Below are 54,230 nucleotides of genomic sequence, written 5' to 3' on the forward strand. Positions count from 1 at the left end.
GCCGGCGCGGTCCCTGACGGGGACGACGGAGCGGTCGAAGCGGCCGTCCTTCCAGGCCGCGGCGGCGCGCTCCTGGGAGAGGGCGGCGTACTCGTCGACGTCGCGGCGGGTGAAGCCCTCGATGGTGGCGATGAGGTCGGCGCCGATGCCCTGGGGGACGAAGTTGGTGGCGATGTTGGTCATCGGGTCGGCGAACCAGGCGCCGCCGTCGGAGGCCATGGGGACGCGGGACATGGACTCGACGCCGCCGGCCAGGACGAGGTCCTCCCAGCCGGAGCGGACCTTCATCGCGGCCATGTTGACGGCTTCCAGGCCGGAGGCGCAGAAGCGGTTCTCCTGGACTCCGGCGACGGTGTCGGGCAGGCCCGCGGCGATGGCGGCGATCCGGGCGATGTCGGAGCCCTGGTCGCCGACGGGGCCGACGACGCCGAGGACGATGTCGTCGACGGCGGCCGGGTCGAGGCCGGGGAAGCGGGAGCGGATCTCGTGGATGAGGCCGACGACGAGGTCGATCGGCTTGGTGCCGTGCAGGGCGCCGTTGGCCTTGCCGCGGCCTCGCGGGGTGCGGATCGCGTCGTAGACGTACGCTTCGGTGGTCACGGTGGTGCCTTTCGGGCGAGTCGCGAGGGTCGGTCGGGGTGAGGGCGGCAGCTCGGTGTCAGGCGAGCAGGGAGCGGCCGATGATCTCCTTCATGATCTCGGTCGTCCCGCCGTAGATGGTCTGGATCCGGCCGTCGGTGAAGGCCCTGGCGACCGGGAATTCGCTCATGTAGCCGTATCCGCCGTGGAGTTGCAGACAGCGGTCGGCCACCCTCTTCTGCAGTTCGGTCGACCACCACTTGGCCATGGAGGCGTGCACGGCGTCGAGCCCGCCGTCCGCGTGCTCCTCGACGCAGCGGTCGATGAAGGTGCGGGTCACGGCGCACTCGGTGGCCATCTCGGCGATCTCGAAACGGATGTGCTGGAGCCGGGCGAGCGGACGCCCAAAGGCCTCGCGCTCCTTGACGTACGCGGTGGTGAGCTCCAGGAGGTGTTCGGCGCCGGCGATGGCGGCGACCGCGATGGCGAGCCGCTCCTGCGCCAGGTTGGTCATCAGGTGGAGGAAGGCGCCGTTGAGCTCGCCGAGCAGGTTCTCCTTGGGGACGCGGACGTCGTGGAAGAACAGCTCGGCGGTGTCCTGCGACTTCTGGCCGATCTTGTCGAGGTTGCGGCCGCGTTCGAAGCCTTCCATGCCGCGTTCGACGGCGAGGAGGGAGAGGCCGTGGGCGCCGCCCTCGGGCGTGGTCCTGGCGACGACGATGACGAGGTCGGCGAGGATGCCGTTGGAGATGAAGGTCTTGGAACCGTTGAGGATCCAGTGGTCGCCGTGGTCCTCGGCGCTGGTGCGGATGGCCTGGAGGTCGGAGCCGGCGCCGGGCTCGGTCATGGCGATGGCGGTGACGGTCTCCCCGCTGCAGAAGCCGGGCAGCCAGCGGCGCTTCTGCTCCTCGGTGGCGAGCGAGGTGAGGTAGGGGCCGATGATGTCGTTGTGCAGCCCGATGGCGAGGCCGGGCGTGCCGGCCCGGGTGAACTCCTCGGCGAGGACGGCGCTGTAGCGGAAGTCGGGGTTTCCGCCGCCGCCGTACTCCTCGTCGACGGCGAGGCCGAGCAGACCCTGCCGCCCGGCGGCCCGCCAGACCTCGCGCGAGACGATGCCGTCCTTCTCCCACCGCTCGTAGTGGGGCAGCACCTCCTTGGCCAGGAAGGTGCGGACGGTCTCGCGGAAGGCCTCGTGGTCGGCGGTGTAGAGCTGGCGCTTCATGCGGAGGACTCCTTGGCGGCGCTTGCGTGGGATACGAGGGCGGGTACGGCCCAGTCGTGGGCGACCTCGTCGGTGTCGGCGCCGGGCAGGGCGGGCCCGCCTCGGACGGTGCCGGGTGTCGCGGAGAAGCGGGGGGCCGGCGCGGGCTGGACGAGTCCGCCGTGCTCGACGAAGGTGCCGCGCGCGGCGAGGTGCGGATGGCCGGGGGCCTCGCGCAGCGACAGGACGGGCGCCACGCAGGCGTCGGTGCCCTCGAAGACCGCGGTCCATTCCTCGCGGGTACGGCTCCGGAAGCGCTCGGCGACGGCGGCGCGCAGCTCGCCCCAGCGGGCGAGGTCGCGGCGGGCCGGCGCGGCCTCCTCAATGCCGAGGAGGCGGACGAACTCGTCGTAGAACTGCTGCTCCAGGGCGCCGACGGCCATGTACCCGCCGTCGGACGTGGCGTAGGTGCCGTAGAAGGGGCAGCCGCCGTCGAGCAGGTTGACCCCGCGCCGGTCCTGCCAGCCGCCGGCGGCGAGCATGCCGTGGATCATGGTGGCGAGGTGGGCGGTGCCGTCGACGATGGCGGCGTCGACGACCTGGCCCTCGCCGTGCGTGCGCGCGTGCTGGAGGGCGGCGAGGACGCCGATGACGAGGTAGAGGGAGCCGCCCGCGTAGTCACCGACCAGGTTGGCGGGGACGGTGGGCGGGCCCTCGGGATCGGGGCCGATCATGCCGAGGGTGCCGGTGATCGCGATGTATCCGATGTCGTGCCCGGCGGTGTGGGCGAGCGGTCCGCTCTGGCCCCAGCCGGTCATCCGCCCGTAGACCAGCCGCGGGTTCCGGGCGAGGCAGGCGTCGGGACCGACGCCGAGGCGTTCGGCGACGCCGGGGCGGTAGCCCTCGATCAGGACGTCGGCGCGTTCGACCAGGTCGAGCACGGTGTCCGGGCCGCCGTCGGCCTTGAGGTCGACGAGGACCGAGCGCTTGTTGCGGTTGGTGAGGTCACGGGCGGGGTCGATGCCGAGGCCGGGGCCGCCGGGCCGGTCGACCCGGACGACGTCGGCGCCGAGGTCGGCGAGCAGCATGGCGGCGAAGGGGCCGGGGCCGATGCCGGCGAGTTCGACCACGCGGACGCCGGACAGCGGTCCGCCGGAGGACTGGCGCGGTGTCGTCATCGGGCCCCCAGGGGTGCGCGTGGAGTGGGTGTGACAGTGATGATGTAACACCGGAGATGCTAGGAACGCGTTCCACTCCGCACAAGCCCCCGGGCCGAGCAAGCGCTTGGAAATTGCGAGCGGGCCCGGACTGGTCGCTCCGGGCGGGACTTCCGCTAGAGTCCGCCGACGACATGCGCGCCCGGGGACGTGCGGGCGAAATCGGAGGGGCTGGGCTGGATGGACAATGGGGCGGCCGTGCGGCCGTACGACGTGGTTCTCTTCGGGGCGACCGGGTTCGTGGGCGAGCTCACCGCGGAGTATCTGGCCGAGCACGCCCCGGCGGACTGCCGCTGGGCCCTCGCCGGACGCAGCCGGGACAAGCTCACCGCCCTGCGCGACCGGCTCGCCGAGCACCGGCCCGGCCTGGCCGGGCTGCCGCTGATCGTCGCCGACTCCACCGACCCGGCCTCGCTGCGCGAACTGGCGGAGTCGGCGCGGGTGGTGGCGAGCACCGTCGGCCCGTACGTCTGGTACGGGGAGGAGCTGGTGGCCGCCTGCGCGGAGGCCGGCACCGACTATCTGGACCTGACCGGCGAGGCCGAGTTCGTGGACCGGATGTACGTACGGCACGACGCCCGCGCCCGGGAGACGGGCGCCCGGCTCGTGCACGCCTGCGGCTTCGACTCCGTGCCGCACGACCTGGGCGTCTACTTCACCGTGCGGCAACTGCCGGAGGGGGTGCCGCTGCGGATCGACGGATTCGTGCGGGCCGGGGCGATCTTCTCGGGCGGCACCTTCGCCTCGGCGCTCACCGCGTTCGGCCGCGGCCGGCAGATCCTGCGGGCCGCCCACGAACGACGGCTGCACGAGCCGCGGTTGATGACCCGGCGGGCCCGCGCGCCGCTCGGCGGCCCCCGGTTCAGCCGCGAGACGGGCACCTGGGCCCTTCCGCTGCCCACGCTCGACCCGCGGGTGGTGGCACGCTCGGCGGCGGCCCTGGAGCGCTACGGACCGGACTTCCGCTACCGCCACTACGCCTCGGTGAAGACCCTGCCGATGGCCCTGGGCGGCACGGCGGCCGTCGGCACGGGCGTCATGGCCGCCCAACTGCCCTTCGTCCGGCGCTGGCTGATGAGCCGATACGAGCCGGGGCAGGGACCGAGCGCCGAGCGGCGGGCGCGCAGCTGGTTCTCCGTGCGGTTCGTCGGGGAGGGCGGCGGGCGGCGGGTCTTCACCGAGGTGTCGGGCGGCGACCCCGGCTACGACGAGACCGCGAAGATGCTCGCCGAGTCTGCGCTCTGCCTCGCGCTCGACGAGCTGCCGAAGACCTCGGGGCAGGTCACGACGGCGGTCGCGATGGGGGACGCGCTCCTCGAACGGCTGCGGGCGGCGGGACTGCGCTTCCGGGTGGCGTACTCGGGCTGAATCGCCGCGGCGCTCAGTGCCTGACGAGACAGAAGCTCAGTGCCTGACGAGGCAGAAGGGGTGGCCGGCCGGGTCGGCGTAGATCCGCCAGGCCCGGTTCTCGTCGTCCCCGGCGGCGTCGAGGCGCCAGGCGCCGAGCGCGAGGACCGCGTCGTGCGCGGCGTCCAGGTCGGCCACCCGCACGTCGATGTGGAACTGCTGCTCGGGCGAACCCCAGACCGGCGGCCGGTGGTCCGCCACGCCCTGGAAGGCGAGCACCGGCGCCCCGGAGCCGCCGTGGAGCGTGGCCCAGGAGTCGCCGACCGCCCACTGGGGGTCCGGCCGGTTGATCTCGCCGCCGAGCAACCGCTGGTAGAACGTGGCCAGTTCCAGGACGTCGGGGCAGTCCAGGACGACGCACTGCAGGGTGCCGATCGGGGCGGCGGCGCGGTGACCGGGGGTGTCGGGGCCGAGGGTGTCAGGGACGGGGGAAGTCATGCCGGACACTCTGCCGCCCGATCGTCACGGCTCGGTATCCGTACAGGTACTCAGCCGTACCGACGTACCCACGTACTCGTGCACGGCCCTCCATGTCTGCCGTGGTGACGACCGTTCAGGGGGTTTCCTTGCCCAGGGCCTGCCTGAGGGCGCGGCGGCACAGCGCGTCCGCGTGGCGGGTGGTCTCGGGCAGGCGGTAGCGCGGGGTGAGGTGCAGGGTGTGCGCGCAGGCCCGCTCCAGCGAGACCCGGTGACCGACCGACACGAAGACCGGCTTCACGCCGTCGCGGGTGCGCAACGCCCGGCCGACGGTCTCGCCCTCGGCGACGAGGGCGCTGAACTCCCCCCGGGCCTCGCCCGGTTGCTCGTAGGTGAAGGTGAACGGGTTCTTGGCGACGCCGATCGAGGGCCGCCCCGTGAGCACGCCGAGGTGGGCGGCCAGACCGAAGCGGCGGGGGTGGGCGAGCCCGTAACCGTCGCAGACCAGCAGCCCGGGATCGGCGGTCAGCCGGCCGAGGGCGGCGAGCACGGTCGGGACCTCCCGGAAGGCGAGGAGGCCCGGTACGTACGGGAAGGAGACCCGTCCGACGGCGGTCGCCTCCTCCACGACGTCGAGCGTCCGCCCGTCGAGCACGACGGCCGCCGCGGCGACGAGGTCCCGCTCGTCGTCGTACGCCACGTCGACTCCGGTGACGTTCCCCTCCCCGACCCCGGGCCCCTCCTCCCCCAGCACGAGTCGCCCCCGCAACTCCTCCTGCACAGCCAGGGCGGCCCCTTCGTCGGCGGGCCACCCGTCGGGAATCTCGATGATCGTCATGCCGGCGACCCTACGCGCCGGCGGTGCGGGCGGTGCCGGCACGCGGGGTGCGGGGTGCGAGGGGGGCGAGGTCAGTGCCCCGCACGCATCAGCAGGTGCCCACGGCGGAACCGTTCGCCCTCGGTCGGCTCCCGCAGCATCCGGCCGACTTCGGTGAAACCGGCGTCGCCGGCCAGCCGCGCGAGGTCGTCGATCGGCCACCGGTAGGCGGTCGCCACCTTGTGGTCGAACGCCGTGACCGGATCGCCCTCCGACTCGAAGAAGGCGAGCAGCAGGGTTCCGCCCGGCGCGAGGACCCGACGGAACTCGGCGAAGTACGGCGCCAGCTCCCGCGGCGGGGCGTGGATGACCGAGTACCACGCCACCACGCCTCCCAACGCGCCGTCGGCCACGTCCAGGGCGTCCATGGACCCGACCTCGAACCGCAGGTCCGGGTAGGTCGCGCGGGCGAGGTCGATCATCACGGGCGACAGGTCGACACCCAAGACGTCGAGCCCCAGGTCCCGCAGGCGCGCGGTGACCGGCCCCGGGCCGCACCCGACCTCGACGACGGTCCCGCCGCCGTCGGCCCGCACGGTCTCGGCGAAGGCGGCGAGCACCGCGCGGTCGAGGGCGAGGGAGTCGAGGTCGGGCCGGGGCAGTTCGGAGTAGAGGACGGCGACGGCGTCGTAGGCGTCGGCCGTCGCGCGCTGGTGGAAGGAAGGTTCGGTCACAGCGAGGAGGCTAGAGGAGGACGGCCGGTCGGGCTCCGGCACCCGGGCAGGGGGTGCCCGGTAGGGCGCCGGGTAGCCTGGCGGCCATGTTCGTACTGGAGCTGACCTACACCGCGCCCGTCGAGCGCGTCGACGCGCTGATCCCCGCCCACGTCGAGTGGCTCGACGCGCAGTACGCCGCCGGGGTGTTCCTGGCGTCCGGACGGAAGAATCCGCGGGACGGCGGGGTGATCCTGGCGGGCGGGGTCGGTCGCGAGGAGATCGAGAAGATCGTGGCGACCGACCCGTTCACCGTCGAAGGGGTCTGCGCGTACCGGATCGTCGAGTTCTACGCCACCAAGTCGGTGGACGGACTCGCACCGTTCCGGGACGAGTTGCCCGCCTAGCGCTCGATCTCCGCCCGCGCGACGCGGCCCTTCTCGCCCGAGGCCCAGCAGGCGCCGTCGCGGGTGCAGTCGACCGTGTCGTACGAGCCGGGGTCGACGGTGCGCCAGGTGCGGCCGCCGTCGGTGGTCAGGTCCGTGCCGGTGGGGCCGACGGCGAGGGCGGCGGAGCGGGAGTGCGGCAGCCAGGCGACGCCCGAGCGGTAGGCGGGCGGCGGGGTGGCGGACGCGGTCCAGCCGCGCCCTGCGTCGTCGGTGACGGCGGCGGCGCGCGGCGAGGGCTGGTCCTTGCGGTAGTCGCCGCCGACGGCGATGCCGTGCCGACGGTCGCGGAAGGCCAGCCCGAAGACGCCCTTGGCCCCCTCCCCCGCCGGGATCGTGGTCTCGGTGGCGCGCCAGGTCAGCCCCCGGTCGCCGGAGTGCAGCACCCGGCCGGTCGCCCCGCCCCCGGTCGCGAGCCACACGTCCTTCGGGCCGGACGACACCAGGCACTGCCCGCTCGCCGCGAAGCCGGCCTCGCCGGGCAGGGCGGCCGGCATGCCGTCGCTGGGCAGGACCTGCCAGGAGCGGCCGCCGTCGCGGGTGGACAGGATGCGGTACCTGCCGTCCACCGGGTCGCTCATCGCGAGCCCGTGCCGGTGGTCGAAGAAGGTCATGCAGTCGTAGAAGGCCCGCGGGTCGGTGTTGCGGAAGGACTCCGTCCAGGTCGCTCCGCCGTCCTCGGTGCGCAGGACCCGCGATGCCTCGCCCTCACCGATGGCGAGGACCACGGCCCGGCGGGCGTCGAAGGCCTCCACGTCGCGGAACTCCAGCTCCCCGGCCCCCGGCGGAGAGACGTTCCGCCAGGCGGCTCCGCCGTCGGTGGTGAGCAGCACCGTCCCCTTGGAACCGGCGGCCCAGGCGACGGACCGGCTCACCGCGGCGAGGCCCCGGAAGCGGGCGTCCGTCCCGGTCGGGGTGAGCTGCCAGCCGATGCCGGCGGGCTCCTTCTCGGGCGCGGTCCGCGCCAGGGCCGGGGTCGGGGCCGTCAGGGCCATGGCGAGCGCCGCCCCGGCCAGTCCCGCCGCCAGTGCCACGACCGTCGTTCGTCTCGTCTTCCCCATGGACGTCATGGCGCCGGAAGCTAGCCCACCGCGAAGATCCCGTCCAGAGTGCGTACGGCCGGGTGGGGCCGCGCGGCGACCGGCCCGGAGGGGCGGTGACGCAGCTCACGTAACCCTCCAGTGCACGTCATGGCTCCTTCGTTCGTCTCTCCTGGTGTCAGGGGGATGTCAGGAGAACGAAGCCGCGCGACAGGAGGCTGGCCCATGTCCACCGTCATCGAGCAGGCCGTGCAGGCCCGTCTGGTCGCGTCCGCGCCACGGGCGGAGTCCGTGGCCGCCACGCTGCGCTACGACCGCGAGGACCCGTACGCCGTGAGCATGGCCTTCCCGCCGCCCGCCACCCTGGAGGGCGTCGAGGTGTCGTGGGCGTTCGCGCGCGAGCTGCTCGTCGAGGGCGTGGACGGTCCGGCGGGGGTCGGGGACGTGCGACTGCGCCCGTACGGCTACGACCGCACGGTGGTGGAGTTCCATGCGCCGGAGGGCGTGGCCGTGGTGCACGTCCGCACGGAGGAGCTGCGCACGTTCCTGGAGCGCTCGCAGCACCTGGTGCCGCGGGGGCGCGAGCACCAGTATCTGGACTGGGACCAGGATCTGGCGCACCTCCTGGAGGAGCACCCTTAACCCGTCGCACCGTTCCTTCGTTCAATTCGTTTGCGGCCGTCCGCCTCCCGGCCGTAGCGTTTGTCCTGGCCCTGTTGTCGCCCGATCGGAGAAGGCCGTTGCTCGTCTGAGGTTCGAGACACCGTGCCGCGCGTGCCACCCCGCCGCGTGTGCCGTACTCGCCCTCGGCGTACGAGCGCTGCTTTCCGTTCCGGCCCTTGTTCCGGCCCTTCCGGTTGCAGGTTTCCCGCCCGCGCCCCGGTGTCTCACGCGATGCCCATGCTCACGTCGCGCAACCGGGAGGCCCTCATGTCTACGCGCCCCACCTTCATCACCTGCACGTCCCTCTCCTTCGCCTGGCCCGACGGGACCGGAGTCCTCGACGACTTCCGGCTGGCCGTCGGCCCCGGCAGGACCGGTCTCGTCGGTCTCAACGGAGCGGGGAAGTCCACCCTGCTCAAGCTGATCGCCGGCGAGCTGACCCCGACGGACGGCACGGTCCGGGTCGCCGGCGAGGTCGGCTACCTGCCGCAGAACCTGGTGCTGCGCACCGATCTGCGCGTCGACCAGGTGCTCGGCGTCGACCGGACCCGGGCCGCGCTGCACGCCATCGAGGCGGGCGACACGGCGGAGGAACACTTCACGGCCGTCGGTGACGACTGGGACGTGGAGGAGCGGGCCCGGGCCGTGCTCGACCAGCTCGGACTCGGGCACATCGGCCTCGACCGCACGATCGGCGAGGTCTCGGGCGGCGAGTCCGTGCTGCTGCGGCTCGCGGCGCTGCTGCTGGCCCGGCCGGACGTGCTGCTGCTCGACGAGCCGACGAACAATCTCGACCTGTACGCACGGCGCCGGCTGTACGAGGCGGTGGACGCCTGGTCCGGGGTGCTGGTCGTGGTCAGTCACGACCGCGAACTCCTGGAACGGGTCGACCAGATCGCCGATCTGCGGGACGGCGAGGTCGCCTGGTACGGCGGCAACTGGTCGGACTACCAGGAGGCGCTCGCGGTCGAGCAGGAGGCGGCCGAGCGGATGGTCCGGGTCGCGGAGGCCGACGTCCAGCGGCAGCGGCGCGAACTGGCCGACGCCGAGACGAAGCTGGCCCGCCGCAAGCGCTACGGGCAGAAGAGCTACGAGAACAAGGTCGTGCCGAAGATCGTCGCCAACAACCGCAAGGCCGCCGCCCAGGTGTCCTCGGCCAAGCACCGCGCGCTGCACACCGAGCGGCTCGCGGAGGCGCGTTCGCGCCTGGACGCGGCGGTGGAGGCGGTGCGGGACGACGACGGGATCCGCGTCGAGCTGCCGCGCACCATCGTCCACCCGGGCCGGGGCGTGCTGCTGCTGCGTGATCTGGAGCTGCCGTACGGGGCCCGGGTCGCCGGGGAGTTCGAGCTGCGGGGGCCGGAGCGGGTCGCGCTGCTCGGCCGGAACGGCGCGGGCAAGACGACCTTGCTGCGGACGATCGCGGGTGAGCTCGCCCCGGTGGCGGGCGAGGTCGCGGTGCGGGTCCCGCTGCGTTTCCTGCCGCAGCGGCTCGACGTCCTGGACGACGGTCTGACCGTGGTGCAGAACGTGGCCCGGTTCGCTCCGGCGGCGACGCCCAACGAGATCCGGGCGCGGCTCGCCCGGTTCCTGTTCCGGGGAGCCCGGGCGGACCGTCCGGCGGGGACGCTGTCGGGCGGCGAGCGGTTCCGCGCGACGCTGGCGGCGCTCCTCCTCGCCGAGCCGGCGCCGCGGTTGCTGATGCTCGACGAGCCGACCAACAACCTGGACGCGGCGTCGGTACGGAGCCTGACGGCCGCGCTCGCGGCGTACGAGGGCTCGCTCGTCGTGGCGAGCCACGACGTCCCGTTCCTGGAGTCGTTGGGGATCACCCGCTGGCTGCTGCTCGACGGTGAGCTGCGGCCGACGACGGCCGAGGCCGTGCGGGAGGGACGCCCGGCGCCGTCCCCGGAGGAGGTGCGCTGACACGACCTACGGCCTAGCGGTGGAGTAACGCCCAGGACTTGGTGCCTCCGCCGGGAGTGAGGACGGGGGCGAGGCCCCAGTCCCCGCCGTGCGCCTCGACCGCCGCGGCCAGCAGCCACATGCTGCGGGCGCGGCGGTCGCGGCATTCCTCGGCGGCGGTGGGCGCGGCGTGGGCCGGGTGCTGGTCGTAGAGCACGATCCGCAGGGCGTCGTACTGCCAGCGCACGCGCAGGACCATCTCGCGGTCCGGAGTGAAGCGGTAGGCGCCGGCGACGAGTTCGGAGGCGGCGAGGGCGGCGGTCTCGCAGAGCTCGGCGAGGCCGTGGCGGGTCAGCAGGGTGCGGACGGCCTGGCGGGCGAGTCCGGCACAGTAGGCGCCCCCGGGCAGAAGCATCGAGTAGCTGAGGTTCTCGGTCGCGGGGGGTATGGGCCCGGCCGTGGTGGCGGCGGCCGGGAGGCAACGCAGTGCGCCCTTCATCGGTTTTGCTCACATTTCCTGTGGTGTGGGGGTGCTCACACGCCGAACGCGATAGCCCCGTGTGAGACTTGCGCTACCGACCGTAGCGTACGACCGGAGCACAGTGCTACTACTTGCCAGTACTCGGTGCACTTGTGTCATACCGGCCATTTCTCCGGACACCACAGCCGCCCGGAGCCGAAGGGGGAGAACGAGCGTGCCGCCCAGGAGCAGCCCGACCGCGCGCCAGCAGCGACTCGGACACGAATTGCGCAAGCTGCGCGAGCAGTCCGGCATGTCGACGCAACAGGCCGCCGCCCTCCTGGGCGTCGACCGCACCCGTATCCCCAACATCGAGTCGGGCCGCTTCGGCATCAGCGCCGAACGGGTCCGCACCCTCGCCTTCAACTACGGCTGCCCGGACGCCGGACTGGTCGAGCTGCTCGCGGCCATGGCGCAGGAGCGCGACCGCGGCTGGTGGGAACAGCACCGCGGGCTGCTCCCGCCGGCCCTCCTCGATATCGCCGAACTCGAGTTTCACGCCGTCGAGTTGCACACGGCGGTGACCACCCACATCCCCGGCCTGCTCCAGACCGAGGAGCACGCCCGGGCCGTCTTCGACACCGCCGACCCACCGCTGCCCGGCCCGGACCTGGCGGCCCGGGTGGCGCTTCGGCTGCGCCGGCAGGAGGTGCTCGACCGGGACCGCCCCACGCCGTACGAGGCGGTGATCCACGAGGCCGCGCTCCGCATGCAGTTCGGCGGCCCGAAGGTGGCGCGGGCCCAGCTCGAGTACATCCTGGAGCGCTCGGAGCGCGAGACGATCACCGTGCGGGTCATCCCGTTCACGGCGGGGGGTTTCCCGGGAGCCGGACAGTCGTTCACCTACGCGTCCGCGTCCGTGCCGCAGCTCGACACCGTGCAGCTCGACTCCTCCCACGGCTCGCTCCTCCTGGACACCGACATGCAACTGCGGCGCTACCGTGGTCTGTTGGCGCGGCTGCGTGGACTCGCGCTGCCCCGGACCGCCTCCCGCGACTTCATCCGCACCATCGCCCAGGATCTGTGAAGGACCGCCTGCCATGAACCGCACCGCCGACACCCCTGCCGCCGAGACCTCCGCCGCCGACACCTCCGCCGCCCCCGCCGACTCCCTCACGCCCCCGCGGATCAGCTGGAACGAGGCCTTCTGCAGCGAGGGGGCCAACTGCTTCCGCTTCGGCCTCGACGACACCGGCCGCGCCTACATCGGCTCGACACTGTCCCCCGACGCGTACGTCAGCGACTCCGTCGAGGCGCTGCGGGCGCTGATCTCCGCCGTGAAGGCGGGCGCGGCCGACCATCTGCTCTGAGTAGCCGAACATGGCCCGGAGGAGGGGCGGACGGGCGCCGGGACCCGCGTGACCTGGGTCTCCCCCACAGCACGGGAGCTGCGCACATAACCGAACGTAACCGGACATCGCCGAGACGGGCTTGGCGACCCCCTTACGGGCCCTTTAACCTACGGTCTCGTAACCTACGAATCCGTAGGTATTCCCGTATGCCCTTCTCCGTCCCCCAGGAGTTCCCGTGACGCTTGCTTCTCCCCACCTCGGCAGCCCGACAGGATGGACCGACGCACGCCTCCTGTACGCGCTGGAGGAGGTCGTCGAGAAGGAGCTCAACCGGCACCTGAAGGTCACCAAGGACTGGATGCCGCACGAGTACGTGCCGTGGTCGGACGGCCGGAACTTCCCCGGCTTCTTCGAGGACGGCGAGGCCTGGGACCGCTCGCAGTCCAAGGTCACCGACGTCGGCCGGATCGCGCTCGTCGTGAACCTGCTCACCGAGGACAACCTGCCGAGCTACCACCACGAGATCGCCACGCTCTTCGGCCGCGACGGCGCCTGGGGCACCTGGGTGCACCGCTGGACGGCGGAGGAGGGCCGGCACGGCATCGTGATGCGCGACTACCTGCTGGCGTCGCGGGCGGTCGACCCGGACGAGCTCGAGCGCTTCCGCATGGCCCACATGAGCGAGGGCTTCGAGTCCGACAACCGGCACTCGATGCTGCACTCGGTCGCGTACGTGGCCTTCCAGGAGCTCGCCACCCGCATCTCGCACCGCAACACCGGCCACCAGTCCGGCGACCCCGTCTGCGACCGCATGCTCGCCCGCATCGCGCTCGACGAGAACCTGCACATGATCTTCTACCGCAACCTGCTGGGCGCGGCCTTCGAGCTCGCCCCCGACCTCACGATGCAGGCCGTGCGGGACGTCGTCGTGAACTTCCGCATGCCCGGCCACGGCATGCCCGGCTTCGAGCGCGCGGCGGCCCAGATGGCGATCGGCGAGATCTACAACCTGCGCATCCACCACGACGACGTGATCCAGCCGGTGCTGCGCTTCCTCAAGGTCCTGCAGATCGAGGGTCTCGGCCCGGAGGGCCTGAAGGCCCAGGAGGAGCTGGGGCTCTACCTGGACGGGCTGGACAGCGAGGCCCTCAAGTTCGACGAGCGGCTCGCCGCGCGCAAGGCACGGATGGCGGCCCGGGCGGCCGGCTGAGGCCGGTTGAGGCCGGTTGAGGCCGGTCGAGGCCGGTTGAGGCCGGTCGACGGGCGGGAGGGTCCGGCTGACGGGCCGGGCGACCGGCTGGTGGGGCCGGGAGGGCTTCGAGCCGGGCGGCGGGCCTCGGAAGGCCCGTGCGCGCTCAGCCCTGGCGCCGCTTGAGCTTGATCCGCTCCTTCTCCGACAGGCCGCCCCACACACCGAACCGCTCGTCGTGCCGCAGCGCGTACTCCAGGCACGCGACGCGCCCCTCACAGGCCCCGCACAGCTGCTTGGCCTCGCGGGTCGAGGAGCCGGGCGCCGGGAAGAAGAACTCGGGTCCCGCCTGGGCGCACAGCGCGTCCTGCTGCCAGGAGAGGTCGGGGGCCATGAGGGTCTGCGGGGCGGAGGACATCGTGTCGGTCTGCATGGAACCAGGCTGTCCGAGTGGCCTAAACGCGCCATCAACGTCTGCTCAACGCGGCGCGCCGGGCACCGGCGGATCTGTTTCGGCCGCGTGAGACGCGAGCGGAAGCGAGCCGAGGCGGGTGGCTGCGGTCGGCTGCGGTGGGCCGCGAGCGCGCCACCGCGCGGCGCGGCACGCCCCCACGACGACTGTCCGCACGATCGTGCGGACAGTACGATGGCGGCATGAGCGGCAGGACCAGAACGGACGGGCGCGTCGAGCGCGGCAACCAGACCCGGCGACTCGTCCTGGGGCGCACGATGCACATCGCCTCCGTGGAGGGCCTCGAAGGGCTGTCCCTGGGGCGGATCGCCACCGAGCTCAAGCTGAGCAAGAGCGGGGTCTTCGCCCTGTTCGGCTCCAAGGAGGAGCTCCAGCTCGCCACCGTACGGGCGGCCACCGCGGTCTTCGTCGGCCGGGTCGTCACCCCGCTGGCCGACCTGCCGCCCGGCCCTGGCCGGGTGTGGGCGCTGTGCCGGAACTGGCTCGCGTACTCCTCGGAACGGATCTTCGAGGGCGGCTGCTTCTTCTACGCGGTGTCGGCGGAGTTCGACGCCCGCACGGGCCCCGTCCACGACGCCGTCGCGCGGGCCCGTCGCGACTGGGTCGCCTATGTGGAGCGGACGATCGAGGAGGGGCGGCTGGCCGGTGGCTTCGTCGAGGACGTCGACGTCCCGCAGCTCGCCTTCGAGATCATCGCGCTGATGGAGTCGGCCAACGCCCAGTCGGTCCTGCTCGGCGAGGCCTCCGCCTACGCGCGGGCGGAGCGGGGCATCGCCCGACTGCTGCGGGCGGAGGCGACCGACCGGGCGCGCGACGAGATCGACGCGCGCCCGTGACCTGGGTCAGCGAGGTGGATCAGCGGGCGGCGCCCGTCGCCTCGGCCCGCTCGCCGGGCTCCGCACTCACGGTGTCCCCGGCGCCCACGGCGCGCTCCGTGGTCATGAACTCCACCGCCCGCGCGACGACCTGAGGGTCCTTCAGGATCCGCCGGTGGCCGAGCCCCCGGGTGACGACCAGCCGGGCACGCTCGCCGTGCGCACGGGCGAGGAAGTGGGCGTGGGCGAGGGGCACCATCTCGTCCGCCTCGTCATGGATCAGCAGAACGGGCGCGCCGAGGTCGCCGGGGCGCCAGTCCGCGTCCAGCCGGCGCCAGATCTCCGGTTCGTCCGGGACGAGCCGGCGCTCGACGTGGCGGCGCATCGCGCGCATGGCGTGCCCGGTGAGGCCGAAGGCCCCCTGGAACCAGTCGGTGAGCAGGGTGAAGGAGCCGACGCCGGAGATTCCGACGAAGCGGCCGGCGCGGACCCCGTCGCGCAGCGCGAAGAGGGCGGCGAGGACCCCGAACGAGTGCGCCAGGACAGCGTCGAAGTCACCGTGCCGGGCGTGCAACTCCCGGATGATCGCGCGGTATTCGATGATGTTGGTGGCGCGGCCGGGCGCGTCGCCGTGGCCCGGCGCGTCGAAGGCGACCGGACTGTAGCCACGGCCGAGCAGCGCCTCGACGAAGGCGGCGAGGTGGGAGGCCCGCGAGGACCAGCCGTGGACGAGCAGGACCGGCCGCCTTCCGTCGCCCCAGGCGTAGACGACGGCCTCCTTGCCGCGCACCCGGATCCGGTCGACCCGGGCGGCGGCCATCAGACGTTCCTCCGCCGGCTTCACCCGGGCCCGTCCGGCGGGGCGGACGAAGAGGTGGAAGACGGCGCGCCCGGCGGGGGCGGGAGCGACGCGGGCGGCGGCGTTGAGCGCGGTGCGGACCAGCAGAGCCTTCGGAAACATGCCGGATCTCCTCGATCGTCCTCGATACGAGAAAATGCTAGCACGACCGTTCGTGTTGTTTTTGAGACGCCGGGCTGAGCGCTCGACGTGGCCCGGGGCCCTACTCCTCCGCCTCCCCCTTCCCCGCCTCCCTCTCCGTCTTCTTCTTCGCCCGGCTCGGCTGGACCCGTTTCGGCTCCCCCGGCATCTTCGGGTACTCCGGCGGGTAGGGCAGATCGCCGAGACCGTGCTCCGCCTCGTCCCGGCGGGCAAGTTCGAGGAGCGACTCCAGACTGAACCGCTCGTCGTCCATGTCCGCGTGCACGTCGCCGAGTTCCGCGTACCGCGCCGGCATGGTGCGGATGTCGAAGTCCCGCGGCACGGCGTCGTCGATCTCCTCCCAGCGCAGCGGCGCGGAGACGGGGGCGTGCGGGCGCGGGCGCACGGAGTAGGCGGAGGCGATGGTGCGGTCGCGGGCGGTCTGGTTGTAGTCCAGGAAGATCCGCTCCCCGCGCTCCTCCTTCCACCACTTGATGGTGACGCGCTCCGGCATCCGGCGCTCCAGCTCCCGGCCGCAGGCGATGGCGGCACGTCTGACCTGGGTGAACGTCCAGTTGGGCAGGATCGGGACGAAAACGTGCAGTCCACGACCGCCCGAGGTCTTGGGCCAGCCGCGCAGCCCGTGCTCGTCCAGGACGGCGCGCAGTTCGTGGGCGGCGCGGACGGCGTCGGCGTAGTCGGTGCCGGGCTGCGGGTCGAGGTCGAGGCGCAGCTCGTCGGGATGGTCGGTGTCCTCCCGGCGTACCGGCCAGGGATGGAAGGTGACGGCGCCCAGGTTGGCGGCCCACAGCACGGCGGCCGGCTCGGTGGGGCACATCTCGTCGGCCGACCGGCCGCTGGGGAAGGTGATGTGGGCCGTCGGGATCCAGTCGGGCAGGTACTTGGGCGCCCGCTTCTGGAAGAAGGACTCGCCCGTGACGCCGTCGGGATAGCGCTCCAGGGTGGTCGGCCGGTTCCGCAGGGCGCGGGTGACGCCCTCACCGACGGCCAGGTAGTAGCTCACCATGTCCAGCTTGGTGTAGCCCGTCTCCGGGAAGTACACCTTCTCCGGGTTCGACACCCGTACGGTCCGGTCGCCGACCTCGAGCTCCACCGCTGCCGCCTTGCCTGCCATGCGGGTCAGCCTAGAGCTCGCCGACAACTCCCGCATACCGGACAATCTCCCCATGGACCTGCCGGTGATGCCACCCGTGAAACCGATGCTGGCGAAGACCGTCAAGACGATCCCGCCGGGGATGCAGTACGAGGCGAAGTGGGACGGCTTCCGCGCCCTCGTCCACCGGGACGGCCCGGAGCTCTTCATCGGCAGCCGCACGGGCAAACCGCTGAGCCGCTACTTCCCCGAGCTCGCCGAGGCGTTCCCCGACCGGCTGCCCGAGCGCTGTGTGGTCGACGGGGAGATCGTCATCGCGCACGGCGGCCGGCTGGACTTCGACCGGCTCACCGAACGGATCCACCCGGCCGCCTCACGGGTCCGGATGCTGGCCGAGACGACTCCGGCCCGGTTCATCGCCTTCGATCTGCTCGCCCTCGGGGACGAGTCCTTCCTCGACACCCCGCTCGCCGAGCGGCGATCCGTCCTGGAGACCGCGCTCAGCGGGGTCGAGCCCCCGGTCCACCTCGCCCCGGCCACCACCGACGCGGCGCTCGCCGCGCACTGGTTCGAGCAGTACGAGGGCGCCGGCCTCGACGGCGTGATCGCCAAGCCGCTCGACCTGCCCTACCGGCCGGACGCCCGGCTCATGTACAAGATCAAGCACGAGCGCACGGCCGACGTGGTCGTGGCCGGATACCGCTTCCACAAGAGCGGGCCGGTGGTCGGCTCGCTGCTGCTCGGCCTGTACGACGACCGGGGCGCCCTCCAGCACGTCGGCGTGTGCGCCGCCTTCACCGCCCGGCGGCGTGCCGAACTGGTCGAGGAGCTGGAGCCCCTGCGCATGGACCCCCCGGACGGCCACCCGTGGGCGGCCTGGGCGGAGGAGTCGGCGCACGAGTCCTCCCGCCTCCCGGGCGCGCCGAGCCGCTGGTCGGGCAAGAAGGACCTCTCGTGGGTGGCGCTGCGGCCCGAGCGGGTCTGCGAGGTGGCTTACGACCACATGGAGGGTGACCGCTTCCGGCACACGGCCCAGTTCAAGCGCTGGCGCCCGGACCGCACGCCGGACTCCTGCGGCTACGCGCAGCTGGAGGAGCCGGTCTCGTACGACCTCGGCGAGATCCTCTCGTAGCTCCGCCCGGGCCGTACGGTCGTGACGGAGATCGTTCCGGGCCGGCGCCGACGTGAGATGCCCCACATCGGGTTTGCGCGGCAGTCCACCTTTCTCGGCGTGGCGTTCGGGGAACTGACGAGCGATCGGACACGCGCACCACGCCGCACCTGCGGGAACGCCCGGCGCCCTCCCGCTCCGGTCCGTACGCCTCGCCGAAGGCCGCGCGCGGCTGTTGCCCGGCGGTGACGGAGCCGTCGTCGAACCGCCACCGCCATCCGGTACGTATGGATACGCATGGAGGAGAGAAACCACTCTCACCGCCCGACAGACCCACAAGGACCGATCGTGATCGCCTCGCCCTCGCCCCTCGTCCCCGTGCCGATCCCCGACCGTGTCGCCGCGCTCATCGGCTCCTGCCTGCCGCTGCACGTGCTCCAGGCCGAGGTCGACGCCGACTGCGCGGCGCGCGAGGTGTACCGCTTCCGCGGGCCGCTGTGCGCGGAGGACCGGGCCGACCGCGAGCACGCCCTCGCCGCGCTCGCCCGGGCCAACAAGATCCTCGCCAAGCACCACCCGAAGCTGCCGGTGCGCCCGGGCTTCTGACCCCGGCTCCCTCTGCCTGGGATTCTGCCCGGGCCCGAGGCCACGGCTCGCCGCGGTGTTCGGCCGTTCGGGGCGCGGGCCCGGCCCCGCACCGATTCGGACGTCCTCCGCATGCGGGACACCGCCACCGGTGTGAGGCTGCCAGCGTGACCACCACCAGCGAAGCAGCGCCCGCGCCCCCCGCCGCCGAGCCCCCGGTGCTCGACAGCCGCCGTCGCAACATCGTCTTCGGCACGATCATGCTCGGTGTGCTGCTGGCCGCGCTCGACCAGACGATCGTGGGCACCGCGCTGCCGACGATCGTCTCGGACCTCGGCGGCGCCGCCCACATGTCCTGGGTGGTCACCTCGTATCTGCTCGCCGAGACGGTGGCGACCGTCCTCGTCGGCAAGTTCGGCGATCTGTTCGGCCGCAAGGTGATCTTCCAGATCTCGGCGGTCGTCTTCATCACCGGCTCGTTCCTGTGCGGTCTCGCCACCAACATGACGTTGCTCATCGTCTGGCGCGGCCTGCAGGGCATCGGGGCCGGCGGGCTCATGGTCACCTCGATGGCGCTGATCGCCGATGTGATCCCGCTGCGCGAACGCGGCAAGTACCAAGGCGCGATCGGGGCGGTGTTCGGTGTCTCGACCGTCATCGGGCCGCTGCTCGGCGGTCTGTTCACCGACCACCTGAGCTGGCGGTGGGCGTTCTACGTGAACGTGCCCATCGCGATCCTGGTCGTCATCGCCGCCGCCCGTTCCATTCCCTCCGTCCGCTCCGCGAGCCGGCCGGTCATCGACTACGCGGGCATCGCGCTCGTCGCCGTCGGCTCCAGCGCCCTGATCCTGGCGACGAGCTGGGGCGGCAACGAGTACGCCTGGGGCTCCGCGGTCATCATCGGGCTCTTCGCCGGCGGCCTCCTCGCCCTGGCGCTCTTCTGCTGGGTGGAGACCCGCGCGGCCGAACCCATGCTGCCCATGCGGCTGTTCCGCAACCCGGTCTTCACCGTCTGCTCGGTGCTGAGCTTCGTCGTCGGCTTCGCGATGCTCGGCGCGATGACCTTCCTGCCGACCTATCTGCAGTACGTCGACGGGGACTCGGCGACGACCTCCGGCATCCGCACCCTCCCCATGGTCGTCGGCCTCCTCATCGCCTCCGTCTTCAGCGGCAACGTCGTCAGCAAGACGGGCCGGTACCGGATCTTCCCCATCGCCGGCTGCCTGGTGATGGGCGTCGGGCTCTATCTGCTGTCCCTGATGGGGCCGGAGACCGGCACCTGGCCGGAGTCGCTGTACATGTTCGTGCTCGGCGTCGGCATCGGCCTGTGCATGCAGGTCCTCACCATCGCCGTCCAGAACACCGTCGACTACGCGGACCTGGGCACCGCCACCTCGGGCGTGACCTTCTTCCGTACCCTCGGCAGCGCCTTCGGCACCGCCGTCTTCGGCACCATCTACGCCAACTCCCTCAAGCCCAACCTGACGGAGGGCGTCGCCGGGGCCTCGGCGGCCGCCGCGCCCCTCGGTCTGGATCCGGGAGCCGTCGCCGCGGCCGCGCAGAGCCCGTCCGGCGTGCACGGACTGCCCCAGCAGGTGGCGGCGCCGATCGTGGACGCGTACGCCGACACGCTGCACACCGTCTTCCTCTGGACCGTGCCGGTCGCGGCCGTCGGCCTGGTCGTGGCCCTCTTCCTCAAGCAGGTGGAGCTCCGCGACACCGTCCGCGCGTCCGCGCCCGACATGGGCGAGGGATTCGCCTCCCCCACGTCCAGCGGCGACTCGGCCAAGCTGCTCGAACTCGCGGTCGGCCGGATCATCCGCAGGACCGATGTCGACACGGCCCGACGGATCGTCAGCGCGTCCGACACCCGGCTCGACCCGGCCGGCGCCTGGGCGGTCATGCAGGTGGAGCTCTTCACCCGCCTCGTGGGCCACGCCAGCCTCGGCCTGATCGCGGCGGGCCGCCGGGTCCCGCCCGAGGTGCTGCTGCCGGTCTTCGACCGGATGGTCGACGAGGGCTTCCTCACCCGGGACGGCAACCTGCTGTCGCACACCCCCGCCGGGAAGCGGGAGGCGGACGTCATCACCCGGGCCTGGGGCGACTGGCTCAGCGACCGCGTCGAGCGCGAGAGCGGCCGCCCGAGCGGCCCGGAACTGCGGGCCGCGACGGACGCGATCGCGAAGAAGCTGATCTCGGAGGACCTGGCGCAGGGGCTGCCGCAGGGGGGCCGGGAGAGGGTGGGCGCGGGGGCGCGGTGAGGGTGGGCGCGGGGGCGCGGTGAGGGGCGGCGCGGGGGCGCGGTGAGGGGCGGCGCTCCTCACGTCAGTCCAGGAACTCCCCGTCCACGTACACCCACGCCCCCTCGTGCCGCGCGAACCGGCTCCGCTCGTGCAGCTCTCCGGGCACCCCGCCGTGGGTGAAGCGGGCCCGGAAGGTCACGGTGCCGTGCTGGTGGAAGGCGGTGCCGTCGCCGGTCTCCTCGATCTCCAGGCCGGCCCACCGCATCCCGGGATCGAAGTCGACCTCGCCGGGCCGCGTCCGGGGCGCCCAGGTGCGCAGCAGATAGGCCTCGTCGCGGACGACGAAGGCGCTGTAGCGCGAGCGCATGAGCAGCTCGGCGGTGGGCGCGGTGGCGGGCCCCGTGTGGAAACGTCCGCAGCATGTGCCGTACGTGGCGGCGAGCCCGCAGGGGCAGGGCGCGTCGGCGGTCACCGCGGTCGCGGGAGCGGTCGCGGGTACGGCGGGGCGGGCGGAACGGGCGGGGCGGGCCTTGCGTCGGGACATGGCCCCATTGTCGCGTGCCGCCGGCCGCCCGCCCCGCCGAGGTTCCGCGTCAGCGGGGGTCGCGCCACATCCCCCACAGCACCGGGCCGCCGCCCGGCAGCTCGAACTCCTCGCGCACGGTGAAGCCGAAGTGCTCGTAGACGGGGAGGTTGGCGGCCTTGGAGGATTCCAGGTAGGTGGCCTGACCGGCCGCGTCGGCCTTCGCCAGGCCCGAGCGCAGCAGGGCGGCGCCCTGTCCCGTGCCCTGGGCGACCGGGTCGGCTCCGATCAGGGCCAGGGACCAGTGCGGTTCCTGCGGGGTGTGCGCCGCGGCCGTCTCGACGGCCTCCTTGAACAGGCCGGCGCGGTCACCGAGGATGCCGATGAGCTCCTGGATGGTGTCCGCGTCGGGAACGGCCTTCTCCTGCGCGTCGGCCGGCACCCAGAAGGCCGCGGCGGCGTCGGTGCGCTCGCACACGCCGTTGTGGAGGTACTGGCGGGTGAAGAGCGTGGAGAAGTAGCGGCCGAGGGTCGCTTCGCGCGAGGTCTCCTCGGGGAAGAACCAGCGCATCATCGGGTCGTCGTCGAAGGCCCGGGCCAGCGTGTGGCTGATCGCCGGGGCGTCCTCGAGCACTGCCGTCTTCGGCATGTTGGTTGTCGCCATGCGGACATTCTTCCCACAAACGATCTTGGTCGGTCACGGGGGGGTGGGTCGGGGGGCGGGCCCCCGCGGTCACCCCGTCCCGAACCACGACTCCGCGAGCGCGCTCAGGCTCCCCTCCTCCGTCACGCCCAGCTCGCGGAGGTACCAGGGGAGGTTGCTGTAGACGTGGAGCAGGGTGTACGCGAGCGCGGTGGACGGCTCGACCGTGCGGCCGTACGCCCGCGTCAGGCGGGCCAGCAGGGCCGGGTCGCCGCGGGTGACGAACAGGCCGACGCCCACGAAGTCGTAGGCGGCGTCGCCGATCATGGCGGGTTCGAAGTCGAAGAAGCCGGTCAGCCGCCAGCCGTCGGGGTCGACGAGGAAGTGCTGCTGCATGACCTCGGTGTGCAGCAGGCAGGGCGGCGGGGTGCGCGGCAGGGCGACCGAGGCGAGGAAGTCCGGGATCTGCTCCAGCCAGCCGGGCGGCAGTCCGTGCCGACGCTGCCGGGCCACGGCGCCGGCCCGCTGCCGGTCGACGAAGGCTCCCCAGTCCCCCGGGCCGAGGACGTCGCCGAGCGGCCCGGGGTCCAGGGCGTGCAGAACGGCCAGGGTTTCGCCGATCTCGGAGACGATCCGCTCGCGGTGGTCGCGCGGGACGCGGGGCCACACCTGGGCGAGGTTCTCACCGCGGAGCCGGGACATCAGGACGTACCGCCAGCCGTTCTCGTACGCCCCGGCGGCGCGCACCTCCGGGGTCCGCACCGGCAGTCGCCCCCCGACATGGGCGAGGACCCGCCCCTCGGCGACGCCGTCGCGGGCGGCGGCCGCCGGGAACAGCTTGAGCACGTGCCCGTCGCCCACCGCGTACACCGGCTGCGAGCCGTCGGGGAAGCGGGTCAGCGGCGCGCCGGCGAAGCCGAGGCGCGCGCAGAGGTCCTCCGCGCCGGGACGCATCACCGTCTCGTCGGGGACGATCGCGTCCCACTCTTCGTCCGTCTCCACCGAGGGCAGCATGATCGCCACCGTAGGCCGCTCGCTCGGCGACGGCCATCGAATTTCGCCGCGTCTAGGGGCGGTAGCGCAGCGGGTGGCCCTCCGGGACCTCCACGACCGCGATCCGTACGCCGTCGGGGTCGGCGAGCCACATCTCGATCAGGCCCCACGGCTCGGTGACCGGTTCGCGCAGCACCCGGGCGTCCGTGCCGCGCAGCTCCTCGCGGGCCGCGTGGACGTCGGCGACCTGGAGCCAGAGCCGGAGTCCGGGCTCGGGCGGCGTGGCGGCGGCGCGCCCGGACAGTTCGAGGAAGCCGCCGCCGAGGAAGTAGACGGTGCCGCGGTCGGGGCCGGTGCCGAACTCTCGGTAGACGGCGAGGCCGAGGGTCTCGCCGTAGAAGCGGCGGGAGCGTTCGGGGTCGGTCGGGCGGAGCAGGATCCTGCTGCTCAGTACGTGCATCCGAGTAGCGTACGAGCATGAAACTGACGATTCTCGGAGGCGGCGGATTCCGGGTGCCGCTCGTGTACGGCGCCCTCCTCGGCGACCACGCCGAGGGGCGGGTCACTCATGTCACCCTGTACGACCTGGACGCCGGGCGCCTGTCGGCGATCGCCCGGGTGCTCGCCGAGCAGGGCGCGGGGGTGCCGGACGCGCCGGTGGTGAGCGCGACGACGGATCTGGACGAGGCGCTGCGCGGTGCGGACTTCGTCTTCTCCGCCATCCGGGTGGGCGGTCTGGCCGGCCGGGCGGCCGACGAGCGGATCGCGCTGGCCGAGGGCGTGCTGGGGCAGGAGACGGTGGGCGCGGGCGGTATCGCGTACGGGCTGCGGACGCTGCCGGTGGTGACGCACATCGCCCGGCGGATCGCCGAACTCGCCCCGGAATCCTGGGTCATCAACTTCACCAACCCGGCCGGCATGGTCACCGAGGCGATGTCGCGGATCCTCGGCGACCGGGTGGTCGGCATCTGCGACTCGCCGGTGGGTCTCGGCCGCCGGGTGGCGCGGGTGCTCGGCGCGAGCCCGGACGAGGCGTGGATCGACTACGTGGGCCTCAACCACCTGGGCTGGCTGCGGGGGCTCAGGGTCGGCGGACATGACATACTGCCGCGGCTCTTCGAGGACGACGCCCTGCTCGGCTCCTTCGAGGAGGGCAAGCTCTTCGGGACGGACTGGCTGCGTGCCCTCGGTGCGATCCCCAACGAATACCTGCACTACTACTACTTCAACCGCGAGGCGGTCCGGGCCTATCGGGAGGCGGAGAAGACCCGGGGCGCCTTCCTGCTCGACCAACAGGCAGGCTTCTACGAGGAGACGGGCAGGCCCGGCACGTCCGCGCTGGCCGCCTGGCACCGGACGCTCGCCGACCGCGAGGCGACCTATATGGCGCACAACCGGGAGGCCGCCGGTGTCGGCGAACGGGCCGAGGAGGACCTGGAGTCGGGCGGTTACGAGAAGGTGGCGCTGGCGCTGATGCGGGCCATCGCGCGCAACGAGCGGGCCACGCTGATCCTCAACGTCCGCAACCGCCACACCCTTTCGGTGCTCGACGCGGATGCGGTGATCGAGGTGCCGTGCTTCGTCGACGCGGCCGGCGCCCATCCGGTGTCGGTGGAGCCGCTGCCGTATCACGCGGTCGGTCTGGTGACGGCGGTGAAGGCGGTGGAGCGGGAGGCGCTCGCCGCGGCGGAGAGCGGATCGCGGGAGACGGCGGTGAAGGCCTTCGCGCTGCATCCGCTGGTCGACTCGGTGGCGGTGGCCCGCCGGCTCGTCGAGGGCTACACGGCCGAGCACGCCGGACTGGCCTATCTGCGTCGCTGACATGGACGGCTGACGAACATCTTTACGACGCGGGGAGCGCGGCCTAGGCTCGCGCCCCATGACTTCACAGCGACGCAGGGGTGTTCGACGAGGAGTGGCCCGGCTCGTCGTGGGCTGTCTGCTGGCCGCGGGACTCGTGAGCACGGGGTCCTCGGCCGCGGGCAGTCCGGCCGCCGCCGAGACGGGCGGGGCGACCGTCGTGCCCGTGCAGACGACGGGGCCCGCGGACCGGCGGTTCAACCTGGTGGTCATGGGCGACGGGTACACGGCCGAGGAGATGCCGGAGTTCCGCGCCCATGTGGAACGGCATCTGAGCACGCTGTGGAGCATCGAACCGTTCGCCTCGTACCGCTCGTACATCAACGTGTGGGCGGTGGAGATTCCCTCCCAGGACTCGGGCGTCGACTGCGATCCGGGTCTGGACGCGCCGGCCCGTGACACCGCGCTGCACATGGGGTTCTGGGGCGGCTGCGACGCGGGCAGCGTGCAGCGGCTGCTGACCGTCGACAGCGACAGGGCCGCCGCCTTCGCGGACCTGGTGCCCGGCACCAGCCGCGCGAACCGGCAGATCGTGGCCCTCGCGAACAGCACGACCTACGGGGGCGCGGGCGGGAGTTACGCCACGGCCTCCGGCGGCAACGCGCTGTCGGCGCTCATCACCCCGCACGAGATAGGGCATTCGCTCGGCGGGCTCCAGGACGAGTACGACTACTACGGGCGCGGGGTGCCGGGCGGCGCGTACACGGGCGGGGAGCCGTCCTCCGTCCACCACACGCTGCTCACGGAGCGGCAGATGCGGGACCAGCGGGCCAAGTGGTGGCGCTGGCTCGGCGAGGAGAGCGAGTCGGGCGGGGTCATCGGCCGCCACGAGGGCGGCCTGTACAGCACGACGGGCGTCTGGCGGCCCAGCCGCCACTCCCTCATGAAGACCCTGGGCTACGCCTTCGACCAGGTGGAGCGCGAGGTCATGGTGCGGGCGATCTCGGCCAAGGTGGATCTGGTCCAGGCGCACACACCGAACACGGCGCCGCTGGCGGCCGACCGTTCGGTGTGGGTGGACACGCTGCACCCGGTGGGCGGTGAACTCGCCGTGGAATGGCGGCTCGACGGACGGCTCCTCGACACCCGGGGCACGCGCACGGTCGACCTGCGGGCCCTGGATCTGCCCCGGGGCCGTACGCACACGCTGACGGCGAAGGTCACGGACCCGACGCCGTTCGTGCGGGAACCGGCGGTGCGGGCGTCCGCGGCCCTCACCCGTACGGTGAGCTGGACGGTGAACCCCGCGCTCACCACGCGGCAGGAGGAGATCGCGCCGGCCTTCACCGGTCACACCCCGACGGCCTCTCCCGTCGGTGCCCGCTCGGTGGTCCACGCGGACACCACCCACCCGGTGCGCGGGACGGTGGCCGTGCGCTGGCGGCTGGACGGGGAGTCGGTGCCCAACCCGGGCAACGACCGTGATCTGGACCTGAGGTCGCTGCGGCTCTCCCCCGGCACCCACACCCTCACGGCCGACATCCCCGGCACACGCGAGGAGTTGAGGTGGACGGTGGACGCGCTCGCCGCCTCCGCCGCGTACGAGCTGTCGACTCCGCTGCGCACGGTGCGGCGGCCGGGACAGCCGGTGGAGTACGTGTACGACGGGGAGTTCACGATGCGGCTGACCGCGCGGGACGACCGGGAGGGCGCGGTGGTGAGCCAGTTCCGGGTGGACGGCGACGGCTGGTACACGTACTACGGCTGGCCGACGGACGCCTCGGCTCCGTTCCTCTTCTCGCCTTCCGGCACGGTGATCGACGACCTCGTGTACGGCAAGCTGGGACGGAGTCGCGCGGTCCCGTGGGAAGACGCGACGCCCGACTACGGCACGCACACCGTGGAGTACCGGACGGTCGACGCGGCGGGGAACGTGAGCCGGGCCCGGAGCTTCCTGGTGACGCTGGTCAGGCCCGAGTAACGAGGGAACGAGGAGAGGCCCGCGGATCCGTCCGCGGGCCTCTCCTCGTTCGTACGGGAGGGGTCAGCGCTTGCGCCCGACCGCGGCCCAGCCCGGAATCGGGTCGTCGCCCTGGACCGGGACGGGCTCGCCCAGCTCCGGGTGCCACTCGGCGGTGAGGGAGACGCCGGGCTCGACCAGGTCGAGGCCGTCGAAGAACGCGGCCAGTTCGTCGCGCGAGCGCGGCCGCAGGGTCAGACCGCGCGCCTTGTACATGGCGGAGGCCTTGGCGGCGCCTTCGGGGTCGAAGTCACCGGTGACGTGCGAGAGGACGAGGTAGCTGCCGGGGGCGAGCTTGTCGACGATCTTGGCGACCAGCTCGTAGGCACCGTCCTCGTCGCCGACGAAGTGCAGCAGCGCGAGCATCGACAGTGCGATGGGCTGATCGAAATCAAGGACCTTTCCGGCCCTTTCGAGGATGACCTCGGGCTCGCGCGCGTCCGCCTGGATGTACTCGGTGGCCCCTTCCGGGGTCGAGCGCAGCAGCGCGGCCGCGTGCGCGAGCACGATGGGGTCGTTGTCGCAGTAGACGATCCGGGCCTCCGGCGCGGCCTCCTGCGCGATCTGGTGCAGGTTGGGCTCGGTGGGGATGCCGGTGCCGACGTCCAGGTACTGCCGTACGCCGTTGGCGCTGAGCCAGCGGATGGCGCGGTGCATGAAGGCCCGGTTGACGCGGGCCATGTCCCGGCCCCGGGCGTCGACGGTGAGGAGCTGGCGGGCCATCTCCTCGTCCACGGGGTAGTTGTCCTTGCCGCCCAGGAACCAGTCGTACATCCGCGCGGGGTGCGGCTTGCTGGTGTCGATCCGTACGTCGCTGCGGGTGTCGCTGCGTACGGACGCGGGGTCCTGGGTCATCGGCTCTCCTCGGCGGGACGAACGGTGGCGCTTACAGCAAGAGTTACGCGATGTGAGGGCTGTGGCGGAAGGTTCAGGTGAGCAGGAAATCAGCCTGGCCTGATTTGGCCCCCTGGATGAATGCGGCGATCTCTCCGTGGGTGTAGATGAGCGCTGGTCCCTCAGGGTCTGCGGACTGTCGCACGGCGACCCTGCCGTCGGCCAGCTTCATGGCCTCCACGCAGTTGCCCCCGTTCCCGCCGCTCCACGGCTTGTGCCATCCCTCGGCACCGAGCTCAGCGGCGGGCATGCCGTTGTATATGCGATCCATTCACAGCTCCTTGCGGAGATTCCGGAGAATCTCCTTCGTGCGTTGTGCAGTCGCGGCCTGGGCCGCCATGCGGTCCATGACCTCGAGGTGGGAGGCCACCTCGGGGCGCGCGTCGAGGTAGACGGCGCCGGTCAGGTACTCGCTGTAGACCATGTCCGGGAGTTCGGGCATGGCGAAGCGGAAGAGGACGAACGGTCCGTAGGTGCCGGGATGGTGGCCGGACGCGAACTCCGCGATCTGCAGGGTGACGTTCGGCAGCTCCGACGCTTCGAGCAGCCGGTCGAGCTGGTCGCGCATCACTTCGGGCCCGTGGCCGACCGGTCGGCGGAAGACCGTCTCGTCCATGATCACCCAGAACTTGGGCGCGTCCTCCCTGGTGAGCAGGGACTGGCGCTCCATGCGGAGGGCTACATGCCGGTCGATCTCCTCGGCGTCGTTGCTGCCGCCGACGGCCCCGCTGCGCAGAATGGCACGGGCGTACTCCTCGGTCTGCAGCAGACCGGGGACGAACTGCGGTTCGTAGGCCCGGATGAGGCTCGCGGCCCCCTCCAGGCTGACGTACATGGAGAACCAGCCGGGCAGCACGTCGTGGAACCGCTGCCACCAGCCGGGGAGGTTGGCCTCCTCCGCGAGGGCGACGAAGCCCTCCGCCTCGGAGTCGGTGATGCCGTACGCCTTCAACAGGAGCTGTACGTACGGAATCTTCAGCGCGACCTCTGCGGTCTCCATGCGTCGGATCGTGGCCGGGGCGACCCGCAGGATCTTGGCGGCCTCTTCCCGCTTGAGGCCGGCCCGTTCGCGAAGATCCTGGAGACGCCTGCCGAGGACGACCTGTCCCACCGTGGGGGCGGACCGCGGCTCGCTCACTTAAGAAGACCTCCCCGACGCGCTGTTTCGACGAGTGTGCCATGAACACGGCCAGAGAGAACACAGCACTCTGCATTTTTCAGAGTGCCACTTGCCAAGTGTCCGACTCAGGAGCACAGTATTCCGGTGAACCAGTACGCATGCCGCCGTGCGCTCCGCCGCGGGGGGATGCGTACGGCACTCCTGCCCACAGTTGTGAGGATCCGGTCGTGGCTTCTGGTAACGCGCACTCCTCAGGTCTCATGAGCCCTCGCGTCATGACCCAGCGCCCACGGCCCCACACCGACGTCCGCCGCTTCGCCTTCGAGCTGCCCGCCCGCACCGAGTCGGTCGCCCGCGCCCGGCGGCTCGCCGAGGAACGGCTGATCCTCTGGGGCTGCGGCCCCGACATACGTGACACGGTCGCGCTCGTCGTCTCGGAGCTGGTCACCAACGCCGTCGTGCACACCGCGAGCGCCCGTGTCGTCTGCGAACTGCGCGAGGGCGAGGAACGGCTGCGGATAGCCGTGCGGGACGAGGGGGGCCCCGCGGGACCGCGCATCCGCGACTGCGGCGAGGAGGAGCGCGGCCGGGGTCTGATCCTGGTCGACGCCCTGGCGAGCGCCTGGGGTGCGGACCGCACCGGTCACGGCACCGCGCAGATCGTGTGGGCCGAGCTCGCCCACGGCATGGGAGAGCCGTGCTGAGGTCCATGGCGACGCTGCTGACCCCGCGCGCCCGCAAGAGCTCCGAGAACGCCGCCTCCCGCAACCCGCTCTCCCCCTCGACGCCCGCCGGACCCGTCCCCGTCACCCGCCTCTTCGTCCCCGTCGACCTCCCGACCACCCTGGGCTGCGACGCCGTGGGCGTCCCCGCCCGCTACGGCTTCCGCATCCTGTCCCGGCTGCCCGCGAAGGGCTGTGTCTACGCCGACAGCGACTGGTGGTGGTGGCTGGTCCCGTCCGGCTCCGACCTCGACCTGATCTGGCCGCTGCCCGCCTGCTACGCCCCCGGCGCCGTGATCCCCGACCGCCGGCCCCGGCTGATCCACCACCCCGACGGCGACTCCCCCTACACCCCGCCCATCCCGCTCTACCTGCTGATCTGCCAGCTCACCGGGATCGCCCCGGCGTGGAACGTACCGCCGCAGGTGCGCAGCGCCCTGTGACCTCCTGACCCGAGGTCTCCCCGTCCGGCGCGCGTCTTCCGTCCCGCGCGGATCTTCCGCCCGGCGCGGATCTTCTGTCCCGCGCGCTCCCCGGGTCGTAGGGTCGGGGCATGTTCTCCCCCGAGGGCCCCACGCTCCGCGAGCTGACCCGTCAGGCACTGTCGTCGGTCGAGCACGGTTACGACCTGCTCGCGGACAAGTTCGACGCGACCCCGTTCCGCACCTCGGACCGCCTGCTCACGGCGGTCGCCGAGGCCCTGGACCCGCTCGGCCCCTTCGACTCCGGACTCGACGTGTGCTGCGGCACCGGCGCCGGACTCGGGGTGCTGCGCTCGGCGTGCGCGGGACGGATCACCGGCGTCGACTTCAGCGCCGGCATGCTCGCCGAGGCCCGCCGCGCCCACCCCGCCGCGACGCTCGTACGGGCCGACGCCCTGGCCCTCCCCTTCGCGCCGGTCTTCGACCTGGCCGTCAGCTTCGGCGCCTTCGGCCACTTCCTGCCGGCCGACCAGCGCACCCTCTTCGCCCAGGTCCACGCCTCGCTGCGCCCCGGCGGCGTCCTCGCCTTCCCCCTCCCGGCGCCGCCGCCCGTGGGCTCGGCCCCGTACTGGATGCTCTGGGGGTTCGACGCGGTGATGCGGGTCCGCAACGCGCTGTGGCGGCCGCCCTTCGTCATGTACTACCGGACCTTCCGCCTCGCCGACGTCCGCGCGCGCCTGGAGGACGTCGGCTTCCGGGTGGAACTGCTTCCGATCGGGTCGCTGGGGTTCCGGGACGACGGCAGCCCGCACTGCCGGCTGGTGGTGGCGCGCAAGGCCCTGGACTCCGCCCCGGATGCCTGAGCCCGGGAACGCGGAAGGACCCCGACATGTGTCGGGGTCCTTCCGTACGGTGTCCGAGGGGGGACTTGAACCCCCACGCCCGATAAAGGGCACTAGCACCTCAAGCTAGCGCGTCTGCCATTCCGCCACCCGGACGAGGTGTGATGTCACTCGGGGGTGTTCCCCGCGGCGACATGGATAACTCTACCAGGGGTTCGAGGTGGCTTTCACCAGCGTTTCCCGTGGTCAGTGGGGGCGGCGGCGCTTAGCCTGCGCCGGGTGAGCCACCTTTCCCCCGCCGCCCTTCCGTATCGCAGGCCCCGGATGCTGTCGCCCTTGCGGGAACACCTACGGGACACGTTCTGGTTCGCCCCGGTCGCGGCCATGGCGGTGATCTGCGTGCTGTGGTGGGCGTGTGCCGACCTCGACGCCAAAATCGTCGACGCGCTGCGGGACGAGGGCGCCTACGAGGCCGTCGGCGACCTGGCCGGGATCGCCGAGGACGCGAAGACGGTCGTGACCACGGTCAGCTCGGCGATGATGACCTTCATCGGTGTGGTGTTCTCGATCTCGCTGGTCGCGGTGCAGATGGCCAGTGGGCAGTTCAGCCCCCGGGTGGTGCGGATCTTCGTCCGGAGCCGCATCACGAAGGCGACGCTCGCGGTCTTCCTCGCCACCTTCCTGCTGTCGCTGCTCGTGCTGACCTCGTACGAGAGCGAGACCGATCCCCGGCTCGTGACGTCCGTGCCGCTGCTGCAGTCGATCCTGACGCTGGCGATGGTGGGTCTGAGTCTGCTGCTCTTCGTGGCGTACGTGAACGCCACGCTGCGGCTGATGCGGGTGGGGCATGTGGTGGACCGGATCGCCGGGGAGTCGTTCCGGGTGCTCATGAAGACGCCGTCGTACGAGGGCGGGGGCGGCGAGCTCGGGCCGGTGACCGGGCACGTGGTGCACCGGGGGCGGGCCGGGGTGCTGCGGGACGTGAACGTGGCACGGCTGGTACGGGCGGCACGGCGGCACGGGCTGGTGCTGCGGCTGCTGCCGCGGATCGGGGACTTCGTGGTGCCGGGGACGCCGATCCTGGCGGTGCACGGCGGGGCGGCCCCGAAGGGGCTCGCGTCCTCGGTGTCGGTGGGGATCGAGCGGACCTTCCACCAGGACCTCGGCTTCGGGCTGCGGCAGCTCGCGGACATCGCGCTGCGGGCGCTGTCCCCCGCCGTGAACGATCCGACGACGGCGGTGCAGTGCCTGGACCGGATCGTCCAGTACCTGGCGGCACTCGCCCGCCGGCCGCTGGGCGCGGTGGCCTACCGGGACGGGCGGGACGGCGGCGGGGCGGTGCGCCTGGTGCGGGACGGGCCGGGGTGGGTGGATCTGGTGGACCTGGGGTTCGCCGAGATCCGGGGCTGCGCGGTGGGCAGCCCGCAGGTGACGCGGCGGATGCTGGCGGGGCTCGACGACCTGCTGGCGCTTGTGCCCGAGGACCGCAGGGAGCCGCTGCTGCGGCACCGTGTGCTCCTGACGGAGCTGGTGGAGCGCACGGTGCCGCAGGCCGCGGACCGGGCCTTCGCCCTGGAGGCGGACCGTCAGGGGATCGGCTGAGTCGCCTCCGGGTGCGCCTCCGGTTCGCCTCGGGGCGCGTCTCGGGGTGGTGGGGGGCCGGTCGCGGGTCAGTCCTTCTCCCTCAGGGAGTGGAGGTGGGCGCTGGAGCGGCGGGCGAAGGAGAGCGAGTCGACGGGGTTGTCGCGTTCGGCCTGCCAGTGGTGGCCGGGGCGCCCGTGGTGGGTGCGGGTGACCTCGGAGATGAAACGCCGGTAGTCGATGTCGCCGTCGCCGACGTCGGTCATGCGGTACCCGTAGGGGGCGGCGGAGTCGTCGCGCTCGCCGTCCTTGACGTGGAAGAGCGGGAAGCGGTGGGGCTGGGCGAGCACGTAGTCGAGCGGGTCGAAGGGGGCGGGGGTGCCGTCGGGGCGGCGGGAGTAGCGGTACTGGCCGACGTAGGCCCAGAAGACGTCCATCTCCAGGTGGACGAGGTCGGGGTCGGTCTCGGCGAGGAGGACGTCGTAGAGGCGGACGTCGGGACGGTCGGTGGCGAAGGAGAACTCCTCGGAGTGGTTGTGCTGGTAGAACTTCATGCCGCGCGCCCTGGCGGCGGCGCCGAAGCGGTTGAACTCCTCGGCGCAGCGCTTCCAGCCGTCGACGGTGGCGCCGTAGCGCCAGGGGCCGGAGGCGGTGCCGATGTGCGGGAGGCCGAGGGCGGCGGCGTCGTCGAGGACGCGGTCGAGGTTCTGGGCGAAGGTGTAGGCCTTGGGGTCGGCGGAGTGGTAGCCGACGTGGCTGCCGATGCCGCGCAGGCCGTGGTCGGCGGTGAGGCGCTTGAGCTCGGCGAGGGTGATCGGGCCGGCGGAGCCCTGGGTGTAGCCGGCGAACTCGACCTCGTCGTAGCCGTAGCGCTGGAGCTCCGCGAAGACGGCGGCGAAGCCGAGGGTGGAGACCTTGTCGCGGAGGGTGTAGAGCTGGATGCCGAAGCGGCCGGGGGGCAGGACGGGGCGGCCGTGGCCCTGGCCGCGGTCGGCGGGGGCGGCGGCCCGCGCGGGGGCGGCGGTCGCGCCGAGGAGGGCCGCGGCGGTCGTTCCGGCGGCGACGCCGAGCACGTTCCGTCTGCTGAGGCGGTGGGAGAGTTCGGGGTCGGCGGAGGTCCGGCGGGAGGTGCGGCTCATCTGTGGATAACTCCTTGGTCGTCTGTTTCGTCTGCTGTACTGGTCCGGCAGGTCGGGCACGGGTCAGGAGAGGCCCGCGAGCCCGAGCAGCAGGGCTTTCACATCGGTGGCCGCGACGCGGCCGCTCACGGCGCGGGGGGTGGAGCACAGGATGAGCGGACCTTCGTCCTCGCTCGCGGGGAGGCGGCCATGGCTGCCGCGAACAGGTGACGGGTCGAGGGGCACCACGGCCATGCGGTAGCGCATGCCGGTCTTCTTGCGGGCGATCGCCGTGGCCGCCTTGATCCGTACGTAGGGGTCGAGCGGGTCCATGAAGAGTTCGGCGGGGTCGTAGCCGGGTTTGCGGTGGATGTCGACCAGCCGGGCGAAGTCGGGGGCCCGGGCGTCGTCGAGCCAGTAGTAGTACGTGAACCAGGCGCCGGGTTCGGCGAGGGCGACGAGTTCGCCGGAGCGCGGGTGGTCGAGGCCGTGTTCCTTCTTGCCGTCGTCGTCGAGGAGCCGGTCGAGACCGGGGAGTCCGGTGAGGGCGGCGCGGGTCGCTTCGAGGTCGGCGGGGCGCCGGACGTAGACGTGGGCGATCTGGTGGTCGGCGACGGCGAAGGCCCGCGAGGTCATGGGGTCGAGGTATTCCATGCCGTCCTGGGTGTGCACCTCCAGGAGGCCGGCGCGGCGCAGGGCGCGGTTGATGTCGACGGGCCGGTCGGCGCGGGTGATGCCGTATTCGGAGAGCGCGACGACGGTGCGTCCCTCGGCGCGGGCGTCGTGGAGGAGCGGGGCGAGGGCGGCGTCGAGTGCGACGGCGGCGCGGTGGGAGCGCGGGTCGTCGGGGCCGAAGCGCTGGAGGTCGTAGTCGAGATGGGGGAGGTAGGCGAGGGCGAGGTCGGGGCGGCGGGTGCGCAGGACGTGGCGGGTGGCGTCGATGATCCACCGGCTGGAGACGAGGTCGGCGCCGGGCCCCCAGAAGTGGAAGAGGGGGAAGGTGCCCAGGGTCGTGGTGAGTTCGTCGTGGAGTTCGGGGGGCCGGGTGTAGCAGTCGGGTTCCTTGCGGCCGTCGGCGTAGTAGACGGGGCGCGGGGTGACGGTGATGTCGGTGTCGGCGCCCATGGCGTACCACCAGCAGATGTTGGCGACGGTGTAGCCGGGGTGGGCGCGGCGGGCGGCGTCCCAGAGGCGGTCGCCGTGGACGAGGCCGTTGTGCTGGCGCCACAGCAGGACGTCGCCGAGTTCGCGGAAGTACCAGCCGTTGCCGACGATGCCGTGTCCGGAGGGGAGGGTGCCGGTGAGGAAGGTGGTCTGGGCGGTGCAGGTGACGGCCGGCAGGACGGTGGACAGGGCGGCCTGGGAGCCGCCGTGGGCGAGGGCCCTCAGGTGGGGCATGTGGGGCAGCAGCCGCGGGGTGAGGCCGACCACGTCGAGGACGAGGAGCGGGGTGGGCGTCATGGGAGTTCCTTGAGGCCGAGGTCGGTGAGCAGGTCGCGGGCCAGGGTGAGTTCGGCGGCGATGCCGTCGGCGAGCCGGGCGCGGGTGCGGGGGCGCCGGTCGGGTGGGAGGGCCTGCCAGGTGTAGGTCTCGACCTCCAGGTGGCGGGTGCGGGACCGGGGGCCGCCGACGAGCAGGGCGAGGGTGTCGCGGAGCAGGGGGAGGGTGGAGGTGAGCGGGGGCTCGGGCGGGGCGTGCAGGGGGACGTGGAAGTGGGAACGCCAGGGGGTGGACTCGGGCAGGACGCCACCCGCGAGGGCTTCGGGGAGGTCGTCGGTGCCGCGGGGGCCGGCGGCGGTGAGGGTGCGGGTCTGGTGGAGGAAGCGGGGTTCGGCGAAGGCGGCGAGTGCCTCGCGGACCTCGGGGAGGTGGGGGTGTTCGGCGTGCAGGGCGGCGGAGAGCTGGGCCTTGGGGACGGGGATGCCGGCGGCGTCGAGGGCGCTGAGGGCGGCTCGGGGGTCTTCGAAGGAGGTGGCGAGGTGGCAGGTGTCGAGGCAGACGCCGATGCGGGGGCTGGCGACGGCGGTGAGCGGGCCGATCGCGTCGCGGACGGTCTCGATGACGCAGCCCGGTTCGGGTTCCAGGCCGACGCGGACGGAGCGTCCGGTGAGTTCCTCCAGGGCGTCGAGGCGTTCGGCGAGGGTGGTCAGCGCGGTGCGGGCGAGGTCGGCGGCGCGGGCGTCGTAGGGGGTGCGCCAGGCGATGGGGAGGGTGGAGACGGTTCCTTCGGTGACGTCGTCGGGCAGGAGGGCGGCGAGCAGCCGGGCCAGGTCGGTGGTGTGGGCGAGGCGTTCGGGCCGGGTCCAGTCCGGCTGGTAGACGCGGTGTTTGACCTCGGCGGCGCCGAAGCCCTCGTAGGGGAAGCCGTTGAGGGTGACGACTTCGAGGCCGCGCCGGTCGAGGGCGGTGCGCAGGGTGCGCAGGGCGGCCGGGTCGGCGACCAGGGCGCGGGCCGCGTCGCGGGCGAGCCAGAGTCCGATGCCGAGCCGGTCGCGGCCGAGGCGGCGGCGGACGGGTTCGCAGTGGTCGCCGAGCTGGGCGAGGACGCCGTCGAGGGTTTCGGCGGGGTGGACGTTGGTGCAGTAGGCGAGGTGGACGGTGGATCCGTCGGGGTGGCGGAAGCGCATGGCCGGCTCCTCTCATTCCCCGCCGCGGAGGATCGAGTTGCCCTCGTGGAGGCCGCCGGTTCCGGCGGTCGGCGGGTCGAGCCGGAGGCGGCCGCTGAGGCCGTAGAAGGCGACGGGGTTGCGCCACAGGACCTGGTCGACGTCGTCCTCGGTGAAGCCGGCGGCGAGCATGGCATCGCCGACCCTGCGGGTCTTCAGGGGGTCGCTGTGGCCCCAGTCCGCGGCGGAGTTCACGAGGACGCGCTCGGTTCCGTGCGCCTTCAGGACGGCGACGGTGCGGGCCTCGTCCATCTTGGTGTCGGGGTAGACGGAGAAGCCGAGCCAGGCGCCGCTCGCGGCGGCTTCCTCGACGGTGGTCTCGTTGAGGTGGTCGAGGAGGACCCGGCCGGGGTCGAGGACGGACTCCTTGACCACGTCGAGGGTGCGGCGCAGTCCGGCGAGCTTGTCGCGGTGCGGGGTGTGGACGAGGGCGGGCAGCCCGTGGTCGGCGGCCAGCTGGAGCTGGGCGGCGAGGGCGTGGTCCTCGGCGGGGGTCATGGAGTCGTAGCCGATCTCGCCGACGGCGACGACGTGGTCCTTGGCCAGATAGCGGGGCAGGGCGTCGAGGACGGGGACGCAGCGGGGGTCGCCGGCCTCCTTGGGGTTGAGGGCGAGGGCGCAGTGGTGGGCGATGCCGTACTGGGCGGCGCGGAAGGGCTCCCAGCCGAGGAGGGAGTCGAAGTAGTCGAGGAAGGAGGCGGGCGAGGTGCGGGGCTGGCCGAGCCAGAAGGAGGGTTCGACGACGGCGCGGATGCCGGCGTCGCGCATGGCCCGGTAGTCGTCCGTGGTGCGCGAGGTCATGTGGATGTGGGGGTCGAAGATGCGCATCAGGACTCCTCGGTGAGGGCGAGCACGCGGTGCAGGTCGGCGGGGACGGCGCGGCCGGCGGCGGTGCGTTCGGCGGCGTGGTCGCGGAGCATCCGGGCGAGTTCGGTGTCTCCGGCGGCGCGCCGGGCGAGTCCGGCGACCGTGTCGACGGGGACGGCGGTGAAGAGGCACTTGAGGACGGCGTGCCGCCACAGGTGCGCGGGGAGGTGGCGGGCGGCGTAGGGGCCGAGGGCGGCGGCGAGGAGAGTCGTGTCATGGGTGCGCAGGGCGTCCTCGACGAGCGGGAGGGCCTCGGGTCCGGGGACGAGGGCGGGGAGGGCGAGGAGGACGGCGCGGCGTTCGGCGGAGCTGCCCTGCCGGTAGAGGCGGGTCAGGGTGGCGGGCTCGGCGCGGGCCGCGGTCAGCAGGCGGAGCCGGGCGGTGTCGGCGTGGTCGTGGCCGCAGTGACGGCCGGCGGAGGCGAAGTGCGCCTCCCAGGCCGGGGCGCGGGCGGTGGCGTCGGTGACGGCGGCGGCGAGCCAGGCGCGCGCGGGGGCGGAGTCGCGGTCGGGGTCGGGGTCGGGGTCGGTCAGCATGCGGGGGCCTCCTGGCGGAGGAGGGAGCTGAGGAAGTGGTGGGATTCGCGGGCGAGTTCGGGTCCGGCGTGGGAGTGGCGGGGCAGTTCGACGACGGTGAGCCCGGGGTAGCCGGCGGCGGTGAGTTCGGTGAGGGCGGCGAGGAGGGGAGGGAAGTCGATCTCGCCGTCGCCGAACGGGAGGTGTTCGTGGACACCGCGCCGCATGTCCTCGATCTGGAGGTGCCGGATCCAGGGGGCGGCGGCGCGCAGGCAGTCGGCCGGTGGCAGGGGTTCCAGGCACTGGCAGTGGCCGAGGTCCAGGGTGAGACCGAGGACGGCCGGGTCGGGGTGGTCGAGGAGGCCGCGGAGGTGGTGGAAGTCGTCGAGGGTGGCGAGGAGGTGTCCGGGTTCGGGTTCGACGGCGAGCGGTACGCGGGCGGTGGCGGCCGCCTCCAGGAGCGGGGCGAGTTCGGCGGTGAGGCGCTGCCAGGCGGTGGGGACGTCGGTGTCCTCGGGGAGGGTGCCGCTGAAGCAGTGGACGGCGTGGGCGCCGAGTTCCTCGGCGACGCGGAGCGCGGTGCGCAGGAGCCGGGTGCGGGCGGCGCGGGCGTCGGGGTCCGGGTCGAGGAGGGAGGGGCCGTGCTTGCGGCGCGGGTCGAGGACGTAGCGGGCGCCGGTCTCGACGGTGGCGGTGAGCCCGAGCGCGTCCAGTCGGCGGGCGATCCGGGCGGTGCGGGCGGGCAGGTCGGCCGCGAGCGGGTCGAGGTGCATGTGGTCGAGGGTCAGCCCCACGCCGTCGTAGCCGAGGTCCGCGAGGAGGGCGAGGGCGTCGTCGAGACGGAGGTCGGTGAGGCCGTTGGTGCCGTAGCCGAGGCGGGGCCGGGCGGGGCCTGCGGTGGGACTGGAGTCGTGGCCGGGACGCGGACCGGTGGGGAGCGGGGTTCCGTCGGGACTCGTGCGGGTGCCGGTCATGTGGGGCTCACCTTCCGTGCGAGGGCGCGGGCGAGCGGGGCGAGGGCGAGGACGGTGAGCGCGGTCGCCGGGGCGCCGGAGCGGGCCGCGAGGGCGGCCTGGAGCGGGATGAGGGCGCGGATGCCGGCGCCGACGGCCCGCTGGGTGAGGGGTGGTGAGGGGTGCAGTGCGGCGTGGAGGAGGGAGGTGGCGGGGGTGCGGGCGTAGTCGGCCGCCAGCACCGCGGCGAGCGGCGAGCCGCCGCCGGCCGCCGCGGCCACGGCGGTGGTGACGGTCAGCGCCGCGGCGGGGGCGGAGGCCGAGCCGCCCTGGGTCTCGTGCCGTGAGACGGCGGTGACGGCGTAGGTGTGGGCGCCCAGCAGCCCCGCCGACAGCACGGCCCGGCGGGCGTCGGCCGGCTGGCGGGCCTTCCGTGGTGCGGCAGCCGGGCGGGGTGTCCGGCGGGATGCCGTGGCGGTGGCGCCGAGGAGCAGGTCGAGGGCGCGGGCGGTGCCCATCGCGAAGGGGCCGAAAGGGGTGTGCTTGAGGTGGAGGTCGTAGGACCAGACGGTGGCGGCGAGCGCTCCGGCCACCGCGAGTGGGGCGCGTCCCGCCCGGGCGGCGAGCGCGAGCCCCGTGGTGGTGAGGGCGGCGGAGGCGGCGAGGGCGGCGGAGGGGCGGACGCGGCCCGAGGGGAGCGGGCGGTGCGGGCGGTCGAGGGCGTCCTCCTCGCGGTCGGCCCAGTCGTTGAGGGCCATCCCCGCCTCGTACAGGCAGACCGAGGCACCGATCGCGAGCAGCGTCCCCCGGTTCGTCCGGGCGCCGAGCGCCGCCGCCCCGGCCAGCGCGTCCCCCGGCACGGTGGCCAGGGCCGACACCCGCAACAACTCCGCCCAGGCCCCGGCGCGGTCCCGCCACTCCCAGGCGGCCGCCCCCGCCCGCACCCGCGTCTCGCCCACGCCCGTCCGCCGTGTCCCGCTCATCGTCCGTCCTTCCCCAGGCGTTCGGCGAAGGCCAGCAGGCGGGCGTACTGGTCGGAGAGAGCGGCTGGTGGGGTGCCGTCGGGGTCCTTGAAGTAGAAGGCGAGGTCCTCCAGGGGGCCGGTCAGGCCGCGGGCGTGGGCGCGGGCGGTGAGGCGGGCCAGGTCGAGGACGAGGGGTGCGGCGAGGGCGGAGTCGCAGCCCTGCCAGATGGTCTGGAGGACCATGCGGGAGCCGAGGAAGCCGTCGAAGGCGATGTGGTCCCAGGCGGTCTTCCACTCCCCCAGCGCCGGGACGTCGTCGATGTGGACCTGTCCCTCGACGCCGGGGCCGAGGATCTCGTCGAGGACCCGTTCCTTGCCGGCGTTCTTGGCCGCGGCGGCGGCCGGGTCGGCGAGGGCGGCTCCGTCGCCGCCGCCGAGGAGGTTGCTGCCGGACCAGGCCCGTACGGCGAGGGCCCGCCGCTGGAACATCGGGGCCAGCACCGAGCGGAGCAGGGTCTGTCCGGTCTTGCCGTCCTGGCCCGCGTAGGGCAGGCCGCAGGCCGCGAGGGCTTCCGCGAGGTCGGGGTGGCGCAGCCCGGTGGACGGGGTGAAGTTCACGTACGGGCAGCCGGTCCGTAGCGCGGCCGCGGCGTAGAGCGAGCTCGGTGGGAGCCCGACGCCCCCCGACGCCGGCTCCGTGGAAGCTACATTGACCACGATCACCCGCTCCAGGTCCAGTCCAATGCGGAAGTCCGTCAGGTCCGCGGCGAAGGCCGCGATCAGCTCCTCGTCGCCCCGGGTGTCGCCCGGGAGGGGGCCGCCGGGGCGGATCCGGGCGTCGGCGGCGGCGAGTTCCCCGGCGATCGCCGGGGCGAGGCCGGGCGGGAGGACCCCGGCGACGGTCAGCTGCTCGGCTCGTTTCGGCAGGGGGCAGCTCGCCGTGTCGTGGCCGCCGAAGACGAGGGTGGACAGCGGCGGGAGGTCGGCGGACGCGAAGGCCTCCGTCTCCGTCACCATGCCGGTCGGCGGGTGCAGTCCGGCGGTGACGGCGGCGCAGCCGGCGACCACCGTGGTGGCGACGGAGCCTCTCGCTCCGATCAACCAGACTCCTGTGCGGGCGTGGGTGGTCGTCACGGCTGCCTCCTCGGGACCGCTGGGGGGAAGGGTGGAGTGGCGGCGGGGGGGGGGTACGGCGCCGCCCCGCCCGCCGCCGGCCGGTGGGGAGCCGCTACGAGGCGAGCTCCTTGATCCGGATGTTCCGGAAGGAGACCTGGTCCTCGGCCCCGTGGTTCTGGAGGCCGATGTAGCCGTCGGCGAGGCTGCGGGCCGGGTCGGTGTTGGTGAAGTCGTTGATCTTCACGCCGTTGAGGAAGACCTGGAGGCGTTCGCCCCTGACCCGGATCTCGTAGCTGTTCCACTGGCCCGGCGGCCGGAGGACCCGGTCGCGGGCCTGGAGGTCGGCGGACTTGAAGCCGTAGACGGCACCGGTGGTGCGGTCGGCGGCGTCGGTGGCGTCGATCTGGATCTCGTAGCCGTTGCGCACGGCCGACCAGGGGTCGTCGGAGGCGGGGAAGCCGACGAAGATCCCTGAGTTGTCGTCGCCCGTCTGCTTCCAGTCCAGGGTGAGGGAGTACGCGTGGAACTCCTTGGCCTGGTACCAGAGCAGGCCCATGCCGCCGGTCGAGCGCAGTTCGCCGTCGACGACGTCGAAGCCGCCGGGGCCGGCCTGTTTCCAGCCGTTGCCGGTCTCGCCGTTGAAGAGGTCGCGGTAGCCGGTCTGCGGCCGGCAGTCGGCCGTGACCTGGCCGGTGGCGTAGCGCAGGCCGCCGAGCAGGTGCTGCCGGAAGGCGGGTTCGGCGTAGGACTCCTTGGTGTGTCCGCCGCCGGTGTAGAAGGAGCGTCCGCCGCCGTAGCTCTGGCACCAGGCGAGGGGATGGTCGCCGTTCATGGTGCCGCCGCTGTAGCTGGTCTCGTCGAGGGTGGCGAGGACACGGGCCTGTTCGCGCGGGTTGCTGCGGTAGTTGTACCACTCGTCGGTGCGCTGCCAGGTGCCGCCCAGGTGCGCGGTGGCGGGGTGGTCGTGGTCCTCGACGCGGACGGTGGCGGACTGGATGTGGGGGTGGGAGTGGAAGTAGGCGCCGACGAGTCCGCCGTAGAAGCCCCAGTCGTATTCGGTGTCGGCGGCGGCGTGGACGCCCATGTAGCCGCCGCCGTTGGCGACGTAGTTCTCGAAGGCGGTCTGCTGGTCGGTGGTGAGGACGTCGCCGGTGGTGGAGAGGAAGACGACGGCGTCGTAGCGGGCGAGGTTGTTCGTGGTGAACTGGCGCGGTTCCTCGGTGGCGTCGACGACGATGTCGCTGCCCGCGCCGAGCTCCTTGAGGGCGGTGATGCCGGCCGGGATGGAGTCGTGGCGGAAGCCGGCGGTGCGGGAGAAGACGAGGACGCGCTTGGTGGCGCGGTCGACGGGGGCGTCGGAGAGGGTGAAGTCGTCGATGTCGTAGAGGGCTCCGGCGCCGCCCTTGAAGACCAGGAAGAGTTCGGTGGTGCGGCGTGGCACGTTCCGCAGCGGCACGTCGATGTCCTGGAAGGTCTCCCAGCCGCCTGTGACGGGGACGGCCGCGGAGCCGAGGAGGGTGCCGGTGGGTGATCCGGTGCGGACCTCCAGGAAGCCTCCGGCGCCGCCGGAGGAGACCCGGGCGGTCAGCCTGGTCGACCCGGCGAGGTGGTAGGGCGTGAAGGAGATCCAGTCGCCGTCGTGGATGTCGCCGACGGTCCGGCCGCCGTGTGCCTGGGGCTTGTCGTACGTACGGATGCCGGCCTGGCCGTCGAAGTGCTCGGCCTGTCGGTGCCGGGGCTGGAGCTTGGCCTGGTCGCGGCCGGTGAGCGCGGCCTGGCCGCCGCCTCCGCCGTCGGTGTACTCGGCGTTGAAGACCCCGAAGATGTTGGCGTCGTCGTCGTGGCCGCCGTCGGCGTCGGTCCTGATGGTGCCGGCGCAGCCGTTGGCGGTGGTGACGGGGTGGCCGTGGCTGTCGTGGCCGAGCACGTAGGTGACCTTGACCTTGGCGCAGTCGACGGGTCCGCCGGCGCCGTCCTCGGGGTCGGTGACGGTCACCTTGAAGGGCACTTCGTCGCCGAAGCTGAACAGGGACCCGTCGGCGGGCAGTTCGAGGGTGACCTTGGGTGCGGTGTTGCCGACGACGACGTGAACGGAGGCGGAGCCGGTGCGGCCGGAGGGGTCCTTGGCGGTGACGGTCGCGGTGTAGGTGCCGTTCCTGCGGTACGTGTAGGTGGGGTCGGCGCCGGTCGAGGTGCCGCCGTCGCCGAAGTCCCAGGTGTAGGTGAGGGTGTCGCCGTCGGCGTCGGTGGTTCCGGCGGAGGAGAAGGCGACCCTGAGGGGCGCGACACCGGAGGTCTTGTTCGCGCTCGCCTCGGCGACCGGGGAGCGGCCGTCGGTGGCGTTCTCGATGCGGTAGAGGCCGGAGTTCTGGTCGCCGCCGAACCAGGCGGTGCCGTAGTCGAGGACGTAGAGCGCGCCGTCGGGCCCGAAGGCCATGTCCATCACCTGGGTGCCGGTCCAGGGCACGGGGTTGATGGACTGGACGGTGCCGTCGGCGCCGTGCTCGACGCGCTTGATCCAGCGCCGTCCGAACTCGCCGGCGAAGAAGTCGCCGTCGTAGGACTCGGGGAACTTCACGGGGGAGGCGGAGGTGGCGTCGTAGCGGTAGACGGGGCCGCCCATGGGGGACTCGGAGCCGCTGCCGAACTCGGGGACGGATCCGCCGTTGTAGGGGATCCAGGCGGGTTCGGCGGGCGGCAGGTCGACGAGTCCGGTGTTGTGGGGCGAGTCGTTCTTCGGGGCGGCGCAGTCGAAGGCGGCGCCGGAGGTCTTCGTGGCGAAGTCGTAGTCGACGTAGGCCTCGTTGTTCCCGGTGCAGAACGGCCAGCCGTAGTTGCCGGGCTTGGTGACGCGGGCGAACTCGACCTGTCCGGCGGGGCCGCGCAGAGGGTCGGCGGCGCCCGCGTCGGGGCCGTAGTCGCCGACGTAGAGGACGCCGGTGGTCTTGTCGACGCTGAAGCGGAAGGGGTTGCGGAAGCCCATGGCGTAGATCTCGGGCCGCGTCCGGTCCGTGCCGGGGGCGAAGAGGTTGCCAGCGGGGACGGTGTACGAGCCGTCCTCGGCGACCTTGATGCGCAGGATCTTGCCGCGCAGGTCGTTGGTGTTGCCGGAGGTCCGGCGGGCGTCGTAGGCGGGGTTGCGGCCGGGGCGTTCGTCGATGGGGGTGAAGCCGTCGGAGGCGAAGGGGTTGGAGTCGTCGCCGGTCGACAGGTAGAGGTTGCCCTGGGCGTCGAAGTCGATGTCGCCGCCGACGTGGCAGCAGATGCCGCGGGTGGCGGGGATGTCGATGACCTTCTTCTCGCTGGCGTTGTCCAGGGTGAAGTCGGCGGCCAGGGTGAAGCGGGAGAGCCGGTTGACGCCGTCGAACTTCGCGAAGTCGGCGGCGGTGCCGTCGTTGGGGGCGTCTCCGGCGGGGGTGGTGAGCGGCGGCGCGTAGTAGAGGTAGATCGCCCGGTTGCGGGCGAAGTCCGGGTCGAGGCCGATGCCTTGGAGGCCCTCCTCGTCGTGGGAGTAGACGGGTACGCGGCCGACGACGGTGGTGTTGCCGGCGGCGTCGGTACGGCGCAGCTCGCCGTTGCGGGAGGTGTGCAGGACGCTGCGGTCGGGCAGCACGGCCAGCGACATGGGTTCGCCGACCTCCGCGGCGCCCTTGGCGAGGGTGACCTGCTGGAACTGCTCCGCGGCGGCGGTGCCGGCCGTGGTCGCCGGGTCGGCCGCCAGGGCCTGGGGGGCGCCGAGGGCGAGCAGTCCGACGGTGAGGAGGGCGAGGGCCTTCCTGGTGCGCCTGGCTCGGAGTCGTTGTCTATGCACGGATGTCCTCCGGAGTAGGGCCGGGGTGTGCGGGTGTCCGGGGACCGGCGTGCGCCGTCACGCTGGTCGAGTCGTCCCGTTACACGGGATACGTCATGTACACATCAGGGACCGTAGCGGGCTTCGTCCAGCTCGGAAAGCCCTTGCGCCCGAGGAGAGTCGGACTTTCTCCCGGGAGAGGACAAAGCCGCTCGCGGGCAGCGCGGACCGGCCCGGCTGCGGATCCACCGCCGGGCGCGGACCTGCCGTTTCAGCTCAGTCGCCGCCTCCGAACGCGGCGTCGAAGGAGGCTGCGGGAGGGTCGAAGTCGAACCGCTTGAGATGGGAAAGCGCTTCCGGCGCACCGGTCAGCCGGTCCATGCCGGCGTCCTCCCACTCCACCGAGACCGGCCCCCCGTAGCCGATCGAGCGGAGCATCCGGAACACGTCCTCCCACGGCACGTCCCCGTGCCCGGCGGAGACGAAGTCCCAGCCGCGCCGCGGGTCGCCCCAGGGCAGATGCGAGCCGAGCCGCCCGTTGCGGCCGTCCAGACGCCTGCGCGCCTCCTTGCAGTCCACGTGGTAGATCCGGTCGCGGAAGTCCCACAGGAAGCCCACCGGGTCCAGGTCCTGCCACACGAAGTGGCTGGGGTCGAAGTTCAGGCCGAAGGCCGGCCGCCGGCCGACCGCCTCCAGGGCCCGCTGGGTGGTCCAGTAGTCGTAGGCGATCTCGCTCGGGTGGACCTCGTGCGCGAAGCGCACGCCCTCGGCGTCGAAGACGTCGAGGATCGGGTTCCAGCGCTCCGCGAAGTCCTCGAAGCCCCGCTCGACCATCCGCTCCGGCACCGGCGGGAACATCGCCACCAGGTGCCAGATCGACGAGCCGGTGAAGCCGACGACGGTCTCGACGCCGAGGGCCGCGGCCGCCCGCGCGGTGTCGGCGAGCTCCCGGGCCGCCCGGCGCCGTACGCCCTCGGCGTCGCCGTCGCCCCAGATCCGGGCCGGCACGATCGCCCGGTGGCGCTCGTCGATCGGATGGTCGCAGACGGCCTGCCCGACCAGGTGGTTGGAGATCGCCCAGCACTTCAGGCCGTACTTCTCCAGCAGGGCGCGCCTGCCGTCGACGTACGCGGGATCGGCGAGCGCCTTGTCGACCTCGAAGTGGTCGCCCCAGCAGGCGAGTTCCAGGCCGTCGTAGCCGAAGTCGCGGGCCAGCCGGCAGACCTCCTCCAACGGAAGGTCGGCCCACTGGCCGGTGAAGAGGGTGAAGGGACGGGGCACGGTCGCGGCCTCCTCTAGGTCTGCGCCCGCGGTACGGGCACGGGGGTGTAGACGGCGTTGTTCCGGGCGCTCTCCTCCACCGCCGCCAGGACCCGCTGGACCTGGAGCCCGTCCGCGAACGACGGCGCGGGGGCGGTCTTCGAGGCGATCGCGAGGACCAGGTCGCGGGCCTGGTGCGCGAAGGTGTGCTCGTAGCCGAGCGCGTGCCCGGGCGGCCACCAGCCCTCCAGGTACGGGTGGTCGGGCTCGGTCACGAGGATGCGGCGGAACCCGGCCGAGGCGGCCGGCTCGGTGTGGTCGTGGAAGGACAGCTCGTTGAGCCGCTCCAGGTCGAAGGCGAGCGAGCCCTTCTCCCCGTTGATCTCCAGGCGCAGCGCGTTCTTGCGGCCCGCCGCCATCCGGGTCGCCTCGAACGAGGCGAGCGCCCCCGAGGCGAGCCGCCCGGTGAACAGGGCCGCGTCGTCGACCGTGACCGGCCCGTACGCGCCGGAGCCCGCTCCAGCCGAGGGTCCGGCCGCGAGCCCGGTCGCCACTCCGGCGAGCAGGGGCCGCTCCCGTACGAAGGTCTCGGTGAGCGCCGACACACCCACCAGCGGCTCCCCCGCGAGGTACTGGGCGAGGTCCACGGCGTGCGCCCCGAGGTCCCCGAGCGCCCCCGACCCGGCGTGCTCCCGTTCGAGGCGCCAGGTCAGCGGGAAGCCGGGGTCGACCAGCCAGTCCTGGAGATAGGTGACGCGCACGTGCCGGAGCACGCCGAGCCGGTCGTCGGCGATCAGCCGCCGGGCGAACGAAAGGGCGGGCACCCGGCGGTAGTTGAAGCCCACCATGGCGATCTGACCTCGCTCGGCGGCGGCCTCGGCTGCGGCGGTCATCTGCTCCGCCTCGGCGACCGAGTTGGCGAGGGGCTTCTCGCACAGCACGTGCTTGCCGGCCTCCAGGGCGGCGATCGCGATCTCCGCGTGGCTGTCACCGGGCGTGCAGACGTCGACCAGCTGGACGTCGTCGCGGGCGACGAGGGAGCGCCAGTCGGTCTCCGCCGCCGCCCAGCCGTGCCGGCCGGCGGCGGCCCGGACCGCGGCGGCGTCCCGGCCGGCCACGGCGGCGAGCACCGGCCGCAGCGGCAGGTCGAACACGCGCCCCGCGGTGCGCCAGCCCTGCGAGTGGGCGGCGCCCATGAAGGCGTAGCCGACCATCCCGACGCCGAGCGTCTCTTCCATGTGGTTCCTCCCGTTTCGTGGTGCGGGCGCCGGTCGGTCGGGACCGGTCGGTCGAGACCGGTCAGTTGAAGCCGGTGGGCAGGTACTCGTCGACGTTCTCCTTGGTGACGACGGCGGAGTAGAGGGTGACGGAGGCGGGGATCTCCAGCTCGGACATCCCTCCGACGCCCTTCTTCTGGCCGAGGGCGCGGGCCAGGTCGACGGCGGAGGCGGCCATGGTCGGCGGGTAGAGCACGGTGGCCTTGAGCACGCCGTCGTCCGCCTTGATGGCGTCCATGGCGGACCTGGCCCCGGCGCCGCCGACCATCAGGAAGTCCTTGCGGCCGGCCTGGGCGATGGCCCGCAACGCGCCCACGCCCTGGTCGTCGTCGTGGTTCCACAGCGCGTCGAACTGACGCTGCGCCTGCAGCAGCTGGGCCATCTTGGCCTGGCCGGACTCGACGGTGAAGTCGGCGGCCTGGCGGGCCACCTTGGTGATGTTGGGGTAGTTCCTCAGGGCGTCGTCGAAGCCCTGGGTGCGCTGCTTGGTGAGCTCCAGGCTGTCCATGCCGGCGAGTTCGATCACCTTGGCGTTCGGCTTGTCCTTGAGCTTCTCGCCGATGTAGCGGCCCGCGTTGAGACCCATGCCGTAGTTGTCGCCGCCGATCCAGCAGCGGTAGGCCTGCGGGGAGGCGAAGATCCGGTCGAGGTTGATGACGGGGATGCCCGCCTTCATGGCCTGGAGACCGACCTGGGTGAGGGCCTTGCCGTCGGCGGGGAGGATGACGAGGACGTCGACCTTCTTGTTGATGAGGGTCTGGATCTGGCCGATCTGGGTGGCGGTGTCGTTGGAGCCCTCGGTGATCTCCAGGGTGACGTCCGCGTACTTCTTCGCGCGGTCCTTGGCGTTCTGGTTGATGGCGTTGAGCCAGCCGTGGTCGGCCTGGGGGCCGGCGAAGCCGATGGTGACGGGGGTGCCGGGCTTGTCGTCGGCGGCGGGAACGCCGGAGGCGGCCGGCGCCTGATTCTTGGGCTCGTTGCTGGTGCAGGCGGTGAGGAGGGCGCCGGCGGAGACGGCGGCGCCGCCGAGGAGGACGGATCTGCGGCTGGTCGCGGCGAGGGATTCGGGCATGGCGGATCGACCCTTCGTGCGTGGCGAACGGGGGGGTGGGCTCAGGCGTCGGCGTCGCGGGCGGTGCGGCGCTGGACCAGGACGGCGGCGACGATGATCGCGCCCTTGGCGATCTGCTGGACGTCGCTCTGGAGGTTGTTGAGGGCGAAGATGTTGGTGATCGTGGTGAAGACGAGGACGCCGAGGACGGAGCCGACGATGGTGCCGCGGCCGCCGCTGAGGAGGGTGCCGCCGATGATGGCGGCGGCGATGGCGTCGAGCTCGTACAGGTTGCCGTTGGTGTTCTGTCCGGAGCCGGACAGGACGATCAGCAGGAAGGCGGCGATGCCGCAGCACAGGCCGGAGAGCAGGTAGAGACAGAGGCGCTGGCGGCGGACGTCGATGCCGGCGAGGCGGGCGGCCTCGGCGTTGCCGCCGACGGCGACGGTGCGGCGGCCGAAGGTGGTGCGGTTGAGGATCAGCCAGCCGGCGGCGGTGACCGCGGCGAAGACGAGGACGAGCGGCGGGATGCCGAGGACGTACGCGTCGGGGACGCCGAGGTCGAGCACCGACTGCACGGTGACGATCTGGGTGCGGCCGTCGGTGATCTGCAGGGCGAGGCCACGGGCCGAGGCGAGCATGGCCAGGGTCGCGATGAACGGCACCATCCGCCCGTAGGCGACGAGCAGTCCGTTGACGAGACCGCAGCTCAGCCCCACCACCACGGCGGTGAAGAGGATGCCCGCGAAGCCGTACTCCTGGGTGGCGACGGTGGTGGCCCACACGGAGGCGAGGGCGACGATCGCGCCCACGGAGAGGTCGATGCCGCCGCTGGTGATGACGAAGGTCATGCCGACGGTGACGACACCGATCACGGATGCCTGGGTGAGGACGAGCTGGAGGTTGGACGTCGCCAGGAACTCCGCGGGCCGGGTCAGGCCGCCGACCACGACCAGCGCGACGAGCACGCCCAGCAGGGACAGGTTGCGCACGTCGGGCGTGAAGCCGAGTGCGCGCCGGCCGCGCTCCCGTACGGTGGACTTGGCGGTGGACAGGCTCATGCGGCGGGGCTCCCTTCCATCACGAGGTCGAGTACGCGGTGTTCGTCGAGGTCACGGGCGGGAGCGGTGTGCACGACCCGGCCCTCGCGCAGGACCAGGACGCGGTCGGCAAGCCCGAGGACCTCGGGGACCTCGCTGGAGACGAGGAGCACCGCGAGCCCCTCGTCGGCGAGGCGGCGGATCACGGCGTACAGCTCGGCGCGGGCGCCGACGTCCACCCCGCGCGTCGGCTCGTCGAGCAGCAGCACGCGGCAGCCGCGCAGCAGCCAGCGGGCGAGGACGGCCTTCTGCTGGTTGCCGCCGGACAGGGTGCGGACGCGGGCCTCGGGCTGGTCGGGGCGCAGCGACAGCTCCCGGGTGGCGGCGCGGGCCGCGGCGCGTTCCGCCGTACGGTCGATCCAGCCGGCCCGGGAGAAGCGGCCGAGGGAGGACACGGAGACGTTGCGGGTGACGGACTCCAGCATGAGCAGGGCCTGCGCCTTGCGTTCCTCGGGAGCGAGGCCGAGCCCGGCGCGGACGGCGGCGCGGACGCTGCCGGGGCGCAGGGGCCGGCCGTCGACGAGGACCCGGCCCGCGGTGGCCTTGCGGGCCCCGTAGACCGTCTCCAGGATCTCGGAGCGACCGGAGCCGACGAGTCCGGCGAGCCCGACGATCTCCCCGGGCCGCAGCTCCAGATCGAGCGGCGCGAACTCCCCCGTGCGGGCGAGTCCTTCGACCTTCAGGACGGGTTCGGCGCGGGGCGGGTCCGCGGGGCGGTCGGGGAAGACGTACGGGACGTCCCGGCCGGTCATCAGGCCGACGATCTCGCGGGTCGGGGTGGAGGCGGCCGGCAGTCCGCCGGCGACGGCCCGGCCGTCCTTGAGTACGGTGACCCGGTCACCGATGCGGCGGATCTCCTCCAGGCGGTGGGAGATGTGGACGACGGCGACCCCGTCGGCGGTGAGGGACTCGACGATGCGGAAGAGGTTCGCGACCTCGTCGGGGTCGAGCGCGGCGGACGGCTCGTCCATCACGATGAGGCGTACGTCGTGGGACAGCGCCCTCGCCATGGAGACGATCTGCCGCTGGGCGGCGGAGAGTTCGCCGACGAGACGGGCGGGGTCGATCTCCGGGTGGCCGAGCCGGGCGAGCAGCGCGGCGGCGGCGGCGCGGGCGTGGCGGGCGCGGACGACGAAGCCGGCGGCGGTGGGCTCGTGCCCGAGGTGGACGTTCTCGGCGACGGACAGCCCTTCGACGAGGTCGAGCTCCTGGTAGATGGTGGCGATGCCGAGCCGCACGGCGGCGCTGGGCGAGCGGAGGCGGACGGGTTCGCCCCGCCAGGTGATGGCACCTCCGTCGGGCTGGTGGGCGCCCGCGAGGACCTTGATGAGGGTGGACTTCCCGGCGCCGTTCTGGCCGAGGAGGCAGTGCACCTCGCCGGGGCGCACCTCCAGGTCGACGCCGTCGAGGGCGCGGACACCGGGGAAGGACTTGGTGATGCCGGACATGGTGAGCAGGGGCGGGGGTGAGGTGGAGGGCGGGGGCGGGGGCGGTTCTGGTGGCATGACGGGGATCCCCTCGGCGGGTGCGGGTGGCGCCTGGGCGAGTGGGTGCGGGGGTGTGAATGGATGGGGGTGTGAATGGATGGCGGCGCGAGGGTGCCGGGGTGGGGCATGGGGGTGCCCACGAGCCGACAGACCGAGGGACCGACGGACCGAGGGACCGACGGACCGACGGTTACGCCGGTGAGAAGACGTGGTCGCTGATGAGGCGGGCCGCGCCGATGACGCCGGCGGTGTGGCCCAGCTCGCCGAGGACGATGGGGAGGTTGCCGGTGGCCAGCGGGAGGGACTGGCGGTAGACCTGGGTGCGGACACTGGCGAGGAGGTGGTGACCGAGGCCGGTGACCCCGCCGCCGATCACCACCAGACCGGGGTTGAAGAAGCTGACGAGTCCGGCGATGACCTGCCCGACCCGGTTGCCGCCCTCGCGGACGAGGGCGAGCGAGGTGGCGTCCCCGGCGGCCGCGGCCGCCGCGACGTCCACGGCGGTGAGCCGGCCGGCCGCCGCGAGGCGGGCGGCGAGCTCCTCCGACCTGCCGCCGCGCGCCGCCTCCTCGGCGTCGCGGGCGAGCGCGGCGCCGCTGAAGTGTGCTTCCAGGCAGCCGGTGTTGCCGCAGGCGCAGGGGCGGCCGCCGGGGTCGACCTGGATGTGGCCGATGTCGCCGGCACTGCCGGTCGTACCGCGGTAGACGGAGCCGCCGACGACGATGCCGCAGCCGATGCCGGTGCCGATCTTGACGCAGAGGAAGTCGCCGACGGAACGGGCGACCCCGGCGTGCTGCTCCCCCATGGCCATGAGGTTCACGTCGTTGTCGACCATGACCGGGCAGCCGAGTTCCTGGCTGAGCGCCTCCCGTACGGGGAAGCCGTCCCAGCCCGGCATGATCGGCGGGGCGACCGGGGTGCCCTCGGGGAAGCGGACGGGCCCGGGGACGCCGATCCCGGCGCCGTCGAAGCCCTCGGCGAGGCCGGAGGCGCGCAGCTTCGCCGCCATCGCCAGGGCCTGTTCGAAGATCGCGACCGGGCCCTCGCGGACGTCCATCGGATGGTTGAGGTGCCCGAGCACCTCCAACTCGGCGTTGGTGACGGCCACGTCGATGGAGGTGGCGCCGATGTCGATGCCGAGGAAGCGGAGTTCGGGCGCGAGCCGGATGTTGTGCGAGCGCCGTCCGCCGCGCGAGGCGGCGAGGCCGTCCGCGACGACGAGGCCGGTGTCGAGCAGCCGGTCGACCTCGACGGCCAGCTTGGAGCGCGAGAGGTCGATCTGATCGCCCAGCTGCGCACGGGAGTTGGGTCCTCCGTCGCGCAGCAGCCGGAGGAGTCGCGCCTGGTGGGCGTTGGCAGGTCGTGCCGTCATGCGTCTCACGCGCCCCTCCCCTTGGCTGATTCGCTGCCGTCTCGCTGCCGTCCTGTCGGGCTTTCGAGGGGAACGTAGCAGCGGTGTCCCGGGGTGGGAAGAAGTTGCGCGGGAATCGACCCTCACTTTTTCCCGAGTGAGGACAAAGGGAGGTGGAGCCCGCGGCGCCGAACCCGGGGCGCCCTCAGCGCACCTCGGCCAGACGGGCCGAGACCACCACGTTGCCCTCGTATCCGCCCTTCGGCGCGTACGGACCGCCGCAGGTGATCAACCGGAGTTCCGGGGCGCCGGTGAAGCCGTAGATCCGCTCGGCGGGGAAGTCGTCCTGGGGGACGACCTCGATGCCGTACACGGTGAACACCGCCGTCCGTCCGTCGGCACGGGCGATCTCGACGCGCTGACCCCGGGTGAGTGCCCCGAGGCCGTAGAAGACGGCTGCCCCGCCCGCGGGCGTGTCGACATGGCCCACGACCACGGCGGTGCCCCGCTCGCCCGGCGTGACGGAGCCGGTGAACCAGCCGGCCGGGCCTCGGTCGTACGGCGGCGGGACCTCGATCCAGCCGCCGCCGTCCAGGCCCACCCGGGTGACCGGGGCGTCGACCCGGACGGCCGGCACACGGATCCGTACGGGCGCCGAGGCGGGCAGCGGATCGGGTACGGATCCGGCGGCGGCGCCCCCGCCCCGACCGGGTGCCGCCGCGGCCACCGGCTGCGGGGGACCCTCGGCCGGCCACTCCCCCGCCCCGCCGCGCACGAGGTGCACGCCCACCAGGAGCACGACGGCGACGAGGCCCCAGGCACCGCGCCGTCCCGGTCCGCCGCCCGTCGGTCCGCTCGACCCCTGCACGTCCGTCCCGCCCTCTCCTCGCACCTCGTGCCGTCTTGTCGCGCTTTCCTGTCGTGCGTCTTCTCGTGTGGCGCTCCTCCGCCCCGGACCTCGTCACACCGGGGCGGAGGAGCCGTCTCAGGTCCCGCTGCCCTCGCGGCGGCGGATCAGCACCACGGCGGCGCCGAGCGCGCCGGCGATGAGCACGGTGCCGGTGACCACCTCGGTGATGCCGACCTCGTCCTCGGAACCGGTGCCGAAGCCCGCCTTCACGCCCTTGCGGGCGCCGGTGGGCGGAGTCGGAGGAAGGGTGGGGTGGGCGGTGGGGTGGGCGGTGGGATGACCGCCGCCCGCGATGGTGAGGGTGGTGGTGCCGCGCTCGCCCTTGCAGTCGAAGGTGACCTCGTACCGCGCGCCGGGCTTGGCGTCGGAGTCGACGGTCGCGGTGCCCGGGCGCCCTTCGTGCAGGGTGACCTTGTCGAAGACTCCGGACTCCACGGTCACGGTGGGCACTTCGCAGCCGTCGGATTTCAGCGTGACGGTGCCGCCGGGGGCGACGGTCGAGGGCGTGACCGAGAAGCCGAAGGAAGTGATGTCGTGCCCGGTCCCTTCCTTCGGGAAGCCGTCGCCGTCCGGGATCTCACCGGCCGGGATGCCGTCCGCAGGGATACCGCCCTCCGGGATCTCGCCTTCCGGGATCTCGCCGCCGATGTCGCCTTCCAGGGGGAGCGGAGGCAAGCCGCCGTCCGGAGCGGGCGGACCGGCGTCCAGCGCGGGGACTCCGCCGTCGTCCGGGCCGCCCTCGTCGGCCACGGCCGCGGGCCCGGACAGCACGAGGGCGACGGCGGCGAGGGGGCCGAGCAGGACCGTTGAGGCGGCGGTGCGTATCGCGCGCATGGGGGTCCTCCGATCACGCGAGAGCGGACGGGCGGAGGGCCTTTGCAGAGGAGTCGGGGAGCAGACCCTCGCCGCGTCCGAAGCTAGGCGCGCGCCGCACGCCCCGCCACCGGGCTCCGCCGAACGGGTCAGCCGTCGGCTCGGAGGGACCGCCAACCCCGTGTGACCTCCTCGTGCACCGCCCGCGCGTCGGGCACGGTGCTCCCGGGCCCTTGGCCGAGGAGCGCGAGGAGGGGCGAACCGTCGACGGGGCGGTCCTCCGGGCGGCGGCCGAGCGCCTGCCGTACGACGGCGGCGAGCCCCGGATCGATCGCCTCGACCGCGGCGAGCGCCGAGGGTTCGGGGCCGGTCTCCGTGATCCTGCGGTACGCGGCGCCGATGCCCGTCGCGGCGAACGGGCTGTCCCCGTGCGCGGAGCACACCACGCAGCACGCCCAGGCCCACACGTCGGCGGCGGGCCCGACCGGCCCGTCGTCGAACTGTTCGGGCGCCATGTAGGTGAGGGTGCCGGGGCTCCGGCCGGTCGCGGTGAGCCGCGTGCGGTCCACGATCGTCGCGATGCCGAAGTCGAGCAGACGGGGTCCGGCGCTGGTCAGCATGATGTTGGCGGGCTTCAGGTCGCGGTGGACCAGGCCGAGCCGGTGGATGCCGGCGAGTGCCGCCGCCAGGGCGCGGGCGAGCGCGCG

Annotated in this window: 53 protein-coding genes and 1 tRNA gene (2 of these 54 running past the window's edge); 17 read left to right on the forward strand and 37 right to left on the reverse strand. The window is 72.9% G+C overall.

Features of this window, described 5'->3' with window-relative positions; genetic code table 11:
• The 3 genes in view from ACFY7C_RS05170 to ACFY7C_RS05180 are tightly spaced (at most 58 nt apart) and all read right to left on the reverse strand, a layout consistent with a single transcriptional unit that may run on beyond the window.
• Positions 1-600, reverse strand: partial view of an acetyl-CoA C-acetyltransferase gene (locus ACFY7C_RS05170; RefSeq protein WP_389643939.1) — the 5' end (the start) only. Its footprint begins 615 nt before the window's first position; only the first 600 of its 1,215 coding nucleotides appear in the window; it begins with the start codon at positions 598-600; its stop codon lies off the left edge, out of view.
• Positions 601-658: 58 nt separating this feature from the next.
• Entirely contained in the window at positions 659-1,801 is a 1,143-nt protein-coding gene (locus ACFY7C_RS05175; protein WP_389643942.1) for an acyl-CoA dehydrogenase family protein, read from the reverse strand.
• Positions 1,798-2,958 (reverse strand): CaiB/BaiF CoA transferase family protein, encoded by a 1,161-nt coding sequence (locus ACFY7C_RS05180; RefSeq protein WP_389643944.1) that lies wholly within the window; start codon positions 2,956-2,958, stop codon positions 1,798-1,800. The genes ACFY7C_RS05175 and ACFY7C_RS05180 overlap by 4 nt, the downstream gene beginning before the upstream one ends.
• A gap of 219 nt (positions 2,959-3,177) precedes the next feature.
• Between ACFY7C_RS05180 and ACFY7C_RS05185 the strand changes: the two genes are divergently transcribed.
• Positions 3,178-4,365, forward strand: a complete 1,188-nt coding sequence (locus ACFY7C_RS05185) for a saccharopine dehydrogenase family protein (RefSeq protein WP_389643947.1) — start codon at positions 3,178-3,180, stop codon at positions 4,363-4,365.
• Positions 4,366-4,401: 36 nt separating this feature from the next.
• Here ACFY7C_RS05185 and ACFY7C_RS05190 read toward each other — a convergent pair whose 3' ends face one another.
• The 3 genes from ACFY7C_RS05190 to ACFY7C_RS05200 all read right to left on the reverse strand — a co-directional run bounded on the left by ACFY7C_RS05190 (position 4,402) and on the right by ACFY7C_RS05200 (position 6,372).
• Entirely contained in the window at positions 4,402-4,842 is a 441-nt protein-coding gene (locus tag ACFY7C_RS05190) for a VOC family protein (RefSeq protein ID WP_389643949.1), read from the reverse strand.
• Between the two features lie 115 nt (positions 4,843-4,957).
• On the reverse strand, positions 4,958-5,659 hold the full coding sequence (locus tag ACFY7C_RS05195; protein WP_389643951.1) for an endonuclease V: 702 nt from the start codon (positions 5,657-5,659) through the stop codon (positions 4,958-4,960).
• Positions 5,660-5,730: 71 nt separating this feature from the next.
• Positions 5,731-6,372 carry a class I SAM-dependent DNA methyltransferase gene (locus tag ACFY7C_RS05200; RefSeq protein ID WP_389643953.1) on the reverse strand — a complete coding sequence of 214 codons (642 nt, stop codon included), beginning with the start codon at positions 6,370-6,372 and terminating at the stop codon, positions 5,731-5,733.
• A gap of 86 nt (positions 6,373-6,458) precedes the next feature.
• On the opposite strand from ACFY7C_RS05200, the gene ACFY7C_RS05205 reads away from it, so the two are divergent.
• The gene (locus ACFY7C_RS05205; protein ID WP_345484439.1) at positions 6,459-6,758 is read left to right on the forward strand and encodes a YciI family protein; all 300 of its coding nucleotides are present in this window, start codon (positions 6,459-6,461) and stop codon (positions 6,756-6,758) included.
• On the opposite strand, the gene ACFY7C_RS05210 is transcribed toward ACFY7C_RS05205, so the two are convergent.
• Entirely contained in the window at positions 6,755-7,867 is a 1,113-nt protein-coding gene (locus tag ACFY7C_RS05210) for a WD40/YVTN/BNR-like repeat-containing protein (protein ID WP_389643956.1), read from the reverse strand. The genes ACFY7C_RS05205 and ACFY7C_RS05210 overlap by 4 nt on opposite strands.
• Positions 7,868-8,062: 195 nt before the next feature.
• On the opposite strand from ACFY7C_RS05210, the gene ACFY7C_RS05215 reads away from it, so the two are divergent.
• Both ACFY7C_RS05215 and ACFY7C_RS05220 read left to right on the forward strand, forming a co-directional pair.
• Positions 8,063-8,479 carry an SsgA family sporulation/cell division regulator gene (locus tag ACFY7C_RS05215; protein ID WP_389643959.1) on the forward strand — a complete coding sequence of 139 codons (417 nt, stop codon included), beginning with the start codon at positions 8,063-8,065 and terminating at the stop codon, positions 8,477-8,479.
• Positions 8,480-8,767: 288 nt separating this feature from the next.
• A complete protein-coding gene (locus ACFY7C_RS05220; protein WP_389643962.1) occupies positions 8,768-10,426 on the forward strand; it encodes an ABC-F family ATP-binding cassette domain-containing protein in 1,659 nt (552 codons plus the stop codon).
• A gap of 13 nt (positions 10,427-10,439) precedes the next feature.
• Here the strand turns inward: ACFY7C_RS05220 and ACFY7C_RS05225 are convergent, their stop codons facing one another.
• Complete coding sequence (locus ACFY7C_RS05225; RefSeq protein WP_389643965.1) at positions 10,440-10,904, reverse strand: ATP-binding protein; 465 nt, start codon at positions 10,902-10,904, stop codon at positions 10,440-10,442.
• A gap of 196 nt (positions 10,905-11,100) precedes the next feature.
• On the opposite strand from ACFY7C_RS05225, the gene ACFY7C_RS05230 reads away from it, so the two are divergent.
• The 3 genes from ACFY7C_RS05230 to ACFY7C_RS05240 all read left to right on the forward strand — a co-directional run bounded on the left by ACFY7C_RS05230 (position 11,101) and on the right by ACFY7C_RS05240 (position 13,427).
• Entirely contained in the window at positions 11,101-11,952 is an 852-nt protein-coding gene (locus ACFY7C_RS05230) for a helix-turn-helix domain-containing protein (protein ID WP_389643968.1), read from the forward strand.
• Positions 11,953-11,965: 13 nt separating this feature from the next.
• Positions 11,966-12,235 carry a hypothetical protein gene (locus ACFY7C_RS05235; protein ID WP_389643970.1) on the forward strand — a complete coding sequence of 90 codons (270 nt, stop codon included), beginning with the start codon at positions 11,966-11,968 and terminating at the stop codon, positions 12,233-12,235.
• 217 nt (positions 12,236-12,452) lie between these two features.
• Positions 12,453-13,427: an acyl-ACP desaturase gene (locus ACFY7C_RS05240; protein ID WP_389643973.1), complete on the forward strand. Its 975-nt coding sequence runs from the start codon at positions 12,453-12,455 to the stop codon at positions 13,425-13,427.
• A gap of 145 nt (positions 13,428-13,572) precedes the next feature.
• Here ACFY7C_RS05240 and ACFY7C_RS05245 read toward each other — a convergent pair whose 3' ends face one another.
• Positions 13,573-13,839 carry a WhiB family transcriptional regulator gene (locus tag ACFY7C_RS05245; protein ID WP_389643976.1) on the reverse strand — a complete coding sequence of 89 codons (267 nt, stop codon included), beginning with the start codon at positions 13,837-13,839 and terminating at the stop codon, positions 13,573-13,575.
• A 221-nt stretch (positions 13,840-14,060) separates the two neighbouring features.
• On the opposite strand from ACFY7C_RS05245, the gene ACFY7C_RS05250 reads away from it, so the two are divergent.
• Positions 14,061-14,714: a TetR/AcrR family transcriptional regulator gene (locus ACFY7C_RS05250; protein ID WP_389643978.1), complete on the forward strand. Its 654-nt coding sequence runs from the start codon at positions 14,061-14,063 to the stop codon at positions 14,712-14,714.
• Between the two features lie 19 nt (positions 14,715-14,733).
• On the opposite strand, the gene ACFY7C_RS05255 is transcribed toward ACFY7C_RS05250, so the two are convergent.
• The gene (locus tag ACFY7C_RS05255; protein WP_389643981.1) at positions 14,734-15,654 is read right to left on the reverse strand and encodes an alpha/beta fold hydrolase; all 921 of its coding nucleotides are present in this window, start codon (positions 15,652-15,654) and stop codon (positions 14,734-14,736) included.
• Positions 15,655-15,754: 100 nt separating this feature from the next.
• Entirely contained in the window at positions 15,755-16,807 is a 1,053-nt protein-coding gene (gene ligD, locus ACFY7C_RS05260; protein ID WP_389643984.1) for a non-homologous end-joining DNA ligase, read from the reverse strand.
• Between the two features lie 52 nt (positions 16,808-16,859).
• Between ligD and ACFY7C_RS05265 the strand changes: the two genes are divergently transcribed.
• From ACFY7C_RS05265 to ACFY7C_RS05275, 3 genes are all read left to right on the forward strand, one after another.
• Positions 16,860-17,918 (forward strand): ATP-dependent DNA ligase, encoded by a 1,059-nt coding sequence (locus tag ACFY7C_RS05265; protein ID WP_389643986.1) that lies wholly within the window; start codon positions 16,860-16,862, stop codon positions 17,916-17,918.
• 330 nt (positions 17,919-18,248) lie between these two features.
• Positions 18,249-18,503, forward strand: coding sequence for a hypothetical protein (locus tag ACFY7C_RS05270; protein WP_356692712.1), 255 nt, complete (start codon positions 18,249-18,251; stop codon positions 18,501-18,503).
• Between the two features lie 146 nt (positions 18,504-18,649).
• Positions 18,650-20,743 (forward strand): MDR family MFS transporter, encoded by a 2,094-nt coding sequence (locus ACFY7C_RS05275; RefSeq protein WP_389643989.1) that lies wholly within the window; start codon positions 18,650-18,652, stop codon positions 20,741-20,743.
• A 64-nt stretch (positions 20,744-20,807) separates the two neighbouring features.
• On the opposite strand, the gene ACFY7C_RS05280 is transcribed toward ACFY7C_RS05275, so the two are convergent.
• The 4 genes from ACFY7C_RS05280 to ACFY7C_RS05295 form a co-directional block, all read right to left on the reverse strand.
• The gene (locus ACFY7C_RS05280; RefSeq protein WP_389643992.1) at positions 20,808-21,269 is read right to left on the reverse strand and encodes a YchJ family protein; all 462 of its coding nucleotides are present in this window, start codon (positions 21,267-21,269) and stop codon (positions 20,808-20,810) included.
• Between the two features lie 49 nt (positions 21,270-21,318).
• Positions 21,319-21,912, reverse strand: a complete 594-nt coding sequence (locus ACFY7C_RS05285) for a GNAT family N-acetyltransferase (RefSeq protein ID WP_389643994.1) — start codon at positions 21,910-21,912, stop codon at positions 21,319-21,321.
• Between the two features lie 69 nt (positions 21,913-21,981).
• Complete coding sequence (locus ACFY7C_RS05290; RefSeq protein WP_389643997.1) at positions 21,982-22,905, reverse strand: phosphotransferase family protein; 924 nt, start codon at positions 22,903-22,905, stop codon at positions 21,982-21,984.
• Positions 22,906-22,957: 52 nt separating this feature from the next.
• Complete coding sequence (locus tag ACFY7C_RS05295) at positions 22,958-23,344, reverse strand: VOC family protein (RefSeq protein WP_389644000.1); 387 nt, start codon at positions 23,342-23,344, stop codon at positions 22,958-22,960.
• Positions 23,345-23,361: 17 nt separating this feature from the next.
• Here ACFY7C_RS05295 and ACFY7C_RS05300 point away from each other — a divergent pair, with 17 nt between their 5' ends.
• Entirely contained in the window at positions 23,362-24,705 is a 1,344-nt protein-coding gene (locus ACFY7C_RS05300; protein WP_389644003.1) for a 6-phospho-beta-glucosidase, read from the forward strand.
• A gap of 58 nt (positions 24,706-24,763) precedes the next feature.
• Positions 24,764-26,665 carry a M64 family metallopeptidase gene (locus ACFY7C_RS05305; protein WP_389644005.1) on the forward strand — a complete coding sequence of 634 codons (1,902 nt, stop codon included), beginning with the start codon at positions 24,764-24,766 and terminating at the stop codon, positions 26,663-26,665.
• 63 nt (positions 26,666-26,728) lie between these two features.
• Here ACFY7C_RS05305 and ACFY7C_RS05310 read toward each other — a convergent pair whose 3' ends face one another.
• The 3 genes from ACFY7C_RS05310 to ACFY7C_RS05320 all read right to left on the reverse strand — a co-directional run bounded on the left by ACFY7C_RS05310 (position 26,729) and on the right by ACFY7C_RS05320 (position 28,736).
• Positions 26,729-27,559, reverse strand: coding sequence for an SAM-dependent methyltransferase (locus tag ACFY7C_RS05310; RefSeq protein ID WP_389644008.1), 831 nt, complete (start codon positions 27,557-27,559; stop codon positions 26,729-26,731).
• 73 nt (positions 27,560-27,632) lie between these two features.
• Positions 27,633-27,869, reverse strand: a complete 237-nt coding sequence (locus tag ACFY7C_RS05315) for a DUF397 domain-containing protein (protein ID WP_015037566.1) — start codon at positions 27,867-27,869, stop codon at positions 27,633-27,635.
• A complete protein-coding gene (locus ACFY7C_RS05320; protein WP_389644010.1) occupies positions 27,870-28,736 on the reverse strand; it encodes a helix-turn-helix domain-containing protein in 867 nt (288 codons plus the stop codon).
• Between the two features lie 257 nt (positions 28,737-28,993).
• Here ACFY7C_RS05320 and ACFY7C_RS05325 point away from each other — a divergent pair, with 257 nt between their 5' ends.
• From ACFY7C_RS05325 to ACFY7C_RS05335, 3 genes are all read left to right on the forward strand, one after another.
• Positions 28,994-29,422 carry an ATP-binding protein gene (locus ACFY7C_RS05325; RefSeq protein ID WP_389644013.1) on the forward strand — a complete coding sequence of 143 codons (429 nt, stop codon included), beginning with the start codon at positions 28,994-28,996 and terminating at the stop codon, positions 29,420-29,422.
• A 5-nt stretch (positions 29,423-29,427) separates the two neighbouring features.
• The gene (locus ACFY7C_RS05330; protein WP_389644015.1) at positions 29,428-29,883 is read left to right on the forward strand and encodes a hypothetical protein; all 456 of its coding nucleotides are present in this window, start codon (positions 29,428-29,430) and stop codon (positions 29,881-29,883) included.
• Between the two features lie 110 nt (positions 29,884-29,993).
• Positions 29,994-30,725 carry a class I SAM-dependent methyltransferase gene (locus tag ACFY7C_RS05335; protein WP_389644018.1) on the forward strand — a complete coding sequence of 244 codons (732 nt, stop codon included), beginning with the start codon at positions 29,994-29,996 and terminating at the stop codon, positions 30,723-30,725.
• Between the two features lie 50 nt (positions 30,726-30,775).
• On the opposite strand, the gene ACFY7C_RS05340 is transcribed toward ACFY7C_RS05335, so the two are convergent.
• Positions 30,776-30,860: transfer RNA gene (locus tag ACFY7C_RS05340), tRNA-Leu, on the reverse strand.
• A gap of 168 nt (positions 30,861-31,028) precedes the next feature.
• Between ACFY7C_RS05340 and ACFY7C_RS05345 the strand changes: the two genes are divergently transcribed.
• On the forward strand, positions 31,029-32,306 hold the full coding sequence (locus tag ACFY7C_RS05345; protein ID WP_389645973.1) for a DUF2254 domain-containing protein: 1,278 nt from the start codon (positions 31,029-31,031) through the stop codon (positions 32,304-32,306).
• A gap of 68 nt (positions 32,307-32,374) precedes the next feature.
• On the opposite strand, the gene ACFY7C_RS05350 is transcribed toward ACFY7C_RS05345, so the two are convergent.
• The 18 genes from ACFY7C_RS05350 to ACFY7C_RS05435 form a co-directional block, all read right to left on the reverse strand.
• On the reverse strand, positions 32,375-33,424 hold the full coding sequence (locus tag ACFY7C_RS05350) for a sugar phosphate isomerase/epimerase family protein (protein ID WP_389644021.1): 1,050 nt from the start codon (positions 33,422-33,424) through the stop codon (positions 32,375-32,377).
• Between the two features lie 63 nt (positions 33,425-33,487).
• Entirely contained in the window at positions 33,488-34,864 is a 1,377-nt protein-coding gene (locus ACFY7C_RS05355; protein WP_389644024.1) for an alkaline phosphatase family protein, read from the reverse strand.
• Positions 34,861-36,030, reverse strand: coding sequence for a metabolite traffic protein EboE (gene eboE, locus ACFY7C_RS05360; RefSeq protein ID WP_389644027.1), 1,170 nt, complete (start codon positions 36,028-36,030; stop codon positions 34,861-34,863). The genes ACFY7C_RS05355 and eboE overlap by 4 nt, the downstream gene beginning before the upstream one ends.
• 12 nt (positions 36,031-36,042) lie before the next feature.
• Complete coding sequence (locus ACFY7C_RS05365) at positions 36,043-36,897, reverse strand: TatD family hydrolase (RefSeq protein WP_389644029.1); 855 nt, start codon at positions 36,895-36,897, stop codon at positions 36,043-36,045.
• Positions 36,897-37,472 carry an EboA domain-containing protein gene (locus ACFY7C_RS05370; RefSeq protein ID WP_389644031.1) on the reverse strand — a complete coding sequence of 192 codons (576 nt, stop codon included), beginning with the start codon at positions 37,470-37,472 and terminating at the stop codon, positions 36,897-36,899. The genes ACFY7C_RS05365 and ACFY7C_RS05370 overlap by 1 nt, the downstream gene beginning before the upstream one ends.
• Positions 37,466-38,425: a sugar phosphate isomerase/epimerase family protein gene (locus ACFY7C_RS05375; protein WP_389644033.1), complete on the reverse strand. Its 960-nt coding sequence runs from the start codon at positions 38,423-38,425 to the stop codon at positions 37,466-37,468. The genes ACFY7C_RS05370 and ACFY7C_RS05375 overlap by 7 nt, the downstream gene beginning before the upstream one ends.
• Entirely contained in the window at positions 38,422-39,387 is a 966-nt protein-coding gene (locus ACFY7C_RS05380; RefSeq protein ID WP_389644036.1) for an SCO3242 family prenyltransferase, read from the reverse strand. Before ACFY7C_RS05380 ends, ACFY7C_RS05375 begins: the two co-directional genes overlap by 4 nt.
• Positions 39,384-40,502, reverse strand: a complete 1,119-nt coding sequence (locus ACFY7C_RS05385) for an inositol-3-phosphate synthase (protein ID WP_389644038.1) — start codon at positions 40,500-40,502, stop codon at positions 39,384-39,386. The genes ACFY7C_RS05380 and ACFY7C_RS05385 overlap by 4 nt, the downstream gene beginning before the upstream one ends.
• Positions 40,503-40,596: 94 nt before the next feature.
• On the reverse strand, positions 40,597-44,295 hold the full coding sequence (locus ACFY7C_RS05390) for a ThuA domain-containing protein (RefSeq protein WP_389644041.1): 3,699 nt from the start codon (positions 44,293-44,295) through the stop codon (positions 40,597-40,599).
• 255 nt (positions 44,296-44,550) lie between these two features.
• Positions 44,551-45,555, reverse strand: a complete 1,005-nt coding sequence (locus ACFY7C_RS05395) for a sugar phosphate isomerase/epimerase family protein (protein WP_389644044.1) — start codon at positions 45,553-45,555, stop codon at positions 44,551-44,553.
• Positions 45,556-45,569: 14 nt separating this feature from the next.
• Entirely contained in the window at positions 45,570-46,772 is a 1,203-nt protein-coding gene (locus tag ACFY7C_RS05400) for a Gfo/Idh/MocA family protein (RefSeq protein ID WP_389644046.1), read from the reverse strand.
• 61 nt (positions 46,773-46,833) lie between these two features.
• Entirely contained in the window at positions 46,834-47,883 is a 1,050-nt protein-coding gene (locus ACFY7C_RS05405; RefSeq protein WP_389644048.1) for a substrate-binding domain-containing protein, read from the reverse strand.
• Positions 47,884-47,924: 41 nt separating this feature from the next.
• Positions 47,925-48,923 (reverse strand): ABC transporter permease, encoded by a 999-nt coding sequence (locus ACFY7C_RS05410; RefSeq protein ID WP_389644051.1) that lies wholly within the window; start codon positions 48,921-48,923, stop codon positions 47,925-47,927.
• Positions 48,920-50,410 carry a sugar ABC transporter ATP-binding protein gene (locus ACFY7C_RS05415; RefSeq protein WP_389645976.1) on the reverse strand — a complete coding sequence of 497 codons (1,491 nt, stop codon included), beginning with the start codon at positions 50,408-50,410 and terminating at the stop codon, positions 48,920-48,922. Before ACFY7C_RS05415 ends, ACFY7C_RS05410 begins: the two co-directional genes overlap by 4 nt.
• Before the next feature lie 229 nt (positions 50,411-50,639).
• Positions 50,640-51,821: an ROK family protein gene (locus ACFY7C_RS05420; protein ID WP_389644054.1), complete on the reverse strand. Its 1,182-nt coding sequence runs from the start codon at positions 51,819-51,821 to the stop codon at positions 50,640-50,642.
• A gap of 184 nt (positions 51,822-52,005) precedes the next feature.
• Positions 52,006-52,668 (reverse strand): class F sortase, encoded by a 663-nt coding sequence (locus tag ACFY7C_RS05425; RefSeq protein WP_389644056.1) that lies wholly within the window; start codon positions 52,666-52,668, stop codon positions 52,006-52,008.
• A gap of 117 nt (positions 52,669-52,785) precedes the next feature.
• The gene (locus tag ACFY7C_RS05430; RefSeq protein WP_389644059.1) at positions 52,786-53,544 is read right to left on the reverse strand and encodes a hypothetical protein; all 759 of its coding nucleotides are present in this window, start codon (positions 53,542-53,544) and stop codon (positions 52,786-52,788) included.
• Between the two features lie 128 nt (positions 53,545-53,672).
• Positions 53,673-54,230, reverse strand: partial view of a serine/threonine-protein kinase gene (locus ACFY7C_RS05435; protein WP_389644062.1) — the 3' portion only. The gene runs 348 nt beyond the window's last position; the window shows 558 of its 906 coding nt (coding positions 349-906); the start codon falls outside the window, past its right edge; the stop codon is at positions 53,673-53,675.

Origin of the sequence: Streptomyces sp. NPDC012769 (genome assembly GCF_042901205.1) — a bacterium.
Classification (GTDB): domain Bacteria; phylum Actinomycetota; class Actinomycetes; order Streptomycetales; family Streptomycetaceae; genus Streptomyces.

What these genes read in the sequence shown, in the direction of transcription:
- ACFY7C_RS05175 (WP_389643942.1), bottom strand. Translation starts at nt 1,801, where the DNA reads ATGAAGCGCCAGCTCTACACCGCCGACCACGAGGCCTTCCGCGAGACC.
- ACFY7C_RS05180 (WP_389643944.1), bottom strand. Translation starts at nt 2,958, where the DNA reads ATGACGACACCGCGCCAGTCCTCCGGCGGACCGCTGTCCGGCGTCCGC.
- ACFY7C_RS05185 (WP_389643947.1), top strand. Translation starts at nt 3,178, where the DNA reads ATGGACAATGGGGCGGCCGTGCGGCCGTACGACGTGGTTCTCTTCGGG.
- ACFY7C_RS05190 (WP_389643949.1), bottom strand. Translation starts at nt 4,842, where the DNA reads ATGACTTCCCCCGTCCCTGACACCCTCGGCCCCGACACCCCCGGTCAC.
- ACFY7C_RS05195 (WP_389643951.1), bottom strand. Translation starts at nt 5,659, where the DNA reads ATGACGATCATCGAGATTCCCGACGGGTGGCCCGCCGACGAAGGGGCC.
- ACFY7C_RS05205 (WP_345484439.1), top strand. Translation starts at nt 6,459, where the DNA reads ATGTTCGTACTGGAGCTGACCTACACCGCGCCCGTCGAGCGCGTCGAC.
- ACFY7C_RS05210 (WP_389643956.1), bottom strand. Translation starts at nt 7,867, where the DNA reads ATGACGTCCATGGGGAAGACGAGACGAACGACGGTCGTGGCACTGGCG.
- ACFY7C_RS05215 (WP_389643959.1), top strand. Translation starts at nt 8,063, where the DNA reads ATGTCCACCGTCATCGAGCAGGCCGTGCAGGCCCGTCTGGTCGCGTCC.
- ACFY7C_RS05220 (WP_389643962.1), top strand. Translation starts at nt 8,768, where the DNA reads ATGTCTACGCGCCCCACCTTCATCACCTGCACGTCCCTCTCCTTCGCC.
- ACFY7C_RS05225 (WP_389643965.1), bottom strand. Translation starts at nt 10,904, where the DNA reads ATGAAGGGCGCACTGCGTTGCCTCCCGGCCGCCGCCACCACGGCCGGG.
- ACFY7C_RS05235 (WP_389643970.1), top strand. Translation starts at nt 11,966, where the DNA reads ATGAACCGCACCGCCGACACCCCTGCCGCCGAGACCTCCGCCGCCGAC.
- ACFY7C_RS05245 (WP_389643976.1), bottom strand. Translation starts at nt 13,839, where the DNA reads ATGCAGACCGACACGATGTCCTCCGCCCCGCAGACCCTCATGGCCCCC.
- ACFY7C_RS05250 (WP_389643978.1), top strand. Translation starts at nt 14,061, where the DNA reads ATGAGCGGCAGGACCAGAACGGACGGGCGCGTCGAGCGCGGCAACCAG.
- ACFY7C_RS05255 (WP_389643981.1), bottom strand. Translation starts at nt 15,654, where the DNA reads ATGTTTCCGAAGGCTCTGCTGGTCCGCACCGCGCTCAACGCCGCCGCC.
- ligD (WP_389643984.1), bottom strand. Translation starts at nt 16,807, where the DNA reads ATGGCAGGCAAGGCGGCAGCGGTGGAGCTCGAGGTCGGCGACCGGACC.
- ACFY7C_RS05265 (WP_389643986.1), top strand. Translation starts at nt 16,860, where the DNA reads ATGGACCTGCCGGTGATGCCACCCGTGAAACCGATGCTGGCGAAGACC.
- ACFY7C_RS05280 (WP_389643992.1), bottom strand. Translation starts at nt 21,269, where the DNA reads ATGTCCCGACGCAAGGCCCGCCCCGCCCGTTCCGCCCGCCCCGCCGTA.
- ACFY7C_RS05285 (WP_389643994.1), bottom strand. Translation starts at nt 21,912, where the DNA reads ATGGCGACAACCAACATGCCGAAGACGGCAGTGCTCGAGGACGCCCCG.
- ACFY7C_RS05290 (WP_389643997.1), bottom strand. Translation starts at nt 22,905, where the DNA reads ATGCTGCCCTCGGTGGAGACGGACGAAGAGTGGGACGCGATCGTCCCC.
- ACFY7C_RS05295 (WP_389644000.1), bottom strand. Translation starts at nt 23,344, where the DNA reads ATGCACGTACTGAGCAGCAGGATCCTGCTCCGCCCGACCGACCCCGAA.
- ACFY7C_RS05300 (WP_389644003.1), top strand. Translation starts at nt 23,362, where the DNA reads ATGAAACTGACGATTCTCGGAGGCGGCGGATTCCGGGTGCCGCTCGTG.
- ACFY7C_RS05305 (WP_389644005.1), top strand. Translation starts at nt 24,764, where the DNA reads ATGACTTCACAGCGACGCAGGGGTGTTCGACGAGGAGTGGCCCGGCTC.
- ACFY7C_RS05310 (WP_389644008.1), bottom strand. Translation starts at nt 27,559, where the DNA reads ATGACCCAGGACCCCGCGTCCGTACGCAGCGACACCCGCAGCGACGTA.
- ACFY7C_RS05315 (WP_015037566.1), bottom strand. Translation starts at nt 27,869, where the DNA reads ATGGATCGCATATACAACGGCATGCCCGCCGCTGAGCTCGGTGCCGAG.
- ACFY7C_RS05325 (WP_389644013.1), top strand. Translation starts at nt 28,994, where the DNA reads ATGACCCAGCGCCCACGGCCCCACACCGACGTCCGCCGCTTCGCCTTC.
- ACFY7C_RS05330 (WP_389644015.1), top strand. Translation starts at nt 29,428, where the DNA reads ATGGCGACGCTGCTGACCCCGCGCGCCCGCAAGAGCTCCGAGAACGCC.
- ACFY7C_RS05335 (WP_389644018.1), top strand. Translation starts at nt 29,994, where the DNA reads ATGTTCTCCCCCGAGGGCCCCACGCTCCGCGAGCTGACCCGTCAGGCA.
- ACFY7C_RS05345 (WP_389645973.1), top strand. Translation starts at nt 31,029, where the DNA reads ATGCTGTCGCCCTTGCGGGAACACCTACGGGACACGTTCTGGTTCGCC.
- ACFY7C_RS05350 (WP_389644021.1), bottom strand. Translation starts at nt 33,424, where the DNA reads ATGAGCCGCACCTCCCGCCGGACCTCCGCCGACCCCGAACTCTCCCAC.
- ACFY7C_RS05355 (WP_389644024.1), bottom strand. Translation starts at nt 34,864, where the DNA reads ATGACGCCCACCCCGCTCCTCGTCCTCGACGTGGTCGGCCTCACCCCG.
- eboE (WP_389644027.1), bottom strand. Translation starts at nt 36,030, where the DNA reads ATGCGCTTCCGCCACCCCGACGGATCCACCGTCCACCTCGCCTACTGC.
- ACFY7C_RS05365 (WP_389644029.1), bottom strand. Translation starts at nt 36,897, where the DNA reads ATGCGCATCTTCGACCCCCACATCCACATGACCTCGCGCACCACGGAC.
- ACFY7C_RS05370 (WP_389644031.1), bottom strand. Translation starts at nt 37,472, where the DNA reads ATGCTGACCGACCCCGACCCCGACCCCGACCGCGACTCCGCCCCCGCG.
- ACFY7C_RS05375 (WP_389644033.1), bottom strand. Translation starts at nt 38,425, where the DNA reads ATGACCGGCACCCGCACGAGTCCCGACGGAACCCCGCTCCCCACCGGT.
- ACFY7C_RS05380 (WP_389644036.1), bottom strand. Translation starts at nt 39,387, where the DNA reads ATGAGCGGGACACGGCGGACGGGCGTGGGCGAGACGCGGGTGCGGGCG.
- ACFY7C_RS05400 (WP_389644046.1), bottom strand. Translation starts at nt 46,772, where the DNA reads ATGGAAGAGACGCTCGGCGTCGGGATGGTCGGCTACGCCTTCATGGGC.
- ACFY7C_RS05405 (WP_389644048.1), bottom strand. Translation starts at nt 47,883, where the DNA reads ATGCCCGAATCCCTCGCCGCGACCAGCCGCAGATCCGTCCTCCTCGGC.
- ACFY7C_RS05410 (WP_389644051.1), bottom strand. Translation starts at nt 48,923, where the DNA reads ATGAGCCTGTCCACCGCCAAGTCCACCGTACGGGAGCGCGGCCGGCGC.
- ACFY7C_RS05415 (WP_389645976.1), bottom strand. Translation starts at nt 50,410, where the DNA reads ATGTCCGGCATCACCAAGTCCTTCCCCGGTGTCCGCGCCCTCGACGGC.
- ACFY7C_RS05420 (WP_389644054.1), bottom strand. Translation starts at nt 51,821, where the DNA reads ATGACGGCACGACCTGCCAACGCCCACCAGGCGCGACTCCTCCGGCTG.
- ACFY7C_RS05430 (WP_389644059.1), bottom strand. Translation starts at nt 53,544, where the DNA reads ATGCGCGCGATACGCACCGCCGCCTCAACGGTCCTGCTCGGCCCCCTC.